Source organism: Nonomuraea sp. NPDC049158, from assembly GCF_040648335.1.
Taxonomy (GTDB): domain Bacteria; phylum Actinomycetota; class Actinomycetes; order Streptosporangiales; family Streptosporangiaceae; genus Nonomuraea.
The window spans coordinates 1-56,963 of record NZ_JBEZDM010000049.1; the positions used below are offsets into that span (position 1 = coordinate 1).

54 protein-coding genes and 1 tRNA gene (1 of these 55 running past the window's edge) are annotated in these 56,963 nt (G+C 69.1%); 28 read left to right on the plus strand and 27 right to left on the minus strand.

What is annotated here, in order from left to right:
- The first annotated feature begins 496 nt into the window (after window positions 1-496).
- From AB0B61_RS51535 to AB0B61_RS51550, 4 genes are all read left to right on the plus strand, one after another.
- Window positions 497-898, plus strand: a complete 402-nt coding sequence (locus AB0B61_RS51535; protein WP_358448664.1) for a hypothetical protein — start codon at window positions 497-499, stop codon at window positions 896-898.
- A gap of 251 nt (window positions 899-1,149) precedes the next feature.
- Window positions 1,150-2,013 (plus strand): putative protein N(5)-glutamine methyltransferase, encoded by an 864-nt coding sequence (locus tag AB0B61_RS51540; protein WP_358448735.1) that lies wholly within the window; start codon window positions 1,150-1,152, stop codon window positions 2,011-2,013.
- Between the two features lie 147 nt (window positions 2,014-2,160).
- A complete protein-coding gene (locus AB0B61_RS51545) occupies window positions 2,161-2,286 on the plus strand; it encodes a hypothetical protein (RefSeq protein WP_358448665.1) in 126 nt (41 codons plus the stop codon).
- Window positions 2,287-2,291: 5 nt separating this feature from the next.
- Window positions 2,292-2,513, plus strand: coding sequence for a hypothetical protein (locus tag AB0B61_RS51550; protein WP_358448666.1), 222 nt, complete (start codon window positions 2,292-2,294; stop codon window positions 2,511-2,513).
- Between the two features lie 3 nt (window positions 2,514-2,516).
- Here the strand turns inward: AB0B61_RS51550 and AB0B61_RS51555 are convergent, their stop codons facing one another.
- The 3 genes from AB0B61_RS51555 to AB0B61_RS51565 form a co-directional block, all read right to left on the minus strand.
- Window positions 2,517-3,185, minus strand: coding sequence for a response regulator (locus tag AB0B61_RS51555; RefSeq protein WP_358448667.1), 669 nt, complete (start codon window positions 3,183-3,185; stop codon window positions 2,517-2,519).
- Entirely contained in the window at window positions 3,182-5,674 is a 2,493-nt protein-coding gene (locus tag AB0B61_RS51560; protein WP_358448668.1) for a DUF4118 domain-containing protein, read from the minus strand. Before AB0B61_RS51560 ends, AB0B61_RS51555 begins: the two co-directional genes overlap by 4 nt.
- A gap of 69 nt (window positions 5,675-5,743) precedes the next feature.
- Window positions 5,744-6,211, minus strand: coding sequence for a group II truncated hemoglobin (locus AB0B61_RS51565; protein WP_358448669.1), 468 nt, complete (start codon window positions 6,209-6,211; stop codon window positions 5,744-5,746).
- 176 nt (window positions 6,212-6,387) lie between these two features.
- Here AB0B61_RS51565 and AB0B61_RS51570 point away from each other — a divergent pair, with 176 nt between their 5' ends.
- Entirely contained in the window at window positions 6,388-7,419 is a 1,032-nt protein-coding gene (locus AB0B61_RS51570; RefSeq protein WP_358448670.1) for a cellulose binding domain-containing protein, read from the plus strand.
- 6 nt (window positions 7,420-7,425) lie between these two features.
- Here the strand turns inward: AB0B61_RS51570 and AB0B61_RS51575 are convergent, their stop codons facing one another.
- Together AB0B61_RS51575 and AB0B61_RS51580 are read right to left on the minus strand one after the other, a co-directional pair.
- Window positions 7,426-8,073, minus strand: coding sequence for a class I SAM-dependent methyltransferase (locus AB0B61_RS51575; RefSeq protein ID WP_358448671.1), 648 nt, complete (start codon window positions 8,071-8,073; stop codon window positions 7,426-7,428).
- Between the two features lie 40 nt (window positions 8,074-8,113).
- Window positions 8,114-8,314 (minus strand): hypothetical protein, encoded by a 201-nt coding sequence (locus AB0B61_RS51580; RefSeq protein ID WP_358448672.1) that lies wholly within the window; start codon window positions 8,312-8,314, stop codon window positions 8,114-8,116.
- A 215-nt stretch (window positions 8,315-8,529) separates the two neighbouring features.
- Here AB0B61_RS51580 and AB0B61_RS51585 point away from each other — a divergent pair, with 215 nt between their 5' ends.
- The 3 genes from AB0B61_RS51585 (at window position 8,530) to AB0B61_RS51595 (ending at window position 11,215) form a co-directional block, all read left to right on the plus strand.
- Window positions 8,530-9,105 carry an XRE family transcriptional regulator gene (locus AB0B61_RS51585; protein WP_358448673.1) on the plus strand — a complete coding sequence of 192 codons (576 nt, stop codon included), beginning with the start codon at window positions 8,530-8,532 and terminating at the stop codon, window positions 9,103-9,105.
- A gap of 92 nt (window positions 9,106-9,197) precedes the next feature.
- The gene (locus AB0B61_RS51590) at window positions 9,198-10,613 is read left to right on the plus strand and encodes an FAD-binding oxidoreductase (RefSeq protein WP_358448674.1); all 1,416 of its coding nucleotides are present in this window, start codon (window positions 9,198-9,200) and stop codon (window positions 10,611-10,613) included.
- A gap of 125 nt (window positions 10,614-10,738) precedes the next feature.
- Window positions 10,739-11,215 carry a hypothetical protein gene (locus AB0B61_RS51595; RefSeq protein ID WP_358448675.1) on the plus strand — a complete coding sequence of 159 codons (477 nt, stop codon included), beginning with the start codon at window positions 10,739-10,741 and terminating at the stop codon, window positions 11,213-11,215.
- 29 nt (window positions 11,216-11,244) lie between these two features.
- On the opposite strand, the gene AB0B61_RS51600 is transcribed toward AB0B61_RS51595, so the two are convergent.
- Both AB0B61_RS51600 and AB0B61_RS51605 read right to left on the minus strand, forming a co-directional pair.
- Window positions 11,245-11,940 (minus strand): hypothetical protein, encoded by a 696-nt coding sequence (locus AB0B61_RS51600; RefSeq protein WP_358448676.1) that lies wholly within the window; start codon window positions 11,938-11,940, stop codon window positions 11,245-11,247.
- A gap of 208 nt (window positions 11,941-12,148) precedes the next feature.
- Window positions 12,149-12,433: a hypothetical protein gene (locus tag AB0B61_RS51605; protein ID WP_358448677.1), complete on the minus strand. Its 285-nt coding sequence runs from the start codon at window positions 12,431-12,433 to the stop codon at window positions 12,149-12,151.
- 111 nt (window positions 12,434-12,544) lie between these two features.
- On the opposite strand from AB0B61_RS51605, the gene AB0B61_RS51610 reads away from it, so the two are divergent.
- The gene (locus AB0B61_RS51610) at window positions 12,545-13,033 is read left to right on the plus strand and encodes a hypothetical protein (RefSeq protein WP_358448678.1); all 489 of its coding nucleotides are present in this window, start codon (window positions 12,545-12,547) and stop codon (window positions 13,031-13,033) included.
- Window positions 13,034-13,134: 101 nt separating this feature from the next.
- On the opposite strand, the gene AB0B61_RS51615 is transcribed toward AB0B61_RS51610, so the two are convergent.
- From AB0B61_RS51615 to AB0B61_RS51635, 5 genes are all read right to left on the minus strand, one after another.
- Window positions 13,135-13,211: transfer RNA gene (locus AB0B61_RS51615), tRNA-Met, on the minus strand.
- A gap of 54 nt (window positions 13,212-13,265) precedes the next feature.
- Entirely contained in the window at window positions 13,266-16,226 is a 2,961-nt protein-coding gene (locus AB0B61_RS51620) for a UPF0182 family protein (RefSeq protein ID WP_358448679.1), read from the minus strand.
- 132 nt (window positions 16,227-16,358) lie between these two features.
- Window positions 16,359-17,402, minus strand: a complete 1,044-nt coding sequence (locus AB0B61_RS51625; protein WP_358448680.1) for a PDZ domain-containing protein — start codon at window positions 17,400-17,402, stop codon at window positions 16,359-16,361.
- Between the two features lie 10 nt (window positions 17,403-17,412).
- Window positions 17,413-17,838 (minus strand): molybdenum cofactor biosynthesis protein MoaE, encoded by a 426-nt coding sequence (locus AB0B61_RS51630; protein ID WP_358448681.1) that lies wholly within the window; start codon window positions 17,836-17,838, stop codon window positions 17,413-17,415.
- A gap of 17 nt (window positions 17,839-17,855) precedes the next feature.
- On the minus strand, window positions 17,856-18,929 hold the full coding sequence (locus tag AB0B61_RS51635; RefSeq protein WP_358448737.1) for an NAD-dependent epimerase/dehydratase family protein: 1,074 nt from the start codon (window positions 18,927-18,929) through the stop codon (window positions 17,856-17,858).
- A 79-nt stretch (window positions 18,930-19,008) separates the two neighbouring features.
- On the opposite strand from AB0B61_RS51635, the gene AB0B61_RS51640 reads away from it, so the two are divergent.
- From AB0B61_RS51640 to AB0B61_RS51650, 3 genes are read left to right on the plus strand one after another with little or no spacing between them, the layout of a single operon-like run.
- Window positions 19,009-20,262 carry a zinc-dependent metalloprotease gene (locus AB0B61_RS51640; protein WP_358448682.1) on the plus strand — a complete coding sequence of 418 codons (1,254 nt, stop codon included), beginning with the start codon at window positions 19,009-19,011 and terminating at the stop codon, window positions 20,260-20,262.
- On the plus strand, window positions 20,259-20,819 hold the full coding sequence (locus tag AB0B61_RS51645) for an NUDIX domain-containing protein (protein ID WP_358448683.1): 561 nt from the start codon (window positions 20,259-20,261) through the stop codon (window positions 20,817-20,819). The genes AB0B61_RS51640 and AB0B61_RS51645 overlap by 4 nt, the downstream gene beginning before the upstream one ends.
- A 35-nt stretch (window positions 20,820-20,854) precedes the next feature.
- A complete protein-coding gene (locus tag AB0B61_RS51650) occupies window positions 20,855-21,844 on the plus strand; it encodes an endonuclease/exonuclease/phosphatase family protein (RefSeq protein WP_358448684.1) in 990 nt (329 codons plus the stop codon).
- 22 nt (window positions 21,845-21,866) lie between these two features.
- On the opposite strand, the gene AB0B61_RS51655 is transcribed toward AB0B61_RS51650, so the two are convergent.
- The 3 genes from AB0B61_RS51655 to AB0B61_RS51665 all read right to left on the minus strand — a co-directional run bounded on the left by AB0B61_RS51655 (window position 21,867) and on the right by AB0B61_RS51665 (window position 23,838).
- Complete coding sequence (locus AB0B61_RS51655; protein WP_358448685.1) at window positions 21,867-22,451, minus strand: DUF2064 domain-containing protein; 585 nt, start codon at window positions 22,449-22,451, stop codon at window positions 21,867-21,869.
- The gene (locus tag AB0B61_RS51660) at window positions 22,448-22,963 is read right to left on the minus strand and encodes a M48 family metallopeptidase (protein WP_358448686.1); all 516 of its coding nucleotides are present in this window, start codon (window positions 22,961-22,963) and stop codon (window positions 22,448-22,450) included. Before AB0B61_RS51660 ends, AB0B61_RS51655 begins: the two co-directional genes overlap by 4 nt.
- A gap of 68 nt (window positions 22,964-23,031) precedes the next feature.
- A complete protein-coding gene (locus AB0B61_RS51665) occupies window positions 23,032-23,838 on the minus strand; it encodes an enoyl-CoA hydratase-related protein (protein WP_358448687.1) in 807 nt (268 codons plus the stop codon).
- 137 nt (window positions 23,839-23,975) lie between these two features.
- On the opposite strand from AB0B61_RS51665, the gene AB0B61_RS51670 reads away from it, so the two are divergent.
- Window positions 23,976-25,349, plus strand: a complete 1,374-nt coding sequence (locus AB0B61_RS51670) for a thiamine biosynthesis protein ThiF (RefSeq protein ID WP_358448688.1) — start codon at window positions 23,976-23,978, stop codon at window positions 25,347-25,349.
- 46 nt (window positions 25,350-25,395) lie between these two features.
- Complete coding sequence (locus AB0B61_RS51675; protein ID WP_358448689.1) at window positions 25,396-26,745, plus strand: AarF/UbiB family protein; 1,350 nt, start codon at window positions 25,396-25,398, stop codon at window positions 26,743-26,745.
- A 192-nt stretch (window positions 26,746-26,937) separates the two neighbouring features.
- Here the strand turns inward: AB0B61_RS51675 and AB0B61_RS51680 are convergent, their stop codons facing one another.
- Entirely contained in the window at window positions 26,938-27,840 is a 903-nt protein-coding gene (locus AB0B61_RS51680; protein WP_358448690.1) for a dihydrodipicolinate synthase family protein, read from the minus strand.
- Window positions 27,841-27,843: 3 nt separating this feature from the next.
- Window positions 27,844-29,187: an MFS transporter gene (locus AB0B61_RS51685; RefSeq protein ID WP_358448691.1), complete on the minus strand. Its 1,344-nt coding sequence runs from the start codon at window positions 29,185-29,187 to the stop codon at window positions 27,844-27,846.
- 336 nt (window positions 29,188-29,523) lie between these two features.
- Here AB0B61_RS51685 and AB0B61_RS51690 point away from each other — a divergent pair, with 336 nt between their 5' ends.
- Both AB0B61_RS51690 and AB0B61_RS51695 read left to right on the plus strand, forming a co-directional pair.
- Window positions 29,524-29,682 carry a GntR family transcriptional regulator gene (locus AB0B61_RS51690; RefSeq protein WP_358448692.1) on the plus strand — a complete coding sequence of 53 codons (159 nt, stop codon included), beginning with the start codon at window positions 29,524-29,526 and terminating at the stop codon, window positions 29,680-29,682.
- Between the two features lie 31 nt (window positions 29,683-29,713).
- Window positions 29,714-30,031 carry an FCD domain-containing protein gene (locus AB0B61_RS51695; protein WP_358448693.1) on the plus strand — a complete coding sequence of 106 codons (318 nt, stop codon included), beginning with the start codon at window positions 29,714-29,716 and terminating at the stop codon, window positions 30,029-30,031.
- Between the two features lie 142 nt (window positions 30,032-30,173).
- Here AB0B61_RS51695 and AB0B61_RS51700 read toward each other — a convergent pair whose 3' ends face one another.
- Window positions 30,174-30,815 carry a TetR/AcrR family transcriptional regulator gene (locus tag AB0B61_RS51700; protein WP_358448694.1) on the minus strand — a complete coding sequence of 214 codons (642 nt, stop codon included), beginning with the start codon at window positions 30,813-30,815 and terminating at the stop codon, window positions 30,174-30,176.
- A gap of 70 nt (window positions 30,816-30,885) precedes the next feature.
- On the opposite strand from AB0B61_RS51700, the gene AB0B61_RS51705 reads away from it, so the two are divergent.
- Window positions 30,886-31,485 carry a hypothetical protein gene (locus AB0B61_RS51705; protein WP_358448695.1) on the plus strand — a complete coding sequence of 200 codons (600 nt, stop codon included), beginning with the start codon at window positions 30,886-30,888 and terminating at the stop codon, window positions 31,483-31,485.
- 224 nt (window positions 31,486-31,709) lie between these two features.
- On the opposite strand, the gene AB0B61_RS51710 is transcribed toward AB0B61_RS51705, so the two are convergent.
- The 5 genes from AB0B61_RS51710 to AB0B61_RS51730 form a co-directional block, all read right to left on the minus strand.
- Complete coding sequence (locus tag AB0B61_RS51710; protein ID WP_358448696.1) at window positions 31,710-31,904, minus strand: hypothetical protein; 195 nt, start codon at window positions 31,902-31,904, stop codon at window positions 31,710-31,712.
- 44 nt (window positions 31,905-31,948) lie between these two features.
- Complete coding sequence (locus tag AB0B61_RS51715) at window positions 31,949-32,218, minus strand: WhiB family transcriptional regulator (protein WP_185068409.1); 270 nt, start codon at window positions 32,216-32,218, stop codon at window positions 31,949-31,951.
- Window positions 32,219-32,344: 126 nt separating this feature from the next.
- Window positions 32,345-32,608: a hypothetical protein gene (locus AB0B61_RS51720; protein WP_358448697.1), complete on the minus strand. Its 264-nt coding sequence runs from the start codon at window positions 32,606-32,608 to the stop codon at window positions 32,345-32,347.
- A 96-nt stretch (window positions 32,609-32,704) separates the two neighbouring features.
- The gene (locus tag AB0B61_RS51725) at window positions 32,705-33,589 is read right to left on the minus strand and encodes an acyl-CoA thioesterase II (protein ID WP_358448698.1); all 885 of its coding nucleotides are present in this window, start codon (window positions 33,587-33,589) and stop codon (window positions 32,705-32,707) included.
- Between the two features lie 308 nt (window positions 33,590-33,897).
- Window positions 33,898-35,967, minus strand: coding sequence for an ATP-dependent DNA helicase UvrD2 (locus AB0B61_RS51730; RefSeq protein WP_358448739.1), 2,070 nt, complete (start codon window positions 35,965-35,967; stop codon window positions 33,898-33,900).
- Between the two features lie 152 nt (window positions 35,968-36,119).
- On the opposite strand from AB0B61_RS51730, the gene AB0B61_RS51735 reads away from it, so the two are divergent.
- Together AB0B61_RS51735 and AB0B61_RS51740 are read left to right on the plus strand one after the other, a co-directional pair.
- Window positions 36,120-37,022, plus strand: coding sequence for an alpha/beta hydrolase (locus tag AB0B61_RS51735; protein WP_358448699.1), 903 nt, complete (start codon window positions 36,120-36,122; stop codon window positions 37,020-37,022).
- A gap of 65 nt (window positions 37,023-37,087) precedes the next feature.
- On the plus strand, window positions 37,088-37,336 hold the full coding sequence (locus tag AB0B61_RS51740; RefSeq protein ID WP_357944454.1) for a glutaredoxin domain-containing protein: 249 nt from the start codon (window positions 37,088-37,090) through the stop codon (window positions 37,334-37,336).
- Between the two features lie 179 nt (window positions 37,337-37,515).
- Here AB0B61_RS51740 and nudC read toward each other — a convergent pair whose 3' ends face one another.
- Window positions 37,516-38,490: an NAD(+) diphosphatase gene (gene nudC, locus AB0B61_RS51745; RefSeq protein ID WP_358448700.1), complete on the minus strand. Its 975-nt coding sequence runs from the start codon at window positions 38,488-38,490 to the stop codon at window positions 37,516-37,518.
- A 136-nt stretch (window positions 38,491-38,626) separates the two neighbouring features.
- On the opposite strand from nudC, the gene AB0B61_RS51750 reads away from it, so the two are divergent.
- From AB0B61_RS51750 to AB0B61_RS51765, 4 genes are read left to right on the plus strand one after another with little or no spacing between them, the layout of a single operon-like run.
- Window positions 38,627-39,766 (plus strand): siderophore biosynthesis protein, encoded by a 1,140-nt coding sequence (locus tag AB0B61_RS51750; RefSeq protein WP_358448701.1) that lies wholly within the window; start codon window positions 38,627-38,629, stop codon window positions 39,764-39,766.
- Window positions 39,767-39,792: 26 nt separating this feature from the next.
- Complete coding sequence (locus AB0B61_RS51755; RefSeq protein ID WP_358448702.1) at window positions 39,793-41,313, plus strand: IucA/IucC family protein; 1,521 nt, start codon at window positions 39,793-39,795, stop codon at window positions 41,311-41,313.
- Window positions 41,314-43,056: an IucA/IucC family protein gene (locus AB0B61_RS51760; RefSeq protein WP_358448703.1), complete on the plus strand. Its 1,743-nt coding sequence runs from the start codon at window positions 41,314-41,316 to the stop codon at window positions 43,054-43,056.
- Entirely contained in the window at window positions 43,053-44,144 is a 1,092-nt protein-coding gene (locus AB0B61_RS51765; RefSeq protein WP_358448704.1) for a type III PLP-dependent enzyme, read from the plus strand. Before AB0B61_RS51760 ends, AB0B61_RS51765 begins: the two co-directional genes overlap by 4 nt.
- A 154-nt stretch (window positions 44,145-44,298) precedes the next feature.
- Here AB0B61_RS51765 and AB0B61_RS51770 read toward each other — a convergent pair whose 3' ends face one another.
- Together AB0B61_RS51770 and AB0B61_RS51775 are read right to left on the minus strand one after the other, a co-directional pair.
- The gene (locus tag AB0B61_RS51770; RefSeq protein WP_358448705.1) at window positions 44,299-47,553 is read right to left on the minus strand and encodes an ATP-dependent DNA helicase; all 3,255 of its coding nucleotides are present in this window, start codon (window positions 47,551-47,553) and stop codon (window positions 44,299-44,301) included.
- Window positions 47,547-50,882, minus strand: a complete 3,336-nt coding sequence (locus tag AB0B61_RS51775) for an ATP-dependent DNA helicase (protein WP_358448706.1) — start codon at window positions 50,880-50,882, stop codon at window positions 47,547-47,549. Before AB0B61_RS51775 ends, AB0B61_RS51770 begins: the two co-directional genes overlap by 7 nt.
- A 216-nt stretch (window positions 50,883-51,098) precedes the next feature.
- Here AB0B61_RS51775 and AB0B61_RS51780 point away from each other — a divergent pair, with 216 nt between their 5' ends.
- The 5 genes from AB0B61_RS51780 to AB0B61_RS51800 all read left to right on the plus strand — a co-directional run bounded on the left by AB0B61_RS51780 (window position 51,099) and on the right by AB0B61_RS51800 (window position 53,911).
- Window positions 51,099-51,761: a class I SAM-dependent methyltransferase gene (locus tag AB0B61_RS51780; RefSeq protein WP_358448707.1), complete on the plus strand. Its 663-nt coding sequence runs from the start codon at window positions 51,099-51,101 to the stop codon at window positions 51,759-51,761.
- Window positions 51,762-51,965: 204 nt separating this feature from the next.
- Window positions 51,966-52,250: a helix-turn-helix transcriptional regulator gene (locus AB0B61_RS51785; protein ID WP_358448708.1), complete on the plus strand. Its 285-nt coding sequence runs from the start codon at window positions 51,966-51,968 to the stop codon at window positions 52,248-52,250.
- A 134-nt stretch (window positions 52,251-52,384) separates the two neighbouring features.
- Window positions 52,385-52,765, plus strand: a complete 381-nt coding sequence (locus tag AB0B61_RS51790; RefSeq protein WP_358448709.1) for a hypothetical protein — start codon at window positions 52,385-52,387, stop codon at window positions 52,763-52,765.
- 124 nt (window positions 52,766-52,889) lie between these two features.
- A complete protein-coding gene (locus tag AB0B61_RS51795) occupies window positions 52,890-53,306 on the plus strand; it encodes a hypothetical protein (protein WP_358448710.1) in 417 nt (138 codons plus the stop codon).
- Between the two features lie 158 nt (window positions 53,307-53,464).
- Entirely contained in the window at window positions 53,465-53,911 is a 447-nt protein-coding gene (locus AB0B61_RS51800) for a GNAT family N-acetyltransferase (protein ID WP_358448711.1), read from the plus strand.
- Window positions 53,912-54,184: 273 nt separating this feature from the next.
- Here AB0B61_RS51800 and AB0B61_RS51805 read toward each other — a convergent pair whose 3' ends face one another.
- A protein-coding gene (locus AB0B61_RS51805; RefSeq protein ID WP_358448712.1) for a CDP-glycerol glycerophosphotransferase family protein crosses the window boundary here: on the minus strand, window positions 54,185-56,963 show its 3' portion. The gene runs 74 nt beyond the window's last position; 2,779 of the gene's 2,853 nt are visible here — the last part of the coding sequence; its start codon lies beyond the right edge, outside the window; it ends in the stop codon at window positions 54,185-54,187.

Sequence of the window (56,963 nt, forward strand, 5' to 3'; positions counted from 1 at the left end):
ACACTGTTGAGTTCTCAAGAAACGGACGCGTACTCCCCAACCTGCGAGAGGCGTTCATTTCGTTTTCTGTTTTCGTTGTGTCTTTATCTTTTCAGTCGCCCGGCTCGGTGTCAAATTGACCCGACCCGCTCCGACCTGCTGGAATAAAGACCGCCCCGTTTCCGGGACAACCCCTCTAACTTACCAGACCATCCGGACAGATGCGAATCAACCGGACGAACCAGGAAGAAGTGGGATGTGCCGGGCGCTGTCCGGGTTCCATGAACCCCTTGGCCGCCCTGCCTGAGCAACTCTAGCAGCCGTCCACGCCTGCTTCGTGCCGTACAGGTAATCGTGAGGTCCTTCCCTGCCCTCAAGATGCTCAAACCCGTCGAGTCGCCGACCGGGTCCGCGGCGGGAGGGTGACATGGCGGAGGCAAGCCGAAAGCAAGTCATCCGCAATCGGGGGTGTGTACGAAGTATGTACGAGCAATCTGCGCCCTCGGAGGTGTCTGCGATGACCCGCTCGGAGTTCGATGACATCCGCGCTTTCCTTGCCGACGATGCGACTCATGCTGGAGACCTCCTCCGAGTCGCCCGGACACTGATCGACGACCTCGAACACGCGCGCATGCGCGAGGCCGTCCTGCGGACGTACTACCTGCGCCTGCTCACCGCCGCCCGGGCCACCGTGGCCGCCGAGACGGTGGACGCGCCCGACCCGCTGGCCTTCATCAAGCACGAGCTCGCCGAGCGCGGTCAGCTTCCCGAGGACGGGGAGGCCGTGCAGCGCATCCTGTCCGACGCGGCCGCGGCGTCCGCCTTGCTGGCCTGTCTGGAGCAGCAGCCGGCTCAGGTCCGGCCGAGGGGCATGCGACTGCGCCGCTGTGTCGGCACCGCTCGCACGCTCCCCCGCTGAGCGCCAAAGCCCCAGACCTGACGGACCCCGACAGACCTGGCGAAGCTCGAACGGCTCTCGGAACCCAGACGAAGAGGCCGCTCGCCTGCCGAACAGGACGTCAGGTAATGTTGCCGTCCCCAGCGATGGACCCGATCGAGGAGGTGAGACCCATTAACGCTGCAGCAGGCTGGGTGCTCCCCCTCGTGATCGTGCGGTCCACCTGACATAGGTGACCGAGGGAGCGCTCATTGGCTTTCCGAAAGGCGCTCATGTCGGTTTTTCCGTCACCTGTCCCCCCATCCGCCATCATCACCAAGCTCCGCGCCGCCGGCTGTGTCTTCGCCGAGGACGAGGCGGAGTTGCTCATCTCGACGGCGAGGACGCCGGACGAGCTCGCCACCATGGTCGACCAGCGGGTCGCCGGGCTTCCTCTTGAGCATGTTCTCGGCTGGGCGGAGTTCTGCGGGCTGCGGATCGCGGTGGATCCCGAGGTGTTCGTGCCGCGCCGCCGTACCGAGTTCCTCATCGACCAGGCCGAGGCCGCCGCGCTGAGCCTCCCCTCCCCCACCGTCATCCTCGATCTGTGCTGTGGCACGGGCGCGATGGGCGCCGCACTGGCCGCGGCCCTCAACAAACGAGCGGCCCTCGGCAAACGAGCGGCCACCGGCAAACGCGCGGCCACCGACAAAGAGGGGGTCGAGCTGCACGCCGCGGACCTGCACCCCGCCGCCGTACGGTGCGCGCGCCGCAACCTGACCCCCATCGGCGGTCAGGTGTACGAGGGCGACCTCTACGAGCCGTTGCCCGCCACGCTGCGGAGCCGCGTCGACATCCTGATCGCCAGCCCTCCCTACGTGCCCACCGAGGCGATCCGGCTGCTGCCCTCGGAGGCCCGCGTCCACGAGCCGCTGGTCGCGCTCGACGGTGGCGCCGACGGGCTCGACGTCGTGCGGCGGGTGATCGCGGCGGCGCCGGCGTGGCTGGCGCCGGGTGGTCATCTGCTGGTCGAGACGAGCGAGCGCCAGGCGCCGCGGACGGCCGAGGACATGGCCGCCGCCGGGCTGACCCCGCGCGTGGCAGCCTCCGAGGACCGGTACGCCACCGTCGTCATCGGCACCAGACCCACCGAATAGCCGGCACCGCGCGTGCTGCCCAGGTGACCAGAAGACGACCGCTCACATACCCAGCCTTGGCCGAACGGCTGCAAGACTGCGCATATGTGGCAGCGATGGTTCAACTGGGCAGCAATCGCCCTAGTCGGCGTTTTCAGCCTCATATGGATGGGTGTCGTCATTTACGGCGAAGACACGCAGACCCTCTGGATGCGCGCCGTCCAGCTGATCTTCGGTGCCGCGCTGGCCGCTTGGGCCGTACGCAAGACAACCCTGATGATCACCAAGGCGTGAGTCTCATGAGCGATCAACTCTACGACATCAGTCATGACATGGGGGATGACGTACAGCTGTCCGCCACCGCCATGTACCTGGACAGGCTCCCGCAACGGCACCGGATCCTCGAGATCGATGACGAGGCCGCGCGGAGCATCTCCAGATGGGTGAACGAGGAGGACGGCCGTGTGTCCGACGCCTTCGCCGATCCGCTGGAGGACTCCTTCTTCTTCGAGCCGGAGTAACGGCTACGGCTGGAAGCGATATCCCATTCCAGGCTCTGTCAGCAGGTGCACGGGATGCCCCGGGTCGCGTTCCAGCTTGCGGCGCAGCTGCGCCATGTACTGCCGGAGATAGTGGGTCTCCTTCACGTACGAACTCCCCCACACCTCGTTCAGCAACTGCCGCTGGCTGATCAGTTTGCCGGGATTGCGGGCCAGCAGCTCCAGGAAGTGCCATTCCGTGGGCGTGAGGCGTACCCCGCCCGAGACCGTCTTCGTGGCCAGATCGATCACGTGCTCCCCCACCCGCACCGTCGCGGGCTCGTCGGCGGCCGATCCGGTGCGGCGTGTCACCGCGCGGATCCGGGCGAGCAGCTCGTCGATCCCGAACGGCTTGGTCACGTAGTCGTCGGCCCCGGCGTCGAGCGCGTCCACCTTGTCGGGGCTGCCCGTCCGGCCCGAGAGCACGATGATCGGCACGCTCGTCCAGCCACGCAATCCCTGGATGACGTCCACCCCATCGAGGTCCGGCAGTCCTAGGTCCAGAATGACCAGGTCAGGATGCCAGTCGGCGGCCTGGCGCAGCGCGGCGGTGCCGTCCGGCGCGACGGCCACCTCGTAGTGCCTGGCGACCAGGTTGATGCGCAACGCCCGCAGAATCTGCGGTTCGTCGTCCACCACGAGCACACGAGTCAAGGAGCCCTCCGCAACGAGACGATCATGGTCAAGCCTCCTCCGGGCGTCTCCTCCGGTGTGAGCGTGCCGCCCATGGCTTCCGTCAGTCCCCTGGACAGCGCCAACCCGAGCCCCAGCCCCACGCCCTGTCGATCGCCCAGCCGCTGGAACGGCAGGAACACCCGCTCCTGCGCCTCCGGCGGAATCCCGGGCCCCCGGTCGATGACGCGGATCTCGACGTGCCCGCCGTACGCGCTCGCGGAGATCACCACTTGGCCGCCGGGCGGGCTGAAGCGGACGGCGTTGGACATCAGATTGACCAGCACCCGCTCCAGCAGCGCCGCGTCGGCCATGAACTCCGGCACCTCGCCGGTGAACCCGTCGTGGACGCGCTCGCGCAGCGGTCCGAGCTCGGCGATCGCCTGGGGGACGACGTCCTCGACGGCCAGTGGTTCCAGCGTGACGCCGAGCACGCCCGCCTGCAGGCGGCTCATATCGAGGAGGTTCGACACCAGCCGGTCCAGCTGGATGAGCGACTCGCCCGCCGTGGCCAGCAGTTCTTCGCGGTCCTCGGGGGTCCAGTCGACCTCTGTGCCGCGCAGGCCGTCGACCGCGGCCCTGGCCGCCGCGAGCGGGTTGCGCAGGTCGTGGCTGACCGCCGCGAGCAGGGCGGTACGCATCCTGTCGGCCTCGGCCAGCGGCCTGGCCCGGTCGGCCTCCGCACGCAGGCGTTCCTGCCGCAGCGCCACCGCCGACTCCGCCGCGAACGCCTCGAGCACCTGCCGGTCGGCCGCGTCGAGCAGCCTTCCCCGTACGGCGAGCACCAGGTCGTCGTCGATGGGCACGTCGGTGTCGGCATGGCCCGGCGAGGTGGACGGCGGTCCCCCGGCCGTGGCCACGACGTGCCAGGAGTCGCCGTCGCGCTCCAGCAGCGTGACGGACTCCAGGCCGTACACCTCCTTGAGCCTGGCCAGCAAAGACGGCAGCGCCGCGTCGCCGCGCAGGACGTGACCGGCGAGCGTGGACAGCACCTCGGCGTCGGCGCGCGAGCGGGCGGCCTCCCTGCTGCGGCGGGCCGCCTGGTCGACGACCGTGCTGACCATCGCGGCGACCAGCACGAAGATGGACAGCGCGAACAGGTTCTCCGGCGCGGAGATCGTCAATGTGTGCAGCGGCGGCGTGAAGAACCAGTTCAGCAGCGCGAAACCGAGCACCGCCGCCGTCAGCGCCGGCCACCTGCCGCCCACCAGCGCGACGGCGACCACCAGCAGCAGGAAGAACAGGATCTCGCTCGGCAGCGTGAGCCGCTCGGCAAGCGTCAGCATGACGGCCGTGAGCAGCGGAACCGCGAGCAGTGCCAGCGCCCAGCCGGCGATCCGCCGATCCCGGTTCAGCGCGGCCGGCGAGCGGGCGGGACCGCGTACGCTCCGAACCGCCTCATGGGGCACCAGGTGGACGTCGATCGAACCGGACAAGGCGGTCGCCGTGACACCCACGCCACGGGACAGGATCTGCGCGAACCGGCCCCGCCTGGACGCGCCGAGCACGAGCTGCGTCGCGTTCGCGCCGCGGGCGAACTCCAGCAGCGCACGCGGGACGTCGTCGCCCACGACCTGGTGGTAGGTGCCGCCCAGGCTCTCGACGAGCGCGCGACGGCGTACGAGCGTCGCCGGCTCGCCGTCGGACGCCGAGCCGTCGGGCCTGGTCACGTGTACGGCCAGCAGGTCGACGCTCTTGGACCGGGCGGCGATCCTGGCGGCCCGCCTGATCAGCGTGTCGCCCTCGGGGCCCCCGGTGAGCGCGACGACGACCCGTTCCCGGGCCTCCCAGGTGCCCGCTATGCCATGGTCCGCCCGGTAGCGGATGAGCTGGTCGTCCACCTTGCCGGCGACCCAGAGCAGGGCCAGCTCGCGCAGCGCGGTGAGGTTGCCGACGCGGAAGTAGTTGGACAGGGCCGCGTCGACCTTGTCGGGGGCGTAGACGTTGCCGTGCGCCATCCGGCGGCGCAGCGCCTCGGGGGACATGTCGACGAGCTCGATCCGTTCGGCCCGGCGTACCACCTCGTCGGGGACGGTCTCGCGCTGCGGGACGCCGGTGATCTGGCGTACCACGTCGTTGAGCGATTCGAGGTGCTGGATGTTGACGGTGGAGACGACGTCGATGCCCGCGTCGAGGATCTCGTCGACGTCCTGCCAGCGTTTGGCGTTCTTCGACCCCGGGACGTTGGTGTGGGCCAGCTCGTCGATCAGCGCGGCCTTCGGCGCGCGTTGGATGACGGCGGCCACGTCGAGTTCGGTGAAGGTGGCGCCTCGGTGGAGGAGTGTTTTGCGGGGGATCGTCTCCAGCCCGTCGAGCTGGGCGGCCGTACGGGCGCGGTCGTGGGTCTCGACGAAGCCGACGACCACGTCGCGGCCGCGTTCCCTGGCGCGGGCCGCCTCGGCGAGCATCGCGAACGTCTTGCCTACGCCGGGGGCCGCGCCGAGATAGATGCGCAGCCGCCCGCGTGTCATGCCTTGCTCCCCGGTGGTAAGTCTGTGACCTCCAGGCTACGACCAGGGACGCGGCGGCCTCTCTCCGGTCTAGGGCTGGTACGGCGGCGCGACGCCCCAGCCCCAGTGGGGCACCGGAGCCTTGGCCGGGGGCTTCGCGCCGGGCTGGGAGTTGTGCACCGCCAGCCGGGTGCCCCACTCGATGTAGCCGGCGAACGCGGCCCTGAACTCGGGGTCATCGGGCAGTCCGACCTCGTCGGCGGCGTCCATGAGCAGGTTGACCCACCTGCGCCGCTGTGGCTCGGTGATGGCCTTGCCGAGGTGCTGGGAGAGCATGTGGGGGTAGCCGCCGCGCTCCTTGGTGTAGCGGTCAGGGCCGCCGAACACCTCGCCGAGCCACATCGCCACGTATCGGGGATGGCCGGGGTCCATGTGCGCGAACAGCGGCCCGATCAGCTCGTCCTTCTTGACGTGCTGGTAGAACACCTCGGTGAGCCGCTCCAGCGCCTCAACCCCGCCCGCCCACTCATAGAGGCTCGGCACTGCTTCCTGATCCATGTAATCATGTAATCATCAGTTGGATCAGGTGGTCAATCCACGGCGATGGCCCTGAAAGTTACACGCCGTTCCGGCGAACGCCGCAGGTCGCGAGACCCTCCTGAGCCGGTCGCCTTTCCGCCACCGCTCCGCGCTCCTACGCTCTCGGCAGACCCCACGATCTTCGGGAGCCGACGATGTCGAGGACGAGCGCCTTGCTGGTGGCGATGCTGACCCTGATCGGAACGGTACTCTTCCTCACCACCACACCGGCCGGCGCCGCCGCCATCAGGATCATGCCCCTCGGCGACTCGATCACCGGCTCGCCCGGCTGCTGGCGGGCCCTGCTGTGGAACAGGCTGCAGAGCACCGGTTACACCGACATCGACTTCGTCGGCACCCTGCCGCCGCAGGGCTGCTCGGTGGCGCACGACGGCGACAACGAGGGCCACGGGGGCTTCCTGGCGACCAATGTGGCCAACCAGAACCAGCTCCCCGGCTGGCTGGCGGCCACCAAGCCCGACATCGTGGTCATGCACTTCGGGACCAACGACGTGTGGAGCAACATCGCGCCCGCGACGATCCTCAGCGCGTTCACCACGCTGGTCAACCAGATGCGGGCGAGCAACCCCGCCATGAAGATCCTGGTCGCGAAGATCATCCCGATGAACCCGGCCAACTGCGCCGACTGCGGGCAACGTGTCGTCGCCTTCAACAACACGATCCCCGCCTGGGCCACCGCCACCTCCACCCAGCAGTCGCCGATCGTCGTCGTCGACCAGTGGACGGGGTTCAGCACGAGCGCGGACACCTACGACGGAGTGCACCCGAACGCCTCGGGCGACCAGAAGATGTCCGACCGCTGGTACCCGGCGCTGGCGAACTTCCTGACCCCAGGGGGGAGCACCCCGACCCCCACCCCGGTAGGTGGCTGCACGGCGACGTTCAAGAACGTCGGGCAGTGGACGGGCGGCTTCCAGGGTGAGGTCACGGTCAAGAACACCGGGACCGCGACGACGAACGCCTGGACGGTCCGCTGGGCGTTCGCCAACGGTCAGCAGATCACCCAGATCTGGGGCGGTACGCTCACCGCGAGCGGGGCCGCCGTGAGCGTGCGGAACGTCGCCTGGAACGGCACCCTGGCCGCCGGAGCCACGGCCACCTTCGGCTTCCTGGCCTCCTGGAACGGCACCAACACCGCGCCCGTCCCCACGTGCTCCCCCACCTGACCGCCTTCAGCGAGCGGACGCCCTGATGGCCAGGATGCTCGGGATGGGCTGCTCACCCGGTTCGTAGACCCGCTCGATGGCGAGCCCGGCGTCGATGAAGGCGTTGATCAGGTCCGGCAGCGGCACCTGGCTCATCCCGACCCGGTCCCTGATCCCGCCCTGGCGCCACCAATGCCCGCGCTGGTGCCAGCCCTTGAGGTGGTACGTGGGGTGGATGATCAGCGCGCCGTCCTCGCGGTTCTCGATGTGCGGGCCGTTGAAGCACGGGTGCACCCCATAGAACAGCAGCAGCCCGCCGAGGCGGAGCACCCGGGCCGCCTCCTTCAGCAGTCCGGGGAAGTCGCCGATGTCGGTGGACACCCAGAACGCGATGACGGTGCCGAACACCCCTGAGGCGAACGGCAGCGCCGTACCGTCACCCTGGAGCAATGGCCCGGGATCCCGGCGGCGAGCAAGGCGCAACTGGTCGCCGGACCGGTCGAGCCCCACGACGGTCCTGCCGGTGGATCGGATCGCGTCGAGGTAGCGCCCGGTGCCACAGCCCAGGTCCAGGCACGTCCCGTCGCCTGGGCCCAGGAGTTCGGTCACGTCCGCGAGGTTCGGGACGATGAGCTCGTCGTACCACTCGGACAGGCCGTCATAGCGTGCCGTCATGATCCCTTGATACCTCGAAATATGCCTGAACGGCGGGTTATTAGCCGCGCGGCTGCCGTAGCTGGCGTATTCCGAAGAAGGCGACAACAGCGCCGGCGATGAGGACGATGGGGCCGATGATGGCCCAGAGAGTAACGCCGCTCATCACACTGCCGCCGACGACGCCCAGCCCTTGAAGCGTCCACAGGGCGCCCATCAGGACCAGGAGAACGCCGAGGACTAGGAAGATCCAGGCTTTCACGGCATTTCTCGTTTCTGTCGTGGAGGGGGAAGGCGGTGAAACTATCGGGTTTATACCGGTCATTATGCTGCGCGAAGATCCTCGCCGCGAGCGACCTCGGCCGGGTCAGTGGCCGATTCGTTATCTGACGCCCCCTTGCTGGGTCTTCACACCCTATGTACGGTCCTTTCATCCCCACTTAACAACTTGTTCAGTACAATCGATCAAGGGGTTCGATGACGGAGTCGGAGACCGAATACTTAGGTGTACGCATCCGGGCCTACCGGAACATGCGCCAGATGACCGTCCGTGGACTCGCCGCCGAGGCCAAGGCGAGCGCCAGCTTCATCAGCCAGTTGGAGCGGGGGCAGACCAGCGCGAGCATCGGGATGCTGCGGCGGATCGCCGGGGCTCTCGGGATCACGGTCGCAGACCTGTTCAACGAGCAGGACGAGGTCGGACACCGGGTGCTACGCCGCGCCGAACGTCCGGAGCTCCCCACCGAACCCGGCACCCGCAAGTACCTGATCTCCCAGCGCCCCCTGCAGAACCTGGAGGTGTACGCCGGGGAGCTCGACCCGGGCGCGTCCACCGGGGACGATCCGTACACCCACGGCGACTCCCAGGAGATCTTCCTCATCGTGCGCGGCCAGGTGACCCTCTGGCTCGGCCCGGCCGACTCGGCCGCCCCGCACGTCCTGACGGCCGGCGACAGTGTGGAGTACCGCACGTCGGTGCCCCACCGCGTGGTCAATGACGGCGACGAGACAGCCGAGGTCCTCTGGACGATCAGTCCGCCCACACCCGCTTGACCAACCCGTCGCGGTCACGAGGTCACGCTCACCTGGCGGGTGTCCGACTCCGTACTCCTGGCCGACGAAAGTGATGTGGAGGCAGTGCTCACGTGAAAGGCATCCCGCTGACCGAGGACTTCGCCAACGGCGGCGTCTCCTTCTGGTACCGGCAGATCGGCGTCCCGGGCCGCCGGGCGGCGCTGCCCGGGTCCCGCTCGTATGACGTGGTGATCGTCGGTGGTGGCTACACGGGCCTGTGGACCGCGTACTACCTCAAGAAGGCCCAGCCCGACCTGCGGATCGCCATCCTGGAACGGGAGTTCGCCGGGTTCGGCGCGTCCGGGCGCAACGGCGGCTGGCTGTCGGCGGAGTTCGCCGGCTCGCGCAAGCGGTACGCCAAGGCCCGGGGCCGCCAGGCGATGATCGACCTGCAGCACGCCATGTTCCGGTCGGTCGACGAGGTCATCGAGGTGACCCGCCAGGAGGGCATCGAGGCCGACATTCACAAGGGCGGCCTGGTGCACGTCGCGACCAACCCCGCCCAGCGCCGCCGCCTGCGCGAGGAGCTGTCCTCGTTGCGTACCTGGGGGTACGGGGAGGACGACCTCAGGGTGATGTCCCGGGACGAGCAGCAGGAACGCCTGCGGGTGGCGGGGACCCTGGAGGCCACGTACTCGCCGCACTGCGCCCGCATCCAGCCCGCCAAGCTGGCCGTCGGACTCGCCTCGACGGTCGCCGCGCTGGGCGTGGACATCTTCGAGAACACCACGGTGACCGAGATCCGCCCCCGTCAGGGCGGTATGGCCTCGGCCGTCACCTCGCGCGGCGTCGTCTCGGCCGAGTACGTCATCCGCGCCACCGAAGGCTTCACCGCCAGCCTCGCCGGGCAGCACCGGCAGTGGCTGCCGATGAACAGCTCCATGATCGTCACCGAGCCGCTGCCCGCCGAGGTGTGGAAGCACATCGGCTGGTCGGGCAACGAGCTGCTCGGCGACGAGGCGCACGCCTACATCTACGCCCAGCGCACCGCGGACGACCGGATCGCGATCGGCGGGCGCGGCGTGCCGTACCGGTACGGATCGCGCACCGATTCCCGGGGCGCCACCCAGGCGCAGACGGTGGCGCTGCTCTGGCGGATGCTGGTCAAGCTGTTCCCCGCCGCGGCCGACGCGCGCGTCCAGCACTCCTGGTGCGGCGTGCTCGGTGTGCCGCGCGACTGGTGCTCCACGGTGCACCTCGACCACACGACCGGCCTCGGCTGGGCGGGCGGTTACGTGGGCAGCGGCGTCACCACCACGAACCTGGCCGGCCGTACGCTGCGCGACCTGGTGCTGCGCCGCGACACCGAGCTGACGGCGCTGCCCTGGGTGGGCCGCCAGGTCAGGCAGTGGGAGCCGGAGCCGCTGCGGTGGACCGGGGTGCAGCTCATCTACGCGCTCTTCAGGGCCGCGGACCGGCACGAGAACGACCGCGGCACCATGACCTCGGCCTACGCCCGCATCGCCAACCTCATCTCAGGCCGCTGACCTACGTTAGAACGACCCTTGACCCGGCTCTCCCATCTGGCGTACGCCCCATCGGTCTCCCTGCCCGCAGCCGCGCGCCGCAGAGCCACAGTGGCAGGCGAGACTTCCTTCCCGAAGGGCCCATCATGAGCGACATGCCTTCCTCCGATGATCGCAAACCGAGCGATTCGTTCCCGGATTCCGTCGGCACGTTCCTCACCGTTTTCGTGATTCTCACGCTGATCTGGGTGACCGGCTCATGGCTGGCCAAGAAGTACGACTGGGCCGACCACGGCGGCTTCCAAGCACCGCTCGGTCATCTCGTGGGCACCCTCGTGGGTGGCGCGATGAGCACTTTCGCGATGTTCTCCCTGCCCATGCTCCTGTGGCGATTAGGGCGGTCGATCCCTCGTCGTGCGTACAGCCGCCTGAGCACCGGACTCCTCCTCTGCGGACTCGTCACCTTGGGCTTCATGCTCTGGGTGCCCGACGGCGGCGGCCCCGTCCAGACCTGGCCGCAGTGGCTCTTGATCGGGGTTTCGGTCGGGTCGACGTTCTGCGGCCTAGCAGGTCTCGGACACTGTGTAGTCCTTGCCCGCAAGACGCCCGAGGCAGGCGATTAGTGCTTCTCCTCGCCTGTGCCGGCCGCACGCTAGCGGCCATGCACATACGCGACGACGCTTGAAATGATCAGCAGAACCAGGGCGACTATTTGCACGATCGTCAGCCACTGTGGCAGCGAGTCCCACCTGATCGCCATGACCAGCAATACCGCCGAAGAGCCGATCACCAGCATCGCCCCCGTGGAGTCCGCGAATTCATCGAGCAGAAGAACGCCGACGCCACCGATGAGCACAGCGGCGAGCGTCAGGACGACAGCGAGCACAGTGGCGATGACGCCCCAGGCGATGCCGTCGCCCAGACCGGAAACGGAGTTCCAGGCCGGCCCTGATATCCACGGCCACAGCAGCCATATGACGCATGCCACGACGATGAACGGCGCCAGAGTGCGAAGAATCCGCATCAACCGCGTGATGACCTTCACGGGGCCGAGCATGGTCGCGATGCCAATAGCGGAGACGAGGGCGATGAACCACCCAGGCGCTTGTGCTCTGATCTGAAGCAGCATGTTCCAAACAGCCGTAACCCATTCGCCTATCCCGCTGGGATGAGGACGCTGCGGATCTTCGGTGAGGAACCATACGTCGCCGACATCGAAGCTGATGATCTGCATGGTGTCGGCGATGATTCCGAGCACGCCGACGACGCCCAGTGTCGCCAGGAAGCGCCACCACCGAGGGACGTTGCCGTTGGGGGGTGTGCGATCATCATCGGCTATATCGGTCACAATGCGCCTGTCTTCGGGGGGTTGGCGACAGAGCACTCCAAAGCGGTGCACATCTTGCGAAATCGCGAGGAGTGGTTTCCGCGGGAGTCCCGCGTCTTCGCGTTGCTATCCCTTCGTAATGACCAAACAGCGGAGAGTGATCCTATCCTGCCCCGTCCATGGCCTCTGCCGTCAAGGGGAGAGGATTTGAACCGGCGGCCTGACGTGATCAGAGCCGCTCGCGCAGCCGCACGTACTCACGGCCGGCTTCGGTGATCGCGACGTACCGCTTGAGGTCGAACTCCTCGTAGGTGCCGCCGGCTCCGATCGAGAGATCGGTGATGGAGTACGACGAGGCGGTGAAGCAGATCCCGACCAGCAGCCCGGCCGCCAGCACCAGCTCGTGCACTTCGAGCCGGTGCGCCATCAGGCCGAGCGGGATCGCCACGAGATAGGCCAGGTAGGCGATCGTCAGCAGCACCGCGAGGCCCGCACTGATGCGCCTCATCATCATGCCTCGAGTGTGTGCCCCCTGGCCTGCCGGTGGAAGACGGGTTGGCGACCCAGCTGCTCCGGAAGCAGCACGTGGCACCCGTGCGCAGAAGGCATCCGGCATGCTTGACCCATGGGGAACGATCGCCAGCTTGGACCTGAAGACCTGTTTTCCTTGCAGGAGGCTGGGCGTGTACTCCGCACCCGAGGGTGGGCGGCGAATTTCACCTTCCGAAGCATGATGGCCGAGTGGGACTGGCTCGTGTCCGAGATTGAGCGCGGCTACGACGAGCCCGTGTATGAATACCTGAACGACCTCTCCTGCCGCGATTGGCTGGCCCAGATCAGGCCCTTGATAACAGAGCCGGCTCAGATGATGTTGGACCACGAGCTCCTGCCGCTGGACGCGCGCTTTCGAGCCGCCACGCTGGACGACGGCGGCGAAGCGCTCTCTCGTGTTCGCAGAGCTGAACGACTCGATGGCTGGTGGTGGAAGCGAGTGCCGCGACTGCTCGCCGAGGATCTGGCCACGCCTTGGTGGAGACTTTCGGCAACTGACGCACGGTCTCGCTGGATCAGCCTTCGGCCTGTTCCGCCTGGCCCAAGTGGCGGGCACGGGTAAGAACCCGCGCTCTCGAGAAGCACAGTTCGCGCGAAGCGAGGCCCATTGTGGCTAGACGCGAAAAAGGCCCTCCGGGATAATCCCGGAGGGCCTTTTTCACTTGGTAGCGGGGGCAGGATTTGAACCTGCGACCTCTGGGTTATGAGCCCAGCGAGCTACCGAACTGCTCCACCCCGCGTCGGTGTGTGTCTAAAGACTATAGGTGGCACGGGGTGGAAGCAAATCGAAGAGCCTACGTACCGCCCGTCGGCGTGGGGGTTGCGGTGGGCGACGGGGTGGCGGGGGCCGACGGTGACACCGTGGGTGACGCCGACGGAGAAGCCGTAGGTGACGGCGTCGGGGTGGTGGCGGTGGACGGCAGGGCGCCCGCCGCCTCCAGTGCCTTCAGCGCCTCTTCCAGCCGCTTCTGAGCCTTGCCGTACTCGTCCCAGTTGGGCGGGCTTGACTGCAGGGCCTTCTGTGCGTCGTTGAAGGCGCTCTGCGCGGTGTCGATCGCCGACTTCAGAGCAGTGGTGTTCTGGTTGGGTTTGGCCTGCTGGTTGTTGGGCGTCGTCTGCTGCTGCTCTCCGCCGAAGACCTGCTTCAGGGCCTCATCAAGGGTGCGGCCGACACCGATCTTGCTGCCGAACGACACCAGTACGCGCTGCAATATCGGGTACGGCTCCTGCCCCCCACCGGCGGCGACCTGGATGTACACCGGTTCGATGTACACCAATCCCCCGGCATAGGGCAGAGTCAGCAGATTTCCGTATCTGACCGACGAGGCACCCACACCCAACAGGTTGAGTTCGCCGGCGAATCGGCTCTGGAAGGCGTTCTGTGCCTGTCCGGGGCCCGGAATGGGGGTATTGGATGGCATGCGCAGGATGCGCAGCTTGCCGTAGTCAGGGCCGGCCACCGAGTCGACCGCCATGAAGGCCGCCAGGTTGGGCCCCGATTTCGGGACGAACGTCGTCGTCAGCGAGAACGTCGGCGCCGGGTTCTGGTCGGGCATCGTGGTGGTCACGTAGTAGGGCGGCTGCTTGGTGTTGGTGTCGCCCTGTGACGGGTCGCTCGGGACGTTCCAGAAGTCCTGGCCGCTGTAGAAGGCGGCGGGGGTGGTGATGTGATAGCGCGAAAGGATGTAGCGCTGCACCTTGAAGAGGTCTTCCGGATAGCGGACGTGGGCCTTGAGGTCGGCGCTCATCTTCGATTCCGGCTGGATGATGCCGGGGAAGGCCTTGCTCCAGGTCTTGAGCACCGGGTCCTTGTCGTCCCAGGCGTACAGCGTGACCGTGCCGTCGTAGGCGTCGACGGTGGCCTTGACCGAGTTACGGATGTAGTTGACCTTGTCCTGCGGCTGCTGGGCGACCACGCGGCGGTCGGTGTTGCGGTCGCGGGTCATGTCGCCCAGGCTCTCGCTCTGCGCGTACGGGTATTCGTTGGAGGTCGTGTAACCGTCGATGATCCAGGTGATCCGACCGTCGACGATCGACGGGTAGGGGTTGCCGTCGAGGGTCAGGAACGGCGCGACCTTCTCGACCCGCTCGCGCGGGTTGCGCACGTAAAGGATCTTGGAGTTGTCGTTGACGTCACCCGAGAGCAGGATGTTCTTCTCGCCGTACTTGGCCGCGTAGACCAGCCGGTTGAAGAACGAGCCGACCGGAACGCCGCTCTTGCCGGTGTAGCTGGTGTTCTTCTGCTCGGTGCCGCCCGTTTCCGGGTAGTCGAGCTCCTGCGGGTTGTTGGGGTTGCCGCCCGCGATGACGTATTCGCTGGACGCCGGGCTCTCCCCGAAGTAGACCCGCGGCTCCTTCAGCTTGGTCGAGTTGACCAGCGGGCCGACGACCGGCATGTCCTTGGCGTCGTAGTCGGGCAGGCCGCCGTCGGTGACCTCGTTGCCGGGCGCCGCCACGATGCCGTAGCCGTGGGTGTAGATGAGGGCGTTGTTGATCCAGTTGTTCTGGCCCTCAGGCGCCCCGAGCAGCTCGCGTACGCCGACGACGTGGTCGACCTGCTTGCCGGTGGCATCGGGGTAGCGGTCGACGTCGAGCTGGGCGGAGAAGCCGTAGAAACCGCGGATGCGCTGGGTCTGCTCATAGGTCGCGGAGACCAGCGCGGGGTCGAGCAGCCGGACGCCGGACACCGAGGCGTCGCCGCCGGTCTGGACCTTGGTCGGGTCGGCCTCCGCCGTGTAGGGCAGGATCTCCGTCTTGTCGACGTTGTACGAGGCCCGCGTGGCGTCGATGTTGCGCTGGATGAACGCCGACTCCTTGAGCTGCTGGTTGGGCTTGACCTGGAACTGCTCGACCAGCGCCGGGTAGACGCCGCCGATCAGGATGGCCGAGAGCACGAGCAGGCCGAAGGAGACGCCGGGCAGCATGCCGCCGGGCCGTATGACGCCCGCGAAGAACAGCGCGGCGCAGATCAGCGCGATGATGGCCAGGATGGTCTTGGCCGGGAGCACCGCGTTGACGTCGGTGTAGGAGGCGCCGTGGACGAAGCCGCGGTCGGAGAAGACGAGCCCGAAGCGGTCGATCCAGTAGGCGACGGCCTTGAGCAGCACGAACACGCCGAGCAGTACCGACAGGTGGGCACGCGCCGCGCGGGAGGCGTGCACGCCGGGTGACTGCAGCCGGAAGCCGCCATAGAGGTAGTGCGTGATCCCCGCCAGGATGATCGAGATGATCACGGCGGTGAACAGGAAGTTGAGGATCATCCGGATGAACGGATAGTCGAACATGAAGAACGACACGTCCATGTGGAACTGGGGATCCTTCGTGCCGAAGGGCACCCCGTTGATGAACTGCAGCCAGGTCTTCCACTCCCCGGCGAACGACGAGCCCGCGAAGAGCGCGAGCAGGCCCATGCCGACGATGAAGATCAGCTTGCGGTGGGGGTCGAGCGCCATCCGATAGCGATCGGCGCCGCTGCCGCCACCGAACATGGCCGGGCCGAACATCGGCCGCATCCGGAAGGCCAGCAGCATGTTGCCGCCGGCGATGCCGACCATGAGCACCGCTCCGACCAGGAACAGCACGATCTCGGTCAGCAGCACGCCGGAGAAGACGGAGGTGTAGTCGACTCCAGGGTCGACAGTGTCGAACCACAAATAATCGGTATAAATACCGGAAAATAGGAAAAATAGCGCCACAATCGCCACGAGCGCGATCGCAACTGGAAGAAGCAGTCGCGGTCGGCGGGGCAAACGCATTGCCCTGCCGCCGGCTCCTGGGGTCCGGAAGCTCAAGGCCAACCCCTCGTCGTGATGAACAAACGGTCCGTGTCTGGCAACCTACACCGCTGTGCCAGCCGTACGGCTAACGGATGGCATTCGCCAGAAGTTTCATCCAGCAGCGCAAGCGGGCACATCGCCCTTGCCGGTGCGCAGTGCCTCAAGCGCACTGACCGCGGCGTGCAGCGTCTCGGCCTTCACCAGGCGGAGCCCGTCGGGGACGGCCTTCATGGCCTCGGCGCAGTTGTCCGGCGGGGTGAGGAACACCGTCGCGCCGGACTTGCGGGCGCCGACCATCTTCTGGGCGATGCCGCCGATGGGTCCGACCTCGCCCGACGCCTGGATGGTGCCGGTGCCGGCGATGTCCTTGCCGCCGGTGATCTCGCCGGGGGTCAGCTTGTCGAGGATGCCGAGCGAGAACATCAGCCCGGCGCTCGGCCCGCCGACGTCACCCACGTTGATGTCGACCTTGAACGGGAACTTGTAGCTCTCCTGCATGATCACGCCCACGACGGCCTGGCCCTTGTCCGCCACGGTAGGCACGCTGACCTGGCTCTTGTCCTTGCCCCTCATGACCGTGAAGGACACGGCGTCGCCCGGCTTGTGCGCCTTGACGGCCTCGCTGACGGTCTTGACGTTCACCACCGGCTTGCCGTCGACCTCGCTGATCTCATCGCCCGGCTTCAGCTTGCCGTCGGCCGGCTTGCCCTTCTGCGTGGACGCGACCGAGACCTTCATGCCGAAGGGGATCTTGAGCTCGGTCAGCGCGGCCGCGGTGGCGTAGTCCTGGGAGTTGGTCATCTCGACCGTGTTCTCCTCCTCGACCTCCTTGGGCGAGCGGGACTTGGGGAAGATGGTCTCCTCGGGGACGACGGCGACCGTCGGATCCACCCAGCCGCGCAACGCGGTCAGCAGATCGATCCTGCTGCTCGGCCCACCCTGGTAAGCCACCGTGACCAGGCGCAGCGCGCCCTTCGTGGGGAAGGTCTGATGCCCGCTGATCGTGATCACGGGCTTCTTGTCGACCTCGCCGATGGTGTTCTCGGTCGGCCCGGGACTCAGTACGACGTACGGCACAGGCAGGAAAGCCCCTGCGACACCGAGCGCTAGCACGAGGAAACCCGCAACCAGCAGGGTCAAGGCGCGTCGCGACATGGAGACGAGCTTATTGGCAGGCACCGACCCACTCGGCCGACCCGTCGGCGAAGATTTGGTGTTTCCAGATCGGTACCTGGGACTTGAGGTCGTCGATCAGCCTGCGTGACGCCTCGAAAGCCGCACCCCGGTGCGGGCAGGCGACCGCGACGATCACGGCGATGTCGCCGAGCTTCAGATCGCCGACCCGGTGCACGGCGGCCAGGGCGGTGACCGGGAAGTCGGCGGCCACCTTCTCCGCCACCTGCCGCAGCGAGTCGAGGGCCGAGGGGTGCGCCGAGTAGGAGAGGCCGGTCACGGGCTTGCCGTGGTCCTGCTCGCGTACGGTGCCGACGAAGAGCGTGGTGCCCCCTGCCGCGTGGTCCCCCACAGCGGCCAGCACCTCGTCCACCGAGAGCGAGGTCTCGCGAATCCCGAGCAACCGGATGACGTCCACGAACAGAGCCTACATAGTCACAGGCGGCGCTTCTTGCGGACTTGACGGACGATGGCGGCGGTGCCGATGACCGCCACCGTGGCGCCCGCGGCGGTGAGCGTGGCCTCCTTGACCGGCAGCCGCCTGCCGACCACGGTCGTCCTGTTCTCGCGCAGTTCCAGGAGCTGCTCGAACACGGTCTCGTTGGTCCAGGCGGGCTTCCAGCCGGCCTCGCGCAGCGCCGTGCAGTCGACGACCCACGGGTAGACGACGTAGTGCAGGTCCGTCGCGGGGGCCGGGGTGATGCCCAGCCGGTGCAGGCGTTGCGCCGTACCGAAGGTGAGGCCGGCCGGCAGCTCGAAGCGCCGCAGTCCGGACATCTCCTCGACCTGCTCCTGCTCCAGCCAGCCGTCGGAGCCGACGGCGGCCACGCCGGTCACCACGCCGCGCGCGGCCAGTTCCAGCGCCGTGATCAGGTCGTCGACGTGGCAGAACTGCCAGCGCGGCGAGCAACCCTTGACGGTGAGCAGCCTCGGCGACTCGAAATGGCGGGTGATGACCGTGTCGATCCCGGGGCCGACCACGGCCGCGGGCCTCAGCACGGTCACCTCCAGGCCGGGGTGGCTCCGCGACGACCTGCGTACGAGCGCCTCGATCTCCAGATAGTCGCCCACGACCCCCGTGTCGGGCTCGGCCGCGACCGGGGACTCCTCGGGCAGGGGCACGTCGTTCTCGGGCGCGGCGCCGTACACCATCGCGCTCGTGACCAGCACGACGCGCCGGACGCGCGCGGCGGCGCTGGCGGTGAGCACCGTTTGCGCAGCTCGCAGATTGTACGCGCGCCGCTCCGCGGGAGCGGAGTCGACGGCGTAGTCACCGGCCAGGTGGACCAGGACGTCGATGTCGGAGATGCGGTTCGCCAAGAGCGGATCTCGTACGTCGATCACTCTCCACGTGGCTTCCTGGACGTCACCGCGCTCCTCGTCAATGGCCACCACCCTGCGGAAATCCGCGGAGGATACGAGCTTTGCGAGCAGCTCGCGGCCGATGCCTGAGGCGGCCCCGGTGACGGCGACGACGGGGTGACGCGGGCGTTTCGAGGTAGGCACCAGGTCCTCACTTTGCACTGATCCGCCGTAGGACGACTAACGTGGCGGATGTGGACTCCTCCATCCTGCACGAGGTAGAGCGGTGACTGACCTGCCAGGTCGCGAAAACGACCCCAACGAGAACCCGTTCGCCATGTTCGGCAACCCTGAGCAGATGGCTCAGGCGATGCGCCAGTTCGCCGACATGCTGTCGGCGCCCCAGGGCTCCGGCCCTGTCAACTGGGACATGGCCAAGAACATCGCCCGCCACGCCGTGGTCGCCGAGAGCGATCCGAGCGTCATGGAAGGCGAGCGCCGCCAGATCGTGGAGGCGCTGCGCCTGGCCGATCTGTGGCTCAACGAGTCGACGACGCTGCCCAGCGGCGTGTCCAACCCGCAGGCGTGGAGCCGGTCCGAGTGGATCGAGAACACCGTCCCCGTGTGGCGCACGCTCTGCGAGCCGATCGCCGCGCGCATGGTCGAGACCATGGGCGGTGCGCTCGGTGGCGCGGGCCTGCCTGCGGAGGCCCAGCAGATGGCCGGGCCGCTGATGGGCATGCTCAAGCAGATGGGCGGCATGATGGTCGGCCAGCAGATCGGCCAGGCCCTCGGCTCGCTCGCCCGCGAGGTGATCGGCACCACCGACATCGGCCTGCCGCTGTCCGGCACTGCCGCGCTGCTGCCCGGCGGCATCGCGTCCTTCAGCCAGGGGCTCGACAATCCCGCCGACGAGATCCGGCTCTATCTGGCGCTGCGCGAGGCCGCGCACCACCGGTTGTTCCAGCACGTGCCGTGGCTGCGGGCCAACCTGCTCGGCGCCGTCGAGGAATACGCCAGGGGCATCACGGTCGACACCTCGGCGCTCGAAGAGCAGATCCGCGGGCTCGACATCAACAACCCCGAGGCCATCCAGGAGGCGTTGAGCGGCGGCGCGCTGCTCAAGCCCGAGGAGACCGAGCGGCAGAAGGCCGCGCTGGCCCGCCTGGAGACGATGCTCGCCCTGGTCGAGGGCTGGGTGGCGACCGTGGTGGACGACGCCGCCGAGGGCAAGCTGCCCTCGGCCGTCGCGCTGGCCGAGACCGTACGCCGGCGCCGCGCGACAGGCGGCCCGGCCGAGCTGACCTTCGGCACGCTCGTCGGGCTGGAGCTGCGGCCCAGGCGGCTGCGCGAGGCGGCGGCGCTGTGGCGCGCGCTCAAGGAGGCGCGCGGCGTCGACGGGCGCGACGCGCTGTGGGGCCACCCCGACCTGCTGCCGCACGCCGAAGACCTCGACGACCCCGAGGCGTTCGTCCGCGGCGAGGCCGCCTGGGACATCTCCAAGCTGGAGGCCAAGCCCGACGAGGACGACCAGAGTTGAGCCTGCGCCAGGACGCGGTGGCCACGCTCTCCGGCTGGACCGCGCCGACGCCCGGCGAGGAGTCGCTGCGCGCCGAATTCCTCGATCACCTGCGCACGCACGACGACGCGATGCTGCGCGAGTGCGTGCCGGGTCATCTCACGGCGACGACCGCGGTGCTGTCGCACGACGGCGCGCGAGTGCTGCTGACGCTGCACCCGAAGGCGGGCATGTGGCTGCCGATGGGCGGACATTGTGAGATCTCCGACACCTCCCTCGCGGGCGTCGCGTTGCGCGAGGCGGTGGAGGAGTCGGGCATTCCCGGTCTGGAGCTGTTGCCCGGGCCGCTGGCCCTCGACAAACACCAGGTCTGGTGCCATCCCCCGCACAGCTGGCATCTCGACGTGGAGTACGCGGCCGTGGCCCCGGCGGACGCCGAGGCGGTGATCAGCGAGGAGTCTCTCGACCTGCGCTGGTTCCCGATCGGGGAGATCCCGGAGCTCTCCGACGAGGCGACGCGGCGGTTGGCCGCACGTGGTCGCGTGGCGCTGACGGCGGACTCACGCGCGCTTGGTTAGAGTCCGCCTGGGCCGTACCGTTCCGAGGGGGAAATGTGCACACCGAGAGTACAGTCGGCGGCACGATCGTCACACCCGCCCGCAAACGGCGCAAGTTCCCCGGCACGACGCTGACCTGGCTGGCCCTGACACCGTTCGCGGCCTGGGCGCTGACCAGGGTGGCGGGGCTCGAACGTGGCTCGCTGGCCACCCAGCTCATGACCGCCACGCCGTACGCCGCGGCGGGCTCGATCGTCCCGCTGCTGATCGCCGCGCTCAGCCGCAAGCGCGCCGCGACCGCGGTGGCGCTGCTCACGACGACCGCTTTCGGCTTCGCGGTCCTGCCGAGAGCCCTGGGTACGGCCGACACCACGGCTGGCCGGCCGTTCCGGGTGCTCACCATCAACATGCTGTTCGGCAGGGCCGACCCGCAGACGGTCCTCGACCTGGTGCGCCGGTACCAGCCTGACGTGCTGAGCACTCAGGAGCTCACGCCTGACGGCGTCGAGGCGCTCGACACGGCCGGGCTGTCCGGGTTGATGCCCTACCGGGTGCTGCAGGATGACTGGTCCGCGAGCGGCAGCGGGCTCTACTCCAGGCATCCGCTCAAGCCGATCTACAACCTGGTGCCGCCGGTCGGGCACAACATGCCCGCGGCGATGGTCGCGCTGCCCGGCGGCAAGCCGGTGGAGTTCGTGGACGTGCATCCCTTTACGCCGCTCGGCCCCCAGGTGACGAAGTGGATCGAGGCGCTGGACGGGCTTCCCTCGGCTTCGGGTGACACCGTGCGCGTCCTGGCGGGCGACTTCAACGCCACGCTCGACCACACGCCCATGCGCCGGCTGCTGTCTCGCGGCTACAAGGACGCCGCCGCCCAGGTCGGGGCGGGGCTGATCCCTACCTGGCCGGCCAACAAGCGGGTGCCGCCGATCATCACGATCGACCATGTGCTGGTGGATCAGCGTGTGGGCGTGAAGGAGGTCAGCGTGCACACCGTGCCGCGTACCGACCACCGGGCGGTGTTCGCGGAGCTCAGCGTGCCTTGAGTTCACCTGAGGTTCGTGGCGCTCAGCGTGCTTTGAGCAGAGCCCTGAGGTTGTCCCAGCCCTCGAGGCCGGGGTCGAGCCGGGTGAGATCTTCTGGGGTGCGCAGGCGGTGCCAGCCGGGGACGGTGGCCACCATGCGGCGGCCGGGCGCCTGGGCGCGCAGGGTCGTCACCGGGTCGGGATCGTCGAGGTCGGGGTCGGCCCATTCGGGCATGGGCAGGCCGCAGGCCAGCGCCACTGCTCCGCCGTCCTCGGCCGGACAGAGCGTGATCTGGGCGCGGCCGAGCTCGCGGAAGAGCTTGCCGACCAACAGGGGCGGCAGGTCGGGGGCGTCGGCGCCGATCACCACCGCCTGGTCACCGTCGAACCGGCTCATGATGGCCTTGAGCGGCTCGTCCTCCTCGATCGTGAGCACGTCGGTGCCGGGCCAGACGATCGCGTCGAGGCCCGGGACGCTGGTGACCAGGACGGGCGTGACGAGTTGGAGGCCGGCGACCATCTCGTAGGTGTCCTCGGCCATGGCCTCCAGGAACTCACCCGGGTCCATGCCCTCGGGGGCGGCCTGCGCCATGCTCTGCCGTACGAGGACCGCGGCTATGCGCGTCAACACTCCTCCGGTGCCGTATGGGCGGCGGCGGAGAATCCTTCGAGGAACCCGCGCGCCCGCTCCGCCTTGGGATATTGTTCGACCAGCGCCCAGAACCTGGCGCCGTGGCTGGGGACGAGCAGATGGACGAGCTCGTGGATGATCACGTAGTTGATGACCCACTCAGGGAGACCCTTGAGGCGGGTCGAGATCCGGATCGTGCCGTTCTCCGGGGTGCATGATCCCCATCGATGCTGCTGATTGTCCACCCAGCGCACGCTGGCCGGCATGGCCCTGCCGTGCAGATACTTCGCCGACAGGTCTTTGGCCCGCTCCAGGAGAGCCTCGTCGGTCGGTCTTCGCCGATTCTCCTTCGCCGCAAGCCGATCGAGCATCCGGCTCACCCATTCATCAGCGTCTTCGCCGCTCAGCCAGGCGGGCAGGAGCACGATCGTCTTGTCGCCGTCGCGGTAGGCGGAGACCGTACGCCGGCGACGAGAACTGCGACGGACCTCGACTGTCTCGGGGGGCACATATGCACGTTAGCCGAGACTGGCGAAATTCCACAGAGGGGGAGAGGTTGTTTCTGCTGGTCAGATGATTAAGACCCGGTGAATTTGGGCATGCGCCTTTCCCGATGCGCGGTCAGTCCCTCGATCATGTCGGCAGATGCCATGGTCACCGGTTGGGCGAGGGACTCCCAGCGCAGCGCGGCCTCCAGGTGTGGATGGTCCTGGTTCAGGGCGACCTTGGTGAGTCTGGTGGCAATCGGGGCGTTCTGCGCGATGGTCTGGGCGATGGCCTCGACTTCCGACATAAGGTCATTTTTCGGGAAAGATTGATTTATAAGACCTTTAGTGGCGGCTTCCAGGCCCATGACCGTGCGGCCGGTCAGCAGCATCTCCCTGCCGAGGGCGCCCGCCCTCCTCGGCAGCAGGTACGTGGCCGCCATCCCGGGATGCAGACCGAGCTTCGTGAACGGGGCCAGCAGCTTGGCGTCGTCGGCGGCGTACACGAGATCGCAGGCCAGCGCCACGCACAGGCCCGCCCCCACCGCCGGGCCGTTGACGGCGGCGATGGTCGGCACCTCCAGTTCGGTGATGGCCAGCCACGTGCGGTAGAAGGCGAGCATCCGGTCACGCAGCTTCGGCACCGTCTCCACCCCGCGTTCCCCCAGCCAGGACAGGTCTCCACCGGAGGAGAACGCGGTGCCGGCCCCCGTGACGATCACGCAGCGGACGCCGGGGTCGACGGCCAGCGCGGCCATGGTCTCACGCCACTCGTCGGTCATACCGTCCGTCATGGCGTTGCGTCTGTCGGGGCGGTTGAGGGTGATCAGTACGGTTCCGTCGGCTCTGCGGTCTACCAGGAGTTCGTTCGTGGGGGTTGTGGGGTTCGTGGCGTTCATGGGCTGAGCGTAACGGCGGGTGGTTGTCCACAGGAGGTGCGACTGTTCGGCGCTCGGGGCCTTGGTGGCGGAGAGTTATCCACAGGCGGCTCGGAAGGCGCTCGGGATCTTGGTTCGGGGTGGCAGTCTTGCCCGCCATGAGGCCACGTGTGAAGCCCGCCCTCCGGCGGATCGTCCGCGACGAGCAGACCTTGCAGCTGGGGGCACATCCGCTGCGGGCCGTCCTGGTGACGGGTTCGGTCCATCAATGGGTGTCCGGGCTCGACGGCACCCGCGACCTGGGCCAAGTGCTGCGTGACGGCGCCGCCGCCGGTCTGGCCGAGGCGGACTGCCGAGCGATGCTGGAGCAGCTCGCCGCGCAGGGGGTGCTGGAGGACGCGGCGGTCCCGCCCGTTCGCCTGTCTCTCGGTGAGCGTGATCGCCTGGCACCCGATCTCGATGCCCTCGATCTGGGCGGCGGCTCGTTCTCGCGGCGACGGCGGGCGCGGGTGCGTGTCTACGGGGCCGGGCGGGTGGGGGCGCAGGTGGTGGCGCTGCTGGCGGCCTGCGGGATAGGGGCGATCCGCGTCTTCGACGAAGGGCCGACCCGGCCTCGCGACCTCACGCCAGGTGGGCTGACGTGGTCGGAGCTGGGCATGAGCCGCCAGGACGGAGCGGTGGCGGTCGCCCGCCGCCTCACCTCCGGCGGCCCACTGCCTCCGGACTCGGCACTTCCGGGTCCGGCGACCCCAGGCCCGATGACTCCAGGCCCGACTGCCCGAGGTCTGGCGACCCGAGGCCCCGCGGCCCCAGGCCCGGCTGCCCGAGGGACAGCCGCTCCAGGGCCATCCACCCGCCGCGCTGCGGCTCCAGGGCCGATGTCCCAGGGCTCCGCTGGGACCAGTAGGACCGCTGAAGTCGGTGGGACCGGTGAGATCGGTGGGCCAAGTCAGGCCTCGTCTCGTTCTCGTGCGGCGGCCCGAGTGGCGGAAGCGATCCCCGGCACGCCCTCGATGCCGTCGACCGATGCGCGGGCCGGCGGCCCTCATCTGGGTGATGGCACCGATCGTCCCGATCTGGTGATCCTGGCCCCGGTCACCCCGCTGGACGGCGTACTCGTCAACGAGTTGACCGCCCTGTCCATCCCCCACCTGCTCGTGTCCGCCTTCGAGGGCCACGGCTCCGTAGGACCGCTCGTCCTTCCCGGCGAGACCGCCTGCCTGCACTGCCTCGATCTGGCGCGCCGCGACGCCGACCCCCTGTGGCCCATCGTCACCGCGCGGCTGGGCGGCTACCCACCCGGCGAGATCGCCTGCGACGCGACCCTGGCCACGCTGGTGGCGGCCGCCGCGACGGGCCACGCGCTCGCTTACATCGACGGTCGCGACCCCGTTGTGACCAACGGCACATTGGACGTCATGCCTGATTGGCAGTGGAAAACCAGGTCATGGACCCGGCATCCGCAATGTCGTTGTATGCGAAACCATCCGTATCGCCCAGAATGGTCATGTCAGTCGCAAGCGATGGGCTGACGCAGTACGGGGAACCTCGAAGGGGGGAAGCGGTGTCTCAGCCACGATGCCGCGCTTCAGTGTGAGCGATCTGCCGCGCCGCGCCGTAACGCGCTCCGCCAAGCTGGCCACTCTTCCACTCGGCTACGCCGGCCGCGCCGCACTGGGGCTAGGCAAACGGATCGGTGGAAAGCCCGCCGAGATCGTCGCCCAGGAGATCCAGCAGCGCACCGCCGAGCAGATCTTCAAGGTCCTCGGCGAGCTCAAGGGCGGGGCGATGAAGGTCGGGCAGGCGCTGTCCATCTTCGAGGCGGCCCTGCCCCAGGAGATCGTCGGGCCTTATCGCGCCACGCTCACCAAGCTGCAGGAATCGGCGCCGCCGTTGCCCGTGGCCACGGTCCACAAGGTGCTCACCGAGCAACTCGGTGACGATTGGCGAGACTACTTCGAGTCGTTCGACGACCGGCCGACCGCCGCCGCCTCGATCGGCCAGGTGCACCGGGCGGTCTGGCATGACGGCCGCGACGTGGCGGTGAAGATCCAGTATCCGGGCGCGGGCAAGGCGCTGCTCGGCGACTTCGCCCAGCTGTCGCGGCTCGGCAAGCTCTTCGGCGTGCTGATGCCCGGCCTCGACATCAAGGCGGTGCTGGCCGAGCTGCGCGAGCGCATCGCCGAGGAGCTCGACTACCTGCGCGAGGCCGAGGCCCAGCACGCCTTCGCCCTCGGCTTCATGGACGATCCCGACTTCCACGTTCCCGACGTGGTCGCCGCCAACGAGATGGTGCTGGTCACGGAGTGGATGGACGGCACGCCCCTGTCCCGCATCATCGCCGACGGCACCAAGGAGCAGCGTGACCACGCGGGGCTGCTCTTTGTCCGTTTCCTGTTCTGCTCACCGGCCCGGGTCGGCATGCTGCATGCCGACCCGCATCCCGGCAACTTCCGCATACTCGACAACGGCAAGCTGGGGGTCCTCGACTTCGGCGCCGTCAACCGCCTGCCCGACGGCTATCCCAGGTCCTTCGGCCAGCTGACCCGCATCTTCAACCAGGGCGACATGGACAGCGTGGTCGCGGGCCTGCGCGCCGAGGGCTTCATCCGTCCTGAGATCGAGGTGGACGGCGACGCCCTGCGCTCCTTCCTCTCCCCCTACGTCGAGCCGACGGCGGTCGAGGAGTTCACCTTCAGCCGCGAATGGTTCCAGGCCCAGGCGGCCAGCGTCACCGACTTCCGCCCCACCAACGTGGTCCGCCAGCTCAATTTGCCGGTCTCCTACGTGCTCATCCACCGGGTGCACGCGGCGGGCGTCGGCGTCCTCTGCCAACTGGGCACCACAGCCCGCTTTCGAGACGAGGTCATCCGCTGGGTCCCAGGCTTCGCCGACGACCCCGACGACGAGGCGCTGCCGGTCAGCTGAGCCCGGATGTGACCGCTCGCCGGTCAACTGACCCCGAGAGCAGCCGCTCCCGTTCATAACGGCGAGCGACTAACCACACCTAGCCGGTCAGCCGAGTCCAGATGCAACCACTCGCCGTACACGACGACGAGCGACTAACTAGGCGCGGGCGCTCTCCGACACGCTGCGTGTACGTCTTCAGTGCGGTGATCTTCATGTCGTCTCTCCCCAAACCGCCAGCACGGAGGCCACTTCCTCCCGTACGGCCGGCGGCAGCAGGCGGCTCGGCGGACGCACGTCGCGGCGGCACAGGCCAAGCTGGGCCAGCGCCTCCTTGACCACCGACACGTTGTCGGCGGAGGCGTCCGCGCCACGCAGCTCCTCGAACCGCCTGATCAGGTCCCACACCTCCATGGCCGCCGCGTAGTCGCCCGCGCGCAGCGCGTCGCGCATCCGCAGCGTCAGCTCCGGGGCCGCGGTGACCAGGCCCGAGGTGAAGCCGCGAGCGCCGACTGCCCAGTACGACGGCGTGTACGGCTCGGCCAGCCCGCACAGCCAGACGAACCGGTCCAGTCCGGCGTCACGGGCGACAGAGGCGAAACGCACCGGGTCCGGGACGGCGTACTTGACGCCGATCACGTTCGGGCACGCCTCACCGAGGCGCGCCACCTGAGCGCCGGCGACGCGCGGGCTGCGGATGTAGGGGACGATGCCCAGGTCAGGGAGCGCGTCCGCGATCTCGCGGTGGTAGTCCACCCAGCCGTCCGCCGACAGGTACGGATGGACGGGCTGGTGCACCATCACCATGCGCGCGCCGTGATCGCGGGCGTGCCGGGCGGCCTCGATGGCACCGGGGGCGTCGAGGCCGATCCCGGCGAGCACGGTGGCGTCGTCTCCGACGGCGGCCACGGTGGACTCCAGCACCTGGCGCCGCTCGTCCGGGGTGAGGGCGTAGAACTCGCCGGTGTTGCCGTTGGGCGTGATCACGTTGACGCCCGCGTCGACGATCCTCCGCACCAGTTTGGCATTCGTGTCGAGGTCGACGGCGCCGCCCGCGTCGAACGGCGTCACCGTGACGGCCACGACGTCGGCCAGTTTCTCGGTCAGGTCAAGCATCGATCATCCCCTGCTCTCTGCGGGCGTATTCGGTGACGCACCCTCGTTGAGCGGCCGGATCCGCACGACGAATCCGTAGATCAGCGTGCCCAGAATCGCCATCGCGCCCGCGAAGAGCATCGGCCCGGTGTAGGAGTTGCCGCTGATCGTCAGGAAGACACCGATGAGGATCGGGCTGATGATGTTGCCGATCTGCGAGCCGAAGTTCTGGAAGCCCGCGACCGAGCCGACCACCGAGGATGACGGAGCGACCTCGGCCGGCAGGCTGAGAATGGCCGCGCCGGCGAAGGAGTGGGCGCAGTTGCTGACGGACAGAAGGACCATGACGGCCACGTTCCCTGGGACGAACGTCGTCAGCGCGATCGTGGAGGCGAGCAGCATCCCGCTGATGATCGGGATCTTGCGGGCCCGGGCGATGGGGACGCCGCGCCGTACCAGCCAGTCGGAGAAGGCTCCGCCCGCGACCGTGGCGGCCACACCGAGCAGCGCCGGGATGGAGCCGAACACGCCCAGTTGGAGGATGGTGAATCCCCGGTCCTCCACGAGGTAACTCGGATACCAGGTGAGGAAGAACGCGCCGGTGGCCGAGCGGCAGATGTAACCCAGCACCAGCCCCCACACCGTGGGGTAGCGCAGCAGGGACAGCCAGCGCATCGGCGTACCGGTCTCGGGCACGGCCGCGTCGCCGCCCTCGATGTAGTCGAGCTCCGCCTGGGACATCTTCGGATGTTCCTGCGGCGAACGGTAGATCTTCAGCCAGCCGATGACCCACACCATGCCGGTCAGACCGATCACGACGAAGGCCGTACGCCACCCGAAAGCGGCGATGAGCCCCGTGACCACCGGGACGGACAGCGCGACGCCGACCTGTTGTCCGGTGTCGAACAGGCTGGAGGCCAGGGCGCGTTCCCTGCGCGGGAACCAGGCGGAGACCACCTTGATGTTGGCCGGCTGCACCGGCGCCTCGCCGATGCCGAGACCGAGCCGGCAGATCAGCAGCGTGCCGACCCCACGGGTCAGGGCGGTGGCGGCGGTCCACAGCGACCACCACACGACGGCGATCGGGTAGATGACTCGCGGGCCGAAACGATCGAGCAGCCAGCCGGAGGGCAGCTGGAAGATCGCGTACGTCCAGAAGAAGGAGGAGAGCAGGATTCCTTTCGTGGTCTGGTCGAAGCCCAGGTCGTGCTGCATGTACGTGCTGGCGACGCTGAGGCTGGACCGGTCGAGATAGGCGATCGTCAGACCGGCGCCCGAGAGCGCGATGATGGTCCAGCGAAGCCGCGACCGTGCGGGTCGCGCTGTCGCAGGTACGGTCTGGGCGGGCATGGCGGAGTTAGACTGCATTCGAGCTCCATGCTGCAGGTCAGTGCAGTGGCCACGCCGGACCGGCCGGAATGCGTTCCCGGCGGCGCCGCGCCAACGGCGTGCGGTCCGGTGTGTGGTTCAAGGAAGCGGAGCCGTTGCGCCGGTGTGGTCCGTGTCCTCGGGCTACACCGGACGACCCCCTCACGATCTCCCTTCTTGGCAGGTACGTCCCTGAAGTCCTAATTCACGCGACTGTAACCTAGATTCCGGTCATATACGAGATGCGATGTAAGATATCTTTGAAGCTAGCAGCGCATCGCCGGTGTTCGTCGGGCAGGCCAGATCCATGTCCTCGCGGGGCACGGTCGCCCTGGAGTGATCAAGCACGCGATACTGACCGGCGCACTTCAGCCCGGCCAGGCCCTGGTCGAGACCGAGCTGGCCCAGCAGCTCGGCGTGTCGAAGACTCCCGTACGCGAGGCGCTGAAGACCTTCGCGGGCGCCGGCCAAGTCACGATGAGCGAGTACAGATGAGCGAGTACAAGGGCGTGGCGGTGCGGCGCTGGTGGAATCGGTCTACGACCTGTGCCTTCTGCTGGAGCGGGAAGCGGTCTCCCGTACGGTCCAGCAGGGCACGGACCTCACCCCTGCCGCCCCGAAGCGCTGCGCCGACCGCGCCGCTCGCAGCCTCGCCTACCGCGACTTCCACCGAGCCCTGTACGTGGGCTGCGACAACCCGCTGCTCGTCAGCACCCTGGACGCCCTCCGCGACCAGACGGCACTGATCTCCACGGCGGCCTGGGGCCGGGTGCCGACCTGGGAGCGAGAGGCCGGAGGAACACCGCCAAATCCTCCAGGCCGCCCAGTCCGGCTCCGCCCCTGAGGCCGCCGCCTTGCTACGGGACCACACGCGCCGCTTCGTCGATCGCGTAAAGGACAGCGGCGGCCTGGAGGGATAGAAACTCTCGACCGGCAGACGGCCGGTCACGACCTCTGCAGTCATGACCTCTCGACCAGCGGTCCGATCACGACCCACCGAGCAGCGGGTCGGTCGCTCCCGGTTGGCGCATGCCTCTGAGCAGGGCACTCACCCCGTCGGCGAGCACGCGAGCGCCCTCCTCACGCGAATCCAGGAACCAACCGGGCAGCGGACTGCGCAGCGAGCAGGTGAGCTCGATGCTGACGAGACCATGGATCGTGGTCCACACCAGGTAAGCCATCCGGGTGGGCTCTTCCGAACCCGCCATGGCCTCGGTGAGCAGGCTGAATGTCTGCCCGAGCGCGTCCTGCCGCAGCTCCGGCGAAGGGTCGAAGTCAGGCAGCGGCCGCTCGAACATCAACGCGTAGAGCGCCGGATCGGCCAGCGCGAACTCCCGGTATCCGTAGGCCACCGCCATGATCCGCTCGAGCGGTTCCGCTTGACCGTCGAGCGAGTCCAGCAGCACCTCCCGCAGAACGTCGAACCCGTATCGATAGATCGCCTCCAGCAGCCCCGCCCGCCCGCCGAAGCACGTGTAGATGCCCATCGTGGAGGTCCGTGCCTCCTCAGCCACGCGGCGGAGCGTCAGGTGCGGCGCCCCTTGCTCGCGCAGGACGAGCACGGCCGCGTCCAGCAGGTCGCCGCGTAATTCGCCGAGTTCTTTCGAGGTGCTTACGTCTCTCTGCACCCCCTCACCCTAACGGGCTATAACGCGCATCATAACGAGCGTTATCACCTACGGAGAAAGGGACTCCGACATGCGTCCATCGGCTCTCTACCGGGCCACCGCCACGGCCGGGTTCGCCTGCGCCGTGCTGCTGCTGATCAACGTCTTCCGCCGTGCGGGCCTGCTTCCGGAAACAACACTCACCCACGCCATCGCTCCATTCGGCGCATTAACCGGCTTACTCGCGATCACCGGCCTCTATCTGCTCATTCGTGGCTCAGCCGGCACCCTCGGCCTGATCGGCTACCTGCTCAACGCCGCGGGACTGGCCGGGGCCTACGCGATCGAGTACACCTTGCACTACGTCTTCCCCCTCCTCGGCGGCGCCAAGGTGAACGAACTGCTGGCCGGAGGCACCGGACAGGCGTTCCTCGCCACCTCGGTCGTACTGCTGGCGGGAGTCCTGACCTTCAGCGCGGCGGCCCTGCGAGCGGGAACGCTGCCGGCTCTCGCGGTCGTGCTCTACGCGGCCGGCATGATCCCCGGGGCCCTGCGGAACATGGTCCCGCTTCCGGTCTACCTGATCGGCCTGGCAGTGGCCGCGGCGGGCATCGCCTGGATGTCGGCCCGTCTCTGGTCGGCCCAGGAGGAAGCGGCGCTACTTCCCGCCGGACGGCGAATGCCCGCTTGATTCGCAGGACAACCGCCGCTTCGAACGTGAAGAGCGGCCGGGCGCTGGATTGCGCCCGGCCGCTCACTCACTCCGCGTAGATCAACCGTGTGGATCAACCGTGTGGATCAACCGCTTAGAACAACCGTGAATAACAACGGTGAATGGCAACTGCGTGGAATAACCGCTGGATCAGCCAAGAGGCCGCAACGGGAGATCCTGCGCCGGCGGCAGGATCTCCCGTGTCAGAGCCCTTGGCCAAGAGCCCGGCTGAGGCGCTCGTTCGCCCGCTCGACATCGCGGCGTGCGCGCTGCACACGACGGATGCGCGCGGCGAGACGCTGCTCCTCGGCCTCGCGGTGGAGGGTTTGTATTCGGTCGTTTACCAGTTCATGGTAGAGATACGGCACCTTGAGGCTCCTCGTGGAGAACGCGTTCATCTGTCTTTCTGCTTTCTGCTCGAAGGGGGCGGGGGGATCGTTGGTCAGGCAGCGACCGGGTGCTTCCGCGGACGACCGCGGGGCCGCTTGCGGGGAACAACGGCTCCCCGGAGGATCAGTTCGCCGCCCCAGACGCCCCACGGCTCCTCGCGCTCGAGCGCGCGAGCCAGGCAGGCCTTCTGGATCGGGCAGCCGCCGCAGAGCGCCTTCGCGAACTCCACGTCCTCCGGCGACTCTGCGAACCACAGGTCAGGGTCGGTACGACAGGGGATCTTGGCTTCGTCGATCAGGTCCATGATCGTCTTCGCCCCCATCTCGTTCTCCTTCTGATCGATCTTTTTGATCTTGGTCGGGCACCTCGTGGGTGGTTGGGGGTTCGCGGACAAACAAAGAGGCCGCGGATCCGTCTGCGGATCCGCGGCCTGGAGGCTTGTTGCCGGTCAGGTTATGACCGGCACATCCCTCCAGGGATGCGGACCACGCAGTCCACCCTTGGTGATCTGCTGGTTCGGCACTTCACTGGCTGCGACGTACACGAGAGCGCTCGGCGTGGCCGCGGTAGCGCGGGCATGCGCGAACACGGCGGGCTCCTGGCGACGGGCAGACTTGTCCTGCCGCAGGTTGGCCGGCCCATCGGCGAGCCTCACCACGTCACGGCATGCGGAGGCGAGCCACGGCGTGGCCGACATGTTGATGCTGATCACTGGGACTCACCTCCACTCTGGGATCGTCGGGCAGGACCGCCCGACTCGCTTGACCATGACCCTAAACCGGGAACCCGAGACCCGGCAACATATTTTCTACCTGCGATTTTGTGACTTTGTCACGCGGATCATGGCCTCCTGAACGACGGAGACGACGAGGTCACCGGACGCAGTGAACATCTCACCCCGCGCAAGCCCCCTCGCGCCCCCGGACCAGGGGGACTCATGTGCGTAGAGCAACCAGTCGTCCGCCCTGAACGGCCGGTGGAACCACATCGCGTGGTCCAGCGAGGCCCCCATGACATCGGACGCGCCCCACGCCATGCCGTGCGCGAGCAGGATCGTGTCGACCAGCGTGAAGTCGGACGCGTAGGCGGCCAGCACCACGTGCAGCAGCGGATCGTCGGGGAGATCCGCGTCGTAGCGGAACCACACGTTGGTCTCGGCACTGCGCAACTCGGGGTTGCGGTGCGCCTCCCACGTCAGAGGCGAGGCATAACGCGCGTCGACCGGCCGCGGCCGAGACAGCCACTCCTTGTATTCGGAGTTGTCGCCGACGATCTCCGCCATCCGCTCCTGAAAGGTCGGAAGCGTCGCAGGATCGGGCACGACCGGCATCACGGACGCCTGATGCTCGACGCCCTCCTCGAAGATGTGGAACGACGCGGACATGGTGAAAATGGCCTTGCCATGCTGGATCGCCTGGACCCTGCGCGTGGTGAACGACCGCCCGTCACGCAACCGCTCGACGTTGTAGACGATCGGGATGGACGGGTCGCCGGGGCGGATGAAGTAGGCGTGCAGCGAGTGCACGTTCCGGTCGGAAGGCACGGTACGGCCGGCGGCGACGAGCGCCTGCGCGGCCACCTGCCCGCCGAAGACGCGCTGAATACGCTCCTCCGGGCTACGGCCACGGAAGATGTCGAGCTCGATCTGCTCCAGGTCGAGCAGGTCGAGCAATTCCTTCAACGCCTCGTTCACGAATCCCCCTACCAACCACCATTAGCCCCTAAGTCTGGCGTGCCCCCACACCTCCCACCAACCCGGCACCCCTTTACAGCGGATCTCCCCCAGAGAACGGGCGGGGGTCGGTACGCCACGCGAAGGGAGTAACCAGGTGAAAGGACGGAGCGGCCAGGCAGAGGACCACGGACACGGACACGGCCAAGGGACGCGACGTAACGGTGGCCCGCCGGGGAAGCTGGTAACCGTATCCCTGGAAGGCCCTCAGCCACGCGCGGCGGTTGGCGTCTTCCCGTGCCTGCCGTACAAAAACCGCTTAAAACAGCTCACGCGCGGCACAGCGCGAGGACGGCATCCCCGTAGCGGTCGAGTTTGACGCGGCCGATGCCCGTAATAGACAGAAGGTCCTGCTCGGTGACCGGCGCGCGTTCGGCGATGGCCTGCAGTGTCACGTCGGTGAACACCACGTACGGCGGCAGCTTGGCCTCCTTGGCGGTGGCGGCGCGCCACGCCTTCAGCCGCTCCAGCAGCGCCTCGTCATAATCGGCCGGACAGGTGGCGCACCTCCCCAGCTTCTGTTCCGTGGCCGCCACCAGCGTCTTGGCGCACACCCGGCAGCTGACCGTGACGGCAACCGACCGACGCTCACGTGAAACCGAACCGGAACCGAGGCCGGAACCGAGGCCGGAGCCAACGCCGACGCTGGCGGCGCGCGCGGGGCGGCCGGTGAGGCCGTCGAGGAAGCGGGACGGGCGGCGCCCCTTGCGTCCGCCAGGCGCGCGTGCCAGGGCCCAGGAGATCGACAGGTGCTCGCGCGCGCGTGTCACCCCCACATAGAGCAGGCGCCGCTCCTCCTCGATCTGCTCCGGCGTCTCCGCGTAGACGATGGGCAGCATCCCGTCCGTGACGCCGACCATGAAGACCGCGTCCCACTCCAGTCCCTTGGCGGCGTGCAGGGAGGCCAGGGTGACGCCCTCCACGGGCGGGGCGTGCTGTTCGGAGGCGCGCCGCTCCAGCTCCGCGACGTAGCCGGCGAGGTCGGCGCCCTCGGCGGCCATGTCCTCGGCGAGGTCGGCCAGCGCCTTGAGCGACTCCCACTTCTCGCGGGCCTTGCCGCCGCCCGGCGCCACGGGTGTCAGGCCGACGCCCGCCAGGATGTGGTGTACCTCCGTGGCCAGCGGCTCCTCGGAGGCGGATCTGGCGGCGCCGCGCATCAGTACGACGGCGTGCCGCACTTCCGGGCGTTCGAAGAAGCGCTCGGCGCCGCGCAGGACGTAGGGGATCTCGGCCTTGGACAGAGCCTCCTCGTACGCCGCCGACTGGGAGTTGACGCGGAACAGAACGGCGATCTCGCGGGACTGGACCCCCTGGTCGAGCAGCTTCCTGATCGCCCTGGCGACTCCGGCGGCCTCGGCGGGCTCGTCGTCGTAGTCGGCGAAGACCGGCCGGGGGCCGTCGGGCCGCTGGGCGACGAGTTCGAGGCGGTGCGGGGAGCGGCCCTTGGCGATGACCAGGTTGGCCAGGTTCACCACCTGGGGAGTGGAACGGTAGTCGCGGACCAGCTTGACGACGGCGGCCTTCGGGTGCTCGACGGCGAAGCCCGTGAGGTAGCGCGGCGAGGCGCCGGTGAAGGAGTAGATGGTCTGGTTGGGATCGCCGACCACGCACAGGTCGTCGCGACCGCCGAGCCAGGTGTCGAGCAGGAGCTTCTGCAGCGGGTTGACGTCCTGGTACTCGTCGACGACGAAGTAGCGGTATTGCTGGCGGATCTGCGTGGCGACCTCTTGGTGCTCGTTCATCACCGCGGCGGTCAGCTCCAGGATCGTCTCGAAGTCGACCAGGTGCCGCTCGCGCCTGATCCGCTCGTACGCCTCATAGAGCCGGGCCACCTCTTCGGCGGGCACCGGGGGCGTTCTGGAGGACTTGGCGGCGGCCGCGGCGTAGTCTTCGGGGCCGACCTGGGTGACCTTGGCCCACTCGACCTCCGCCGCGATGTCCCGCAGCTCGGACCGATCCGGATTTTTCCGGATCTGGCGGCAGGCTTCGATCAGGAGCGGCAGCTTGGATTCGATCACCGAGGGCGCTTCGCCGCCGATGACCCGTGGCCAGAAGTAGGTGAGCTGCCGCAACGCCGCGGCATGGAACGTCCGCGCCTGCACCCCCGGCGCCCCCAGCGCCCGCAGCCGCTGCCGAAGCTCCCCCGCCGCTCGTGTGGTGAACGTCACTGCCAGCACACTGGGCGCGTCGACGACCCCGCTGCGTACGGCATGGGCGATTCTGTGGGTGATCGCCCTGGTCTTGCCCGTGCCCGCACCTGCCAGAACGCACACGGGACCACGCACGGCCTCGGCCACCTCGCGCTGCTCCGGATCGAGGCCGGACAGGACATCGTCCACATTGGTCACCTGTCAATCCTCCCAGCCAGTGGCGGTGAAGGGCTCCATTCTGGCAACATGCCGCCCGTCGTCCGAATCGTGCCAAGATGCAAAGAACTGGTCTCTTCCCCCACAATGGGGCCCGACCAACTGCATGGGGGAAAGGGCAGGCCGTGCGAACTGCGGTGCTCGTGAGCGTTCTCGCGCTCGCTGCCGTCACGTTGACACCGATGTCGGCGCAGGCGACGAAGGACCCGACACCGAGCCCCGTGTCGACCACGTCCCCCGACCCGTACGGGCTCAGTGGTTTATCCACCGAGACCGTCTCGTACGGCTCGCGGCGCCGCCAGGACCTGGATGTCTGGTGGACCTCGGACGGTACCAAGCGACCCGGCGTCTTCCTGATCCACGGTGGCTGGTGGTCCAGCGGCGACAAGAAACAGATGACCGAGATCGCCCGTAGTTACGCTGATCTCGGCTACACGGTCTTCAACATCAACTACCGGCTCTCCGGCGAGGCGGCGTGGCCCGCGCAGCGGATCGACGCGCTTGCCTCGATCGCCCTGGCGCGCAAGCACGCCGAGCGCTGGTCGTTCGACCCGAACAACTACGTCGTGGTGGGCTTCTCGGCGGGCGGGCACATCGCCGCGGCGGTCGGCACGTACGGCGACGGGCAGCGGGGGCTCAAGGGCGTGGTCGGGCTCTCGCCGATCATCTCGCCGCTGCGCGCGTACGCCGATGGCGCGACCTCCACGGACCCGTACAAGCGCAAGCTGCGCGCCTCGGCGATCAAACTGGCCGGCGGCTGCCTGCCCAGGGGCAAGTGCTCGCGCGTCTGGGCCAGCATGGAGGTGGCCTGGCACGCCAGCCACAACGACGCGCCGGTGCTGACCGTGCACTCCACGGACGAGTTCGTGCCGCCGGCGCAGAGCCAGCTGCTCAAGGAGATGCTGGGCCAGGTCGGGGTGCCCGTGACGATCTTCACCGCGCCCGGCGTCGCGCACAGCGCGCCCCTCTACCGCGAGATGGGCGTGGCCGAGCGGGTGCAGGAGTGGATCGCCGATCGCATCGGCTAGGGATTACCTGAGGGGTCCAGGTTGTTGCACCGACCGCCTGCATTACGCCTCGAAGGGATGTCCACATGGCGCTCACGGTCTACAGCACCACCTGGTGCGGTCCCTGCAAGCGACTCAAGTCGCAGCTCACCCGTGAGGGGATCAGCTTCGACGAGATCGACATCGAGCGGAACCCCGATGCCGCCGAGTTCGTGATGAGCGTCAACAACGGCAACCAAGTGGTGCCCACCGTGGTGATCGAAACGCCCGCGGGGCGGGTGGTCCGCACCAACCCGTCGGCCCGCGAGGTGAAGGCGCTTCTCGAGGCGGCCTGAGGTCTTCGTCTGATGGGCTCGGGCCCCAGAGGAGAAGCTGGAGCCCGAGAAGAGTGGCCTGGCATGGCCACGAGGGCCTGGGCGGTTGGTGCGCCCAGGCCTCCTGGTTCAGGTGACTGTCGAGCTTGTGCTCCAGGCGCTTGATGTCGATCTTGAGCTGAAGCACCGCGCTAAGTGACCTACCAGTCCCCTGAAAGCGGTCCCCCGTACCAGGTCTCGATGAGGCGGCGGGCGATCGAGACCGGTGGCGGCAGGCGGACCTCGCCCGACCGCAGGGCCTCCACCAGCTCCTCGCGGGAGAACCAGCGGGCCTCGGCGATCTCCTCGGTGTCGGGGGTGAGGGTCGTGGTGGTGGCGTGGGCGAAGAAGCCGAGCATCAGGCTGCGCGGGAACGGCCACGGCTGGCTGCCGAGATAGCGGGGGTCGACGACGGTGACGCCCACCTCCTCGGCCACCTCGCGGATCACCGCGTGCTCCAGCGACTCCCCCGGCTCCACGAACCCGGCCAGGATCGACAGCCGACCCTCCGGCCACTGCGGGCCGCGGGCCAGCAGGCAGCGGTCGTCCTCGTCGCGGATCAGCATGATCACCGCCGGGTCCACGCGCGGGAAGTGCTGGCTGGAGTCACGCGGGCAGACCCGGATGTGACCGCCCGCCTGCACGTCGGTACGGCTGCCGCAGCGCGGGCAGAACTCGTGCGTCGAGTGCCAGGCCTCCAGCGCCACCGCGTAGACCAGCATCCCCGCGTCGCGGTCGCCCAGCAGGCCGCCAACCTGGCGCAGGCCCGCGACGACCGGCTCGCCCTCGGCCGTGTCGCGCAGGCTCATCGGCATCGTGACGCGGCCGTTGACGTCGCCGGCCCGCGAGCCGGGCAGCGGCGCGGCGACCGCGAAGTAGGCGGTCTCGTCCTCGACTCCCAGCAGGTAGCGCTCGCCCTGCGGCGCCTCCGACGTGGAGTAGAGGACCGCGTGCACCTCGTCACCGGCCCGCTTGACCAGCGTCCGGCCGTCGTCGATCACCAGCACCTTGGTCGCCGGATCCGTCCAGGCGCGCTGCAGCCAACCGGCGTTCGCGCGCAGCGCGGACGACCTGTCGATGGTGCCGCGCGCGAGGAGCAGCGGTCCGATGAGTTGCTCTTCCGCCCTCGTATGCACGGGCCCCACCCTTCCCAAATCCCATGTCATCCTATGACCGCCACCGAATGTGGGGTCTTGTATCCGGGATGATCTCTCAGCGGCTAGGATCAGCGAGTTAGGTTAGGCTTACCTGATTCTCCGGGGGTATCTCGCGTTGCGGCTCTACTTGACCGCGCTCAAACCCACCGATTCGGTGACCGATGGGTTCCTGCCCGCCGCCGAGGCTCTGGGCTGTCGTGTGACTATTCTCACCGACCAGCCGGAGCGGCATCCCGGTGCCGTGGCGTGCGACGTACGGGACCCGCGGGCGGTGATCGACGCGATCGAGCAGCTCGGCCGGCCGGACGCGATCTTCTCCAACTCCGACCATCTGCAGGCGGAGACCGCGCTGGCGGCGGCCTATTTCGGGCTGCCCGGCAAGGACTGGCGGGCCTGCCTGGCGGCCAAGAACAAGTTCCTGATGCGCCGCCGGCTCGCCGAGGCGGGGATCGAGCGGGTCTCCTCCGTACGGCTGGCGCCCGGCGATCCCGTGCCCGACGACCTGCCGTACCCGCTGGTCGTCAAGCCGCGCGAGGGGGTCGCGAGCGAGGACGTGCTGCTGGTCGAGCGGGACCTGGCCGCAGCGGTGGCGACGGTCAGGAAGCGGCGTCCCGGCGAGGCGCTGGTCGTGGAGGAGTACCTGGAGGGGCCGCTGCGCACCCTGGAGACCCTCGGGGATGCCGAGGGGGTACGGGTGCTCGGCGGATTCGGTACGACGCTCGGGCCGTTGCCGCACTTCATCGAGGAGCGGCTGGACTGGACGCCGCCCGATGGCGCACGTGAGCACGTTCTGGGCGCCTTGGCGGCGCTCGGGGTGGGGTTCGGCGCCTGTCACACCGAATACATCGTCACCCCGGCCGGGCCGCGCATCGTCGAGGTGAACTATCGGGTGATCGGCGACCACTGCGACTTCCTGCTGGCCGACGTGCTCGGGGTGCCGGTGTTCGAGTGGATCCTGCGGGTGCACCTGGGTGAGGCCGTGCCTGACGTACCGGATACGTCCAGGTACGGCAGCGCGGTCAGCCTGGTCGCGGACCGGTCGGGGACGATCACGGCGGCTCCGGGGGCGGAGGAGCTGGTCTCCCGAGGCGTGCGGCTGTGGCATCGGCCGCTTCGGGCGGTGGGTGACGTCGTCGAACAGACCCATACGAACCGCGACTATCTCGGCGTCATCCGGGCCGTCGGTCCGGACCGGGCGCGGGTGGACGCGGCCATCCAGGACTTCCGGGCGGCCAAGCCGTGGATCGTGGGATGAGCTCGCGGGAGGCCGTGGATCGTGGGATGAGCTCGCGCGAGGCGTATGTGGCCAGGCGGGTGCTGGACGCGCTGCTGCGCGAGGACTACGGCGGGCTGTCGGCGCGGGTGGCCAGGAGTCGTGACGGCGTGGAGGTGGAGCTGGCCGGGGGGCGCCGGGTACGGCTGGTGCCCGGGGTGCTGTTCCAGGACTTCGTGGTCGGTCCCGACGAGCGGCTGGGGCTGGCGGAGGTGCTCGGCACGCTGGCCGAGGTGGCCGATCCCGCCGACGCGCCGGGGGTGGCGGCGTTCGCCGAGGAGTGCGCGCAGGCGCTGGCGGCGCTGGAGCTGCACGACGTACACAGAGCCGAGGTGCTCGCCCGGCGGCCGTCCTACGAGTCGCTGGCGGCCTTCGTCGATCATCCGGTTTATCCGACCTCCCGGGCGCGGCTGGGCGTGCCCGCCGCCGCGTTGCCCGCGTACGCGCCCGAGTTCGCGCCGTCGTTCGAGCTGCGCTGGGCGGCCGTGCCGCGCCGCCTGCTGACACCGGGCTCCACCACCGTGCCGACGCCGTTTCCGGCCCGTCCGTACGCGACCCACGAGGCGCGGCCGCATGCGAGCCACGAGGTGCGGGCCGACGAGGTGCTGTTTCCCGTTCATCCGCTCACCGTCGACGAGGTACGGAAGATCGACGGGGTGCGGCTGTTCGGTGAGCCGTGGCTGACCGTGCGGCCCACGCTGTCGATGCGGACCGTGGAGCTCGACGAGCGCACCCACCTCAAGCTGCCCCTGCCCACCAGCACCCTGGGGGCGCGGAACCGGCGCTCGATCAAGCCCGGCACCCTGTCCGACGGCGCCAGGGCCGAGCTGCTGCTGCGGCGCCTGGCCGGCCCTGACGTGCTGGTCGCCGACGAGCAGACCTACGCGCACGCCGGGCACGAGTACCTCGCCTGGATGGTTCGGAGGCTGCCCGAGGGGCGGGTGGTGCCGGTCGCCGCGCTCAACGCCCCCGGTGTGCTCCAGGAGGTGGGCGACGTGCTGCCCGGCTATCTGCGCCTCCTGCTGCGGTGGAACGTCCGGCTGTTCGTACGCTATGGCGTCGCGCTGGAGGCCCATCAGCAGAACCTGTCGCTGGTCTTCCAGGACGGGCGGATGAAGCTGCTCGTCAAGGACAACGACGGGCTGCTGGCGTCCCCTTCCAGGCTCGCCGCGGCGGGTGTCGAGGTGCCCGCGTTCGCCGACGAGCGGATGCTCACGGACAACCCGCACGCTCTGGCCGACGTGTTCGTGACCATCACGCTGCATCTGGCGGCGGCGGCCATCGTGTTCGGGGCCCTGCCGCCCGACCGGGCCGCCGCCCTGCTGCGCGACACGCTGGCCGAGGCGCTCGAGGAGTACGGCGACGACCCGATGGCCCGGCTGCTGCGGGCCAGGACGCTCGACGCGGCCAGGCTCACCGGCAAGTCGATGATCACCGCGGGGACTCTCGTGGCCAAGGAACGCTCCGGGGCGCGGGACATCAACAAGTTCTACGGCACCAGCGGGCCCAACTATCTGAGGAGAGCTTGAATGCACGGTCTGGTCCTCGACTCGCCGGCCAACCAGGTCTCGGCGGCTCCGCCGGCCTCACCGACCTCACCGGCCTCGCTCGCGGAGGAGGCGACGCTGGGCGCCTTGCTGCGGTGCTGCGTGCGGGAGGTGGCCGGGCCGCGCGGCCTGGTCTGGGCCGCGCCGCCGTACCTGCTGCTGCGGGTCGGGGGCACGCTGCTGCGGGTCCGTACGCACGGCGGGGCCGCGCTGCGGTTCGACGGCCGGCCTGAGCGCCTGGACCGCGGCGCCTGGCGGCCTCTCACGACCGACGAGCTGGTACGGCTGACAGAGGCCGACCTGACCGGACAGACGGCGCCGGACTTCGACGGCCCGGACTTCGATGGCCCGGACTTCGATGGCCCGGACTTCGATGGCCCGGCATCCAATGAACCAGCAACCGACGGGCCAGCGTCCAATCAGCCGACAGTCAACGGGTCGACAGTCAACGGGTCAGCAGTCAACGGGTCGGCCGCCAACGGCGAGTTCGCCGGGCAGGTGGCCGCGAGCCGCGACGCGGTCGCCGCGATCCTGGCGGCCAGGGCCGAGGCCGTCGCGCCCGCCGATCCTTGGCTGGCCTCCGAGCAGGCGCTGGTCTACGGGCACCGGTTCCACCCGAGCCCCAAGTCGCGAGGTGGCGCCGACTGGCTGCGGTACGCGCCCGAGGCGCACGCCGAGTTCCCCGTACGGCTGCTCGGTGTCCGCGCGGACGTGCTCGCGGAGGAAGGCGACGCTTCGGCCCTCGACCTGCTGGGCGAGGCGCCGTCCGGCTACCGGCTGCTGCCCGCCCACCCGTGGCAGCTGGACCTGCTGCGCCCGGCGTACGGCGCCGAGCTGATCGACCTGGGCCCCGGCCCGGTGGCCGTGCCGACCTCGTCGGTGCGGACCGTCTACGCGCCCGCGGCGGAGTCGTGCCTGAAGTTCAGCCTCGACGTCCGCATCACCAACTGCGTACGCAAGAACGCCTGGTACGAGCTGGCCGGAGCGGTGGAGCTGACCTCCCGCCTGACGCCGGTGTTCGAGGCGGTCTCGGCCACGCATCCGGGCACCCGCTGGCTGCCCGAGCCGGGCTACCGCTCCGCCGCGCTCGGCACCCGCCTGCTCGAAGGGCTCGGCGTGATCGTCCGGGCCAGCCCGTGGTCCGTGTGCTCCCCCGGGGTCACTCCGGTCCTGTCCGGGGCACTCGCGATCGAGGCACCGGCCGGCGATCCGCTGGCGTGGTGGACGGCCTATGTCTCGGTGGTGGCACCGCCGGTGCTGGAGCTGTACTTCGCGCATGGGGTGATCCTCGAACCGCATCTGCAGAACGTCCTCGTCGGCCTGGACCCCTCTGGGCTGCCCGTCGAGGCGGTCTTCCGCGACCTGGAGGGCACCAAGCTGGTCGCCGGCCGTCACTCGCTCGACGGCGTACCCGCGAAGGTGGCCGAGGCCCTGAGCTATGACGCCGAGCGCGGCTGGGCCCGCGTCGTCTACTGCCTGCTGGTCAACCATCTCACCGAGATCGCCGCCACGCTGGCGGGCGACGACGACGAGCTGCTGCGCGAGTTGTGGCGGATCGCCCGGGACGTGCTCGCCCACCACGCCGGGGCGCTCGGCTGGCCGCTCCCGCTATCCGATCTGCTGGCCGGCGCGCCGCTCCCGGCCAAGGCGAACCTGACGGTGCGCTGGTCCAGGGCCGCCGACCGGACCGCCGGATACGTCCCGATCGCGAACCCGCTCGCGTGATCACGACGAGAGTCCGCGAAGCCGCCCTGCGCCTCGGTGACGCGCCCGCCTACCTCTACGATCTGCCCGCGCTGCACGACCACGCCTCGGTGGTACGGCAGGCGCTGCCCGGCGTCGAGCTGTACTACGCCGTCAAGGCCAATCCCGACACCGAGCTGCTCAAGACGCTGGCCGAGCACGTGGACGGCTTCGAGGTGTCGTCCGGCGGCGAACACGCCCACGTGTCGGCCCTCTTCCCCGGCGAACCCGGCTTCGCCGGCAAGCCGCTGGCCCTCGGCGGCCCCGGCAAGACCGACGCCGAGCTGCGCCTGCCCTGCCACCGCCTGCACGTCGAGTCGCCCAACGAGCTGCGCCGCCTGCTCGCCACCGGCCGCGAGGCCGACGTCCTGCTCCGGCTCAACCCGGACCTGCCGGTCGAGGGCGCGGCGCTGACGATGAGCGGGCCGTTCGGCATGGATGAGGCGGGCGTACGCGAGTGCCTGCCGCTCTTCACCGATCGCGTACGACTGCGCGGGCTGCACAGCCACCTGGCCAGCGGCCTGGACGCGCCGCGGCTCCTGCGGCTGGCCGAGACGCTGCTGGACACCGAGTACGACGAGGTCAACCTGGGCGGCGGCATGGCCGTCTCCTACGCCGAGCCGGAGTCCCGGTTCGACTGGGCGGCCTACGGTGCCGGGCTGGCGGCGCTGCGGCGGGCCGGGCAGCGGGTGCGGATCGAGCCGGGGCGGGCGCTGACCGCGTACTGCGGCTACTACGTCACCAAGGTCGTGGATGTGAAGCGGGTACGCGGCGAGGCGTACGCGATCGTGCTGGGCGGCACGCACCACCTGCGCACGCCGGTCACCAAAGGCCACGACCAGCCCTTCACCGTGCTGCCTACCGGCTCCGGTCCTGCTCTGGCGGATGAGCCGGTGACGGTGGTCGGCCAGCTGTGCACCCCGAAAGACGTTTTCGCCCGAAAAATTGGGACTTCGCTGCGGGTGGGGGACACGGTGGTGTTCGAGATGGCCGGGGCCTATGCCTGGAACATCTCCCACCACGACTTCCTGATGCACCCCAAGCCGGGCTTCCACTACCTGCGGGACTAGGCCCGTCACACGACGGCCTCGATCCCTGTGACGGTCCGTGGTGGCGGGAGTCCTTCTGGAGATACCCCCTTCGGGGGAGGCAGAAGGAGACGGCCTGTGGTGACTGAGGCCCCATGGGCGGGACACCCTCCGAGGGAGCGGAAGATGCCGGGCCCTAGGAGACGGGAACCGCCTCTATGAGTGCGACCAGGCCGTCGGCGTCGAGCAGGTTCACCGGGCGGACAGTCTGGTTCATCCGGACATAGTGAGAAGCCGCCCCCACCCGCTCCAGCGGCACCGCCGCCAGGTGCGACCAGGCCAGCCGGTAGGCGGCCAGCTGCACCGAGGCGGCGCGGGCGGCCTTGCCGCGCGGTGGCGCGCCGGTCTTCCAGTCGACGACCTCGTAGCGGCCGTCGGGCAGCTCGAAGACCGCGTCCATCCGGCCGCGCACCAGCCGGTCGGCGATCATGGTCTCGAACGGCACCTCCAGGTCCAGCGGCCGGCGCCCGGCCCATTCGCTCTCCTCGAAGCGTGCCTGCAGCTCCGCCAGCCGTATGTCGGCCTCTTCCGGCTCGTCCACCAGGTCCAGGTCGAAGTCGTCGAGCAGGCGCTGCTGGTCCCAGCGCGTCTCCAGCCACTTGTGGAACGACGTGCCGCGACGGGCCAGCGGCGCGGGCTTGACCGGGACCGGACGGCGGATTCTGCGAGCCAGCTCGCGGGCGTCCTCCGCCAGCGTGACCAGCGACGACACGGTCAGCTTCGAAGGCAGCTCGACGGTGGTGGAGCCGCGCCGCCGGTGCATCTCACGCTCGCGCAGCAGCAGATCGGTGTCGCGCTCCCAGGCGCGGACGCGTTCCTCCTCGAAGGCGCGCAGCGGCTCGTCCTCGGCGGGGGCGAGCGTGCCCGTCAGCGCGTCCTCGACCAGCCGCGCGCCGTCCAACACTGACTCGTAGCGCAGGCCCTCCGGCGTGACCGGCCACACGGCCTCGGCGGGCTCGGCCAGCAGCGGGTTGGTCGCGCCGGCCGCGAGCTCCGGCGCCCAGAACGCGACCCGGTCGCTGGTGTCGCGGATCTCCAGCAGGAAGTCCGACGGCTCCAGCGGCTTGGAGGCGCTCCCCCAGCGGTAACCGGAGGCGATCAGGTGGTAGTGGGCCCGGGTGACGGCCACGTACGCCAGCCGCCGCTCCTCCATCAGGTCGCGATCACGGCAGCCCTCGTCGAACGCGGCCAGCTCCTCCTTGGTGAGCCCGGTCAGACGCGGCAGGTCGGCGACGTCGCCGCGGAGCGGGTAAGGGAGTTTGCGTGGGTTGTCGGTCCAGCGGCTGTTCATGACCGGCGTCGCGGGGAACATGCTGCCGGTCGCGATCGTGCCCTTCGAGCTGACCAGCTGCGACAGTCCGGGCACGACCACGATCGGCCACTCCAGGCCCTTGGAGGCGTGCACGGTCATCAGCTTCACGCTGTTGCTCTCGCCGACCCGCCCGGCCTCCAGCCCGAACTCCTCGCTCTCGGCCGCCTGCAGATAGGCCAGGAACGCGCCAAGCGTCGGATCCTCCGCGTCCCCGGCGAACCTGGCGGCCGCGTCCTGGAAGGCGTCGAGGTCGGCCCTGGCGGCGAAGGCGCTGACCGTGCCGCCCCGGGCCGCCACCTCGATGTCGAGGCCCAGCCGCCGCTCCACCTCCGTGATCAGGTCGGGGAGCGGCTGGGCGGTGTGCGCCCTGAGCTGCCGCAGCTCCTGGGCCAGCGCGACGAGCCTGGTCCTGGCCAGCGGCGAGAACGCCTCCAGCCACGCCTCCCTGTCGGGCAGCTCGTCGAGCGCGTCGATCAGGCTGCCGCGCTCCTCCGCCAGGTCGGCGACCACCTGGTCCAGCGGGTCCTGCTCATGGCGCGTCTCACGGGCCTCGCGGGTCAGCTCCCTGGCGTACTCGCCCAGCACCCGCATGTCGGCGGGCCCGACCCGCCAGCGCGGTCCGGCCAGCAGCCGGGCCAGGGCGTCACCGGCGGTCGGGTCGTACAGGACTCTGAGCGTGGCGACGATGTCGTTGACCTCGGGCACGGTCAGCAGCCCGCCGAGACCGACCACTTCGACCGGGATGTCGCGCTCTTCGAGCGCTCTGCGCAGTGCGGGGAACTGCGACCGCTTACGGGCGAGGATCGCCACATCCTGGGGTTGTACGGCGAGTGTCTTCTTGCGTTCCTTCTCGCCCCAGGGCAGGCCGTCGGGCGCGAACTCCTGACCGAGGATCTTGTGGATGCCGTCGGCGATCCACTTCGCCTCGTCCTCCGCGGTCTCGTGGAAGGCGCAGGTGACGCGCCCCCGGTCGACGCGGTTGGCGCCGGGGACCAGGACCGGCACCTCACGGGCCTCCATGCGCAGCGGCAGCTGGACGCGGGCGGCGACGTCGAGGACCCGGTCGCCGTTGCGGAAGCTGACGCTGAGCTGGCGTACCGGGGCCAGGTCGCCGGTGCTCGTCCTGAAGTCCTGGGCGAAGCGTCGCAGGTTGCCCGCCGAGGCGCCGCGCCAGCCGTAGATGGACTGGCAGGGATCGCCCACCGCGGTGACCGGGTGGCCGTTGCCGTACAGGGATCGGAGCAGGACGAGCTGGGCGTGGCTGGTGTCCTGGTATTCGTCGAGCAGCACCACGGAGAAGCGGGACCGCTCGATCTCGCCCACTTCCCGGTGACCGGCGGCGATCCTGGCGGCCAGCGACATCTGGTCGCCGTAGTCGATGACCTCCCGGCCGCGCTTGAGCCGCTCGTACGCCTCGACCAGGGGCAGGAGCTGTCTCCGCGCGGCCTGGACATTGATCGGCTTGCGCTGGGCCACGGTCGTCCGGCCGGTCAGCGCGGCATACCTCTCATCGAGCCAGTCGCCGATCCGCCGCACGTCGGAGGCGGTGCGCAGGTGCTCGGACAGCTCGCCGGCCAGCTCCAGGACGGCGGCCGTGACCGACGGCGGGCCGAGCTCGATCTTGTCCATCGGCCCGTCGTACATCGCCACCACCCTGGACGCCAGCTGCCACGAGACGGCGGGCGTGACCAGGCGCATGGTGGGTTCGAGGGCCTCACGCAGGGCGTGGTCGGTGACCAGGCGGGCGGCGTAGGCGTGGTAGGTGGAGACGGTCGGCTCGTTGTCGAGCAGCCCCGGCTCGACCAGGCCGGCCTCGGCCAGGCCGTTGAGCCGTTCCCGGACGCGGGTGGCCAGCTCGGCGGCGGCCTTGCGGGTGAAGGTCAGGCCGAGCACGTTCTCGGGCTTGACCAGGCCGTTGGCCACCAGCCAGACCACGCGCCCGGCCATGGTCTCGCTCTTGCCCGAGCCCGCTCCGGCCATGACGACCATCGGTTCGAGCGGGGCCTCGATGACGCGGGACTGTTCGGAGGTGGGGGGCAGGATGCCGAGCTTCTCGGCCAGCTCGACCGGATTCAGCACACCTGTCCCCCGTTGTCGTTGACGGGGCAGCTGGACCTGGCCGCGCAGGTGCGGCAGCCGTCGTTGACCTTGGCCTGGAAGAACGGGCCCGACATGCCGATCGCCACGGTGTCGACCAGGTCCTTGGCCCAGCCGGGGTTCTTGTCGTCGGCCAGCGCGCCCTGCGTCTGCTCCAGCGCGTCGTTCTTGCCCGCCGCCTTGCCGACCTGGACCAGCGCGGCGCCGCCCGGCTCGGTCATGCCGTGCCGGGCGAACGCGCCGAGGAGCGCGGCGAGCTGGTAGACGCCGAGCTGCGGATGGCGGTCGAGCTCGCCCGCCTTGGGCTTCGCGCTGCCGGTCTTGAGGTCGATGATCACCGCGCGGTTCTCCGCGTCGCGCTCTACGCGGTCCACACGGCCCTTGATCTGTACGCCGTCGGAGACCGTGGCGGTGAACGCCTCTTCGAGGGCGACGAGCTCGCGCGGGTTCTCCTGGTGCCAGCGCCAGAACTTGGTGATCATCTGCTCGGCCACCTGGCGCTGCTTGCGGTTGAACCAGACGCCGCCGAAGTCCAGCTCGTTCCAGATCTCGTCCAGGCGTTTGCCGAGCAGGTCCTCGCTGGGCAGGTCGGTGGCGGCGAGCACGGCCAGCGCGTGGATGACGGTGCCGAGGCCCTGGGCCGAGCTGGTGCCGGCGGCGCCGACGGCCGTCTCCAGCAGCCATCTCAGGCCGCACTTGGTGAAGCTCTCGACCGCCGAGGGGGAGATCCTGACGATGTCGTCGGGCCAGCTCAGGGGGCGGTCGTCGGTCATGGAGGTGAGGGCGTACCAGTCGTTGGGGTGTGCGCCCTGGACTCCGGCCGCGGCCAGGCGGGCGAGCTGAGTGGCGGCCTTGTGCCGGATTTTTCCCGATTTAGTGGGATCGGTTACTGCGCTGCGGAGGTCCGCCACGAGCGCGGACATGTTCAGCCACCGCGCCCGGTCGTCCACCGTGGCGGCCTCGACGGCGCCCGGCATGAGCTCGCTGAGGAACCTCGACGGCCGCTCGTCGGTGTCCTCCCCGCCGACGGCCGTGACGACCAGCCTGCGCCGGGCGCGAGTGACCGCCACGTAGAACAGCCGCCGCTCCTCGGCCAGCAGCTTGGAGGCCAGCGACGCCGCGCTGGGCTTGCCGCCCTCGACCAGATCGACGAGATCCTCCACGCCCAGCATCGTGCCGCGCAGCCGCAGATCGGGCCAGACGCCCTCCTGCACACCCGCGACCACCACCACGTCCCACTCCAGGCCCTTGGACCGGTGGGCGGTCAGCACCCGTACGGCGTCACCGTCGGGCGCCCGCTCGGCCAGCGTGTCACCCGGGATCTCCTGCGCGGCCAGATCGTCCAGGAACACCTCAGGACCTGCCTTGGGCATCCTGTCCACGAACCTGGCGGCGTGGTCGAACAGGGCGACCACGGCGTCGAGATCCCGGTCGGCCTGCGCCCCTCTGGCGCCGCCCGACAAGCTGAGCTCGGTCCACCGCTCGGCCAGGCCGCTCTCGTGCCAGACGGCCCACAGGACCTCCTCGGCGCCGGCGTGGTCGCGCACGGCCTGGCGGGCGGCGGCGAGCAGCTTGGCGACGCGTTCGGCGGGGAGGGCCACGTGGGGCTCGATCCGGGTCAGCTCCCGCGCGTCCTTGACGGCCGCGACCAGCAGCTCCCCGGAGGTACGCGCATGCGTGACCTCTTTCGCGGGCTCACTCGCGGAGTCTTTCGCGGGTTCGCGCGCGGAGTCTTTCGCGGGTTCGCGCGCGGAGTCCTTCGCGGGCTCGCTCGCGGAGTCGGCAGCCGTTGCCTCGTTCTCGGGCGCGGCGGCCATCACCTCGCTCTCGGACGTGGCGGCCAGTGCCTCGTTTTCGGCGATCTTCAGTGCCCGCCGCAGCCGCCGTACGCCGATCATGTCGGTGCCGCCGAGAGGCCCGGTCAGCAGTTCCTCGGCCACCCCCTCGTCGAGCTCGCCCGCGTCGAGGGCGATCCTGAGCATCGTCAGCAGCGGGCGTACCCCGGGCTCCTGCGCGATCGGCACCTCGTCACCGGCCACCATCGTCGGCACGCCCGCGCTGACCAGCGCGCGCCGCAACAACGGCACCTGACGGGCCGCCGACCGGACGAGCACCGCCATCCGATGCCACGGCACGCCGTCGATCAGGTGGGCCCGCCGCAGCGTGTCGGCGACGACGGCCGCCTCCTGGCTGGTGCTGTCGGCCAGCAGCACGCGTACGTCGCCGCCCTCCATCTCGGGCAGCGACAGCAACTCACGATGCCCGTGGGAACGTCCGGCGGGTACGACATCCGGCATCGGCGCCGCGGGCAGCCGGTCGGCCACCCGCCTGGACGCCGCCAGCAGCTCGGCCCCGCTCCGGCGGCACATCCGCAGCGCCACCACCGGCGCGTCCCGCCCGTCACGGGCCGGAAACCGCTGCGGGAACCCCAGGATCCCCCGCACATCGGCCCCTCGGAACCCGTAGATCGACTGGTCCGGATCGCCCACCGCGATCAGGTCACGCCCGTCACCGGCCAGCTGCCGCAGCAGGAACTCCTGCGCCGGGTCGGTGTCCTGGTATTCGTCCACGAAGACCACGTCGTGCGCCGCCCGCTCCCGCCGGCGCACCTCCGGGTCGGCGAGCACGCCCGCCGCCGCCCTGATCAACTCGGCGTAGTCGAGCGACGGCTCGGGATCGAGGTCGAACCGCACTTCGTACCGCTCAAGGAAGCGACCGGCCGCCACCCAGTCCGGCCTGCCGTACTGCCTGCCGAGCTCCTGCAGCCGTGGGCCGCCGAGCCCGCGCTCGCCCGCGCGCGACAGGAAGTCGCGCAACTCCTCCGCGAACCCGCGCGTCTTGAGCGGCTCGCGCAACGCGACCGGCCAATCGCGCGCGCCGTCCTCCAGCTCGCCGTGCAGCAGCCGCCGGATCTCCAGCAGCTGCTCGGGCCCGGTGAGCAGCCGCGGCGGCGCCGCACCGGCCAGCACCGCCTCCCGTCGCAGCAGCGCGTAGGCGTAGCTGTGGAAGGTGAGCGCCAGGGGCGTCCTGGTCGTGCGGCGCAACCGCCCGGTGACCCGTTCCCGCAGCTCACCGGCGGCCTTGCGGCTGTATGTCAGGATGAGGACGCGTTCGGGATCCACCCCGCGCCGCTCTATCCGGTCGACCACGCTCTCCACGATCGTCGTGGTCTTGCCGGTGCCGGGACCGGCGAGCACGAGCAGCGGCCCGCTCCGGTGCTGAACCACGGCACGCTGGTGCTCATCGAGCACAGGGGCCGCAACAGGTCCCCCGCTCCCACGCCGCACCAACCGCCAGGTCTGAGCACTCACAACACTAGATTCCACCAGACCACAGGGGTAGATCGTGCCGAGTTGACCTCTCTACCACGCGATCGGCCAACGCTACCGGCGTAAATGTCACCGCACCCACCGACACGCCGCACCGACCCGATGCCGACTTTCGCGACATATCTTGACTTGCCCTCAATGCGATATATCGTGACTTGTACCACAACGGCAGTGCCCGGCAGAGAGGAACGACAGGCCATGACCAGAACCGACAAGGGCTACAAGGGCATCGGCATGGAAGGCACGATCGCCCGCTGGTACGCGAAGAACACCGGCAAGGACCGGACGAGGTTCGCGGAGCAGGCCCAATCGGTGCTGGAGTACGCCCCGGCCGGCGGCGACATCCTGGAGGTGGCCCCCGGCCCCGGCTACCTCGCCATCAAACTTGCCCGAACCGGCAACTACCAGGTCACCGGCCTCGACGTCAGCACCTCCTTCGTCCAGATCGCCCGCCAGAAGGCCGCCGAGGCAGGCGTCCAGGTCGACTTCCGCCACGGAAACGCCGCGGCCATGCCGTTCGACGACGAGAGCTTCGACTTCATCGCCTGCTGCGCCGCCTTCAAGAACTTCTCCGACCCGGTCGGCGCCTTACGCGAGATGCACCGCGTCCTACGCCCCGGCGGCTCCGTCTACATCAACGATCTGCGCCGCGACGTCTCCAAGAAGGCGGTCGACGAGGAGGTCGCCCGCATGGGCGTCGGCCCGGTCAACGCCGCCATCATCCGCTACGTGCTCCGCTCGGTCCTTCCCAGGCGGGCGTACGACAAGAAGCAGTTCACGGCCATCGTCGCCCACACGAACTTCCGGACGTTCAACATCCAAGAGACACCGATGTCTCTCCTGGTAGAACTACGCAAGTAGGTCCCAGCCTCGGCCTGGACCCAAACCCCTCGGCCCCACAGCCAGAGACCTCCGTGCCATGACACCATAAGGCTGCGCGATCTGCACATATACCAGAGCCGGACTTCTTGGGATAACGATTACCCCTACGATCTCCGAACGATCTGCCAAGCGACGGCCGTCCGTGCGATTCGCACTATGAAGGATGGCGGAGAGTGATTCGGCGTGGGCGACCGCGTCCGCGAATGCCGGCTCGCGGCTGAAATGTCTCAGGAGCAGCTCGCTTCGGCCATGAATCTCGACCGCACAATGATCGCCAAAATCGAGACCGGCGTCCGTCGGATCGACGCGCTTGAGCTGGCCAAGCTTTCGGCCATCCTCAAGGTCCCGTTGAGCTACTTTCTCAGCCCTCCCCCAGTGGTCGTGTCCCGTCGCACGGAGTTGGCCGACAACACTGTCACCGACGCCACCAGACAGTCCTACCGGTTGGAGATCGCCCTATCTACTTAGCTGTCCGACGTCCAACAGCTCATAGGACTCGGAGAATTGACCGCTCCGCACATCGAGCGCTATCCCGGCGCCGGGGAGGACGCCCTAGGCGCGCGTTCCGCGGCCACGTGGGCACGCGGGCGGCTCAACCTCGGGTGCTGCCGATCGACGCCCTCACCGGGTGCCTCCCCGCCGGCCCGACCACGAAGCGGGACGTGTTGATCTCCTTCGCCGCGAGGTACAGGACATCGTGGTCGTTGACCCTTCGTCAGGCGACCGAGGCCGGCCTCATCGACAGGGACACCGCCAAAACGCTGCGTCAACGCAATCCGACGCGGACGGAGCTGATGGAAGCGGTCGATTGGGCTCCACAGCCGGACCTCGAGGCGGTTCTCGTGCCGCCGCGCTACGCGCACGCCGTACTGCAGTCGTTCAAGAACGGGCTCATCACGACATCCCGCGCGGTTGAGATGATGCGCGGCCAGGTCTCGGCGGCCGACCTCCCTGCCCGCGATTACCCGGACCTGGAGCCATGAACGGCGACGAGCCCGATCCCCCTTTGGTGTTCGACGCAACCTGTCTCAGCCATTTCTGCCGCGCCGAACGTTTCGCTGTGCTGCGAGATCTACTGCTGGGCTCACCTGTCTCACGACTCATGTGGTGCGCGAAGAGATACGACAGGGGCTGACAAAATATCCGGCCCTCCGTAGCGCCCTGGACGCGGATTGGCTGGGCGTGGCAAGACTCGACTCCTTCGAAGAGCTCCAGTGTTTCGCCACATGGGTCAGGCGCATCGGCTCCTCCGACAGAGACCGAGAAGAAGCAAGCGTGTTCTCAGCGGCCGAGCTGTCCGGCGGAATCGCGATCACAGATGATAGGGAGGCCGTGCAGGTGGGCCGGGCCTACGGTTTGAAAGTGCACGGCACCATCTGGCTGCTCGCCAACGCCCGTCGCGATGGGAAGCTCACCGACGTATCAGCCGGGAATCTCATCGATGCCTTGCGCGCGACCAGCATGCGGCTGCCGTGTTCGGGATCGACGCTCGGTGCGTACATTCGCGCGTTCGATCCGCGCTGAGGCGAGGTAGCGTCCGCCCGGGGTGGTGCACGGGTCTCCGGAGTCCCTGAAGTGGTCCTTAGCTTCCGCCGAAGAGTGGCCGTGTCATAGGAAACCACTTTGTCCCTACCTTGTGGCGTGCCACGACCGACCGTGCGAAGTACTCAGGAGGAGGCGACGTGATCAGCATCCGCAAGCTGCGCCCGTCTGACAGAGCGGCTTGGGAGAGCCTGTTCCGCGCCTACATCGACTTCTACCAGCGTGTCGAGCCGGACCTGATGTACGACAGGGCATGGGAGGAATTCCAGGCGGACACGCGTCTACACGCCCTCGGCGCGACACTGGACGGCAAGCTCATAGGGATCACGCATTTCCTCACCCATCCGAGCACCTCGGCACCGGATACCGACGTCTGCTATTTGCAGGACCTGTTCACGGCTGAGGAGGTGCGCGGGCTGGGTGTGGGTCGTACGTTGATCGAGAGCGTGGTCGACTGGGCCCGGGATCGTGGTTGCGATCGCGTCTACTGGAACACCCACGTGTCGAACGCCACCGCACGGCGCCTTTACGACAAGGTGGCCGTGAACCGGGGCTTCATCCGGTATCAGATCGACCTGCCGCGCTAGGGAATCGACCGATCGATCCTGGGTTCTCGACGCCTATGCCGACAGAGCCGAGTTCTGCGGGATGTCATCCTCATGCTCACTCACTGCGCCCTCATAGTCAGCCGAGGGAGCGGCGAAGCGTTCAAAGAGGAGGCCCGAGCGGAGCGAGGACCCTCACGGGGTCGGCGCGGGCGCCGACTGGAAAGGCGCCTGAGCCCATTACGCAAAGCGCCCGCAGGGAAGCCCTTTTGCGAGCAGACGGCCACCCGCCCCGATGGGTGGGTGGCCGATCGGCTAGGAGAACAGGTGGTCCACGACTCGGGCGGTTGCCTTGCCGTCGTCCCTAGGAGCGAAGGTGGCGCGGAAGGCGTCGTAGCGGTCCGCGTGGGCCGCGGCCACCGAGTCGATCGAGCGTAGTGCGTCGATCACCTCCGCCGACGTCGACAGCACCGGCCCCGGGGCCTGCTCCGGGAGGTCGATGTAGAGCCCGCGCTTCGACGAGTATTTCGCCAGGTCGTACCCGTAGAAGACGATCGGGCGGCCGGTGGCGGCGAAGTCGAACATGACCGAGGAGTAGTCCGTGACCAGCACATCCGTCACGAGTAGCAGATCCGCCATATCGGGATAAGTCGTGACGTCGTGGGCGATGTCGGGGACGGCCGGCATGGCTTGCATGGGGTGGGCTCTGACCAGGAGTTCGTGGTCGGCGCCCAGTGCCTCGCGGGCCTTCGCCAGGTCGAACTTCACCATCGCGTTCTTGCGGTCATAGTCCCGCCACGTCGGCGCGTACAGCACCACGCGCTTGCCCTCGACCAGACCCAGCCGTTCCCGCACCGCGGCCGCGAGCGAGTCGCGGTCCGGCGAGGTGAGCACGTCGTTGCGCGGCAGCCCGCTCTCCAGGATCTCCCCCTGGTAGCCGAACGCGCGCCGCAGCACCGGCGTGGCCCAGGGCGACTGCGACAGCAGCACGTCCCAGCCGCGTACCTCGGCCGCCTGCCGGTGCCAGATCGGCGGGCGGGGGTCGCGGGTCATGTGCGGCTGGTCGTTGCCGATGCGTTTGGCCGGCGTGCCGTTCCAGGTCTGCAGGACGACCTGGTCCTCGCGGGAGCGGAACCAAACCGGCAGGAACGCATTTGTCACGATAAATCGGGACCGGGCGAGCGCAGCGTGGTGCTCGCGGCTGCCGGCACGTACCGAGGTCGTGCCCGGAGGCGGCGTGAACGCGCCGTCCTTGACGATCCAGATGTGCTCGCGGTCATCACCCCGCCGCACCCGCTCCTCGTAGATGGCCCGGACGCTGTCGGCGTAGAGGCGGCCGTCGTTGACCACGTAGACGGTCGCGTCGGTCAGCGGCTCGGTGCGCTGCGCCGGATAGAAGACCCGCCGCAGCACGTGGGTGCCCGCGACGCCCTTCTCGTCGGCCGGCCGCTCCTCTTCCACGGCCACCACCGGCACGTCGAAGCGCGTCGAGAGCATCCGGAAGGACCGCCCCTCGGACGCGCGCGGCTCCTCGTCGAGGCCGGGCAGCGCCGCGTGGTCCATGCGGACGGGGACGATCTCCCCGGACGGGTGCCGGAGCGACATGTTCCAGGTGCCGGACGCCAGCGGCACCACCTCGCCGAAGCGGTCCATCGACGCGGGCGTGACACGTACGGAGAACTGATCGCCCGTACGCTCCATCGGCACGTGGTAGGACAGCCCCGACCGGTGGCGCAGCGTCAGCGTGCGCGGCCCGGCCGCGTCGGGGTAGTCGCCACGCAGCACCAGCGTGAGCCCCTCCCACACCGCCGAGGTGATCACCGGGCGGATGCGGTGGGCGGAGACGAGCACGCGGTCGCGCCGGTCGCCCAGCACGGTGATCTCGCGGTCTCCGGACGGCATCCTGGTCTCCACCAGGTCGGCGAGCATGACGGACGCGGCGGGATCGCCCTTCGGCTCGACCCAGAGCCGCCGCCCGTCCTTCTCCTGCAACAGGGCGGACACGGCCTGGCTGACCAGCACCTCGGTGCCGTTGGCCACCGGCGTGAACTCGGCGGCCATGCGGTGGCCGCCCAGCCGGGCATGGCCCTTGGTCACCGTACGGCCGGCCAGGAAGATCTTCAGCTCCAGGCGGTCGCCCTCGACGGAGACCCCGGCGAGCTCGGCGCGGTTGGGCTGCAGCACGACCTGCAGCGCACGGTCGGAGGTCCACACCGGCCTGGCCCACCAGCCCGGCCGCAGCTTGAGCCCGGCCGGACGCTCGGTACGGCCGGGGGACGCGCCGCGCAGCAGGCCCGTCGCCCGCGCGCCGCGGCTGTAGAAGACGATCTCGGCCCGCCACGTCGTGGTGTCGTGGACGGCGGGCCGGTGGCGCATCCGCCTGCGTACGGCGTGCACGAGGCCGCGCACGGCTCCGCGCCAGCGCAGGGACCAGGGGCTGAGGTCGGCGGTGAACCCGGACCAGTCGTAGTTGCAGCCGGGCTCGTGCGCGCCGTGCGTGGCCTCGGGGGCCAGCACCCGGCGGGTGCGCAGCCGCACCGGAGGCAGCCAGCGCGGCCCGCGCAGCACCACGGTCGCCCAGTTGAACCGGCGGCTACGCACGGACAGGCCCGCCAGGTAGGCGAAACCGGTGACGCGCAGCTTGCCGTTGACCCACACGATGTCGTCGATGTGGGTCACGGGCACCAGGTCGGCGCGCCGCAGCCGGTAGAGGTCGGCGGGGAGCTCGTCACGGAAGGGCAGGTCGGCGTACCAGCGCAGACCCGCGCGGATCCGCTTGGACGGCTCGGCCGCCGCCGCCACGACCTTGGTGAGCGTGTCGCCGTCGACGAGCTCGTCGTCCGGGCGATGCTCGATGAGGTGGCAGATCAGGCGCCGCGCGACCGGCAGGTCGCGCTTGACGCCCGCGTCCACGGCCGCCAGGTAGGGGCGCAGCAACGTGATGAGCTCACGCCTGCGCGCCGGGCCGCGCTTGACCGCCAGGTCCATCCGCGCGCCCAGCGGTCCGCTGAGCGCCTCGGTGTCGAACGCCGAGTCGCGGCCGCCCGGTCCGACGGCCCGCATGACCGCGTCGAGCGGCTCACCCCGGTCACAG

Excerpts from the sequence above, each read along its gene's own strand:
- AB0B61_RS51670 (WP_358448688.1), top strand. The coding sequence starts at position 23,976 with ATGAGGCCACGTGTGAAGCCCGCCCTCCGGCGGATCGTCCGCGACGAG.
- AB0B61_RS51560 (WP_358448668.1), bottom strand. The coding sequence starts at position 5,674 with ATGACACGCGGGCGGCTGCGCATCTATCTCGGCGCGGCCCCCGGCGTA.
- AB0B61_RS51740 (WP_357944454.1), top strand. The coding sequence starts at position 37,088 with ATGGCGCTCACGGTCTACAGCACCACCTGGTGCGGTCCCTGCAAGCGA.
- AB0B61_RS51680 (WP_358448690.1), bottom strand. The coding sequence starts at position 27,840 with ATGCTTGACCTGACCGAGAAACTGGCCGACGTCGTGGCCGTCACGGTG.
- AB0B61_RS51585 (WP_358448673.1), top strand. The coding sequence starts at position 8,530 with ATGACGGAGTCGGAGACCGAATACTTAGGTGTACGCATCCGGGCCTAC.
- AB0B61_RS51705 (WP_358448695.1), top strand. The coding sequence starts at position 30,886 with ATGCGTCCATCGGCTCTCTACCGGGCCACCGCCACGGCCGGGTTCGCC.
- AB0B61_RS51535 (WP_358448664.1), top strand. The coding sequence starts at position 497 with ATGACCCGCTCGGAGTTCGATGACATCCGCGCTTTCCTTGCCGACGAT.
- AB0B61_RS51675 (WP_358448689.1), top strand. The coding sequence starts at position 25,396 with ATGCCGCGCTTCAGTGTGAGCGATCTGCCGCGCCGCGCCGTAACGCGC.
- AB0B61_RS51620 (WP_358448679.1), bottom strand. The coding sequence starts at position 16,226 with ATGCGTTTGCCCCGCCGACCGCGACTGCTTCTTCCAGTTGCGATCGCG.
- AB0B61_RS51610 (WP_358448678.1), top strand. The coding sequence starts at position 12,545 with ATGGGGAACGATCGCCAGCTTGGACCTGAAGACCTGTTTTCCTTGCAG.
- AB0B61_RS51570 (WP_358448670.1), top strand. The coding sequence starts at position 6,388 with ATGTCGAGGACGAGCGCCTTGCTGGTGGCGATGCTGACCCTGATCGGA.
- AB0B61_RS51755 (WP_358448702.1), top strand. The coding sequence starts at position 39,793 with ATGAGCTCGCGCGAGGCGTATGTGGCCAGGCGGGTGCTGGACGCGCTG.
- AB0B61_RS51565 (WP_358448669.1), bottom strand. The coding sequence starts at position 6,211 with ATGGATCAGGAAGCAGTGCCGAGCCTCTATGAGTGGGCGGGCGGGGTT.
- AB0B61_RS51760 (WP_358448703.1), top strand. The coding sequence starts at position 41,314 with ATGCACGGTCTGGTCCTCGACTCGCCGGCCAACCAGGTCTCGGCGGCT.
- AB0B61_RS51625 (WP_358448680.1), bottom strand. The coding sequence starts at position 17,402 with ATGTCGCGACGCGCCTTGACCCTGCTGGTTGCGGGTTTCCTCGTGCTA.
- AB0B61_RS51595 (WP_358448675.1), top strand. The coding sequence starts at position 10,739 with ATGAGCGACATGCCTTCCTCCGATGATCGCAAACCGAGCGATTCGTTC.
- AB0B61_RS51780 (WP_358448707.1), top strand. The coding sequence starts at position 51,099 with ATGACCAGAACCGACAAGGGCTACAAGGGCATCGGCATGGAAGGCACG.
- AB0B61_RS51605 (WP_358448677.1), bottom strand. The coding sequence starts at position 12,433 with ATGATGATGAGGCGCATCAGTGCGGGCCTCGCGGTGCTGCTGACGATC.
- AB0B61_RS51665 (WP_358448687.1), bottom strand. The coding sequence starts at position 23,838 with ATGAACGCCACGAACCCCACAACCCCCACGAACGAACTCCTGGTAGAC.
- AB0B61_RS51710 (WP_358448696.1), bottom strand. The coding sequence starts at position 31,904 with ATGAACGCGTTCTCCACGAGGAGCCTCAAGGTGCCGTATCTCTACCAT.
- AB0B61_RS51575 (WP_358448671.1), bottom strand. The coding sequence starts at position 8,073 with ATGACGGCACGCTATGACGGCCTGTCCGAGTGGTACGACGAGCTCATC.
- AB0B61_RS51715 (WP_185068409.1), bottom strand. The coding sequence starts at position 32,218 with ATGGGGGCGAAGACGATCATGGACCTGATCGACGAAGCCAAGATCCCC.
- AB0B61_RS51550 (WP_358448666.1), top strand. The coding sequence starts at position 2,292 with ATGAGCGATCAACTCTACGACATCAGTCATGACATGGGGGATGACGTA.
- AB0B61_RS51685 (WP_358448691.1), bottom strand. The coding sequence starts at position 29,187 with ATGCAGTCTAACTCCGCCATGCCCGCCCAGACCGTACCTGCGACAGCG.
- AB0B61_RS51545 (WP_358448665.1), top strand. The coding sequence starts at position 2,161 with ATGGGTGTCGTCATTTACGGCGAAGACACGCAGACCCTCTGGATGCGC.
- AB0B61_RS51540 (WP_358448735.1), top strand. The coding sequence starts at position 1,150 with ATGTCGGTTTTTCCGTCACCTGTCCCCCCATCCGCCATCATCACCAAG.